Genomic DNA, 55,765 nt, shown 5'->3' with positions numbered 1-55,765 from the left:
GGTGCGTCCAACGTGACCTACACCGCTGACGGAAACGTCGAACTGAACAATCAGGATACGCTCCAGCACGTCGACGTTCACTTGGGTCCGGCTGACGCGAGCGATGTCGGTGAATCGGACGTACAACTGTACGTCGACGGAAACGAGTACACTGACGGATTCTCGCAGTTCAGTTCCTCCGGGGGGACCGTGGAGTTCAAACTCGGCAACTCCCGGAGCCTGAGCGACGGTGACCCGGTCCGCGTCGTCGTCGGCAACGTCACGAATCCGTCCGATGACTTCGACGCCAACCTGACCCTTCACGACACGAGCGATGTCCAGTTCGAGGAGTACAACGACACCGTCGACATCGGCACCGCTCCGATCATCACCGACTACGCGGTGACCAACCCCGCCGATCGGAACGTCTCCGTGAGCTTCAACGCCAGTCAGGAGCTGGCCAACATCACCGTCGACCTCTCCGACAGCAACGGGACGGTCACGACGCTCACCGAGGGCGACTTCTCGGCGACGAACCAGAGCGGCACGTGGGCCTACGAAGCGACCTACGCGGCCGCGAGCGACGGGACCTACACGGCGACGCTGACCGAGGCGGAGGACGCCGACGACAACGACGGCGCCGACGGCGAGTCCGACAGCGTGACCCTCGACGGCACGCCGGCCGCCATCGTCGGCGGCTGTTCGAGCCCGAGTTCGGTGACGCCCGGCGAGACCGTGAACAACCAGAAGGTGTGCGCCAAGCTGTCGAACGTGAGCGCCGACGGCGACACCGACTGGCACTACGTGGAGTTCCCCGACTCGTTGGCGGGAAACGTCTCGGTGAACTCCGCGAACACCAGCGGACCGAGCGTCACCTCGAGCGCCGAGCTCGTCGAGGGGTACGACGACGACGGCACGGACGAGACCGTCAAGTTCGCGACGAGCTCCGACGCCGGCGGTGATATCGACTTCCACGCCGCCGTCGACGTCAGCGTCGCGTACCCCTCCTCGGAGGAGGTGTACAGCGTCGACGCGCAGCTCGTCGACAGCGAAGACGGCAGCGTGACGCGAAGCGGCGTCGCGACGATCGACGCCACGACCGACGACTCCGAGGGCGGCTCGGGCGATGACGACACCAGCGATTCCGACGGCGGCGACTCGGACGATGACGACACCAGTGATTCCGACGGCGGCGACTCGGACGATGACGACAGTGGCGGCTCAGACGATGACGACAGTGGCGGCTCAGACGATGACGACACCGACGATTCGGGTGGTAGCGACTCGGACGATGACGACAGCGGCGGCTCCGGCAGCACCGACCCGTCCGCGTCCGAACCGCCGGAACCGACCGTCACCGGCTTCGATCTGGTGGCTGACGACCGGGACGTCGACCTCGTCGTCCGGACCGACAGCCCGGCCGACCGGATCAACGCGACCGTCGACGGTCCCGTCGACCGCGCCCTTACCCGGTCCGACTTCGGCGCGAACCAGACCGACAACGGCTCGGTGTACGTCGCTGATGTCGAGACCAACGTGTCCGGCACGTTCGAGTCGGAGCTCCACGCGATCGCCAACGGCGACGCCGAGGCGACCGCCGGACAGACCGACACCCTGACGGTTCCGCTATCCGACCACGACGAGGCCAGCGCGGACGCAACGCCGCCGTGGCGGGAGGACCAGAGCGCCCACACGCTTCGGATCCCCGTCGGGGCGGACGCCGGCGTCGCGGGCGAGACGCTCAGCAGCCTGGAGATCGAGTACAGCGACCGGTTCCTGAACCGAAGCGGCTCGATCAGTTCGGTTAGCGACGACCAGAACGTCGCCGCGCTGCGGGTCGTCAACGCCTCCGGAACCGTCAAGTCCGAGTTGGGAGACACCGACGCGGTGACGGTCAACGTCGCCGACGACGCGGTTCACCTCGACCTCTCGGACGTGGATGCGTCCCGCAAGCCAACGCTCGAAGCGGGCGACCGGATCGTCGTCCGGCTCCGACCGGTGACGAACCCGGCCGAGACCGGCCACTACGAAACGACCGTCGACGCCGAGACCGCGGCCGGCGACGGCATGACCCAGAGCGCGCAGGTCAACATCCGATCGCAGTCGAGTCAGTCGGCGCCCGCCGACCGACAGGCGTTGAACGACGGTCCCGACACGGGGTCGTCCAGCTCGTCCCCCCAGAGCATGCTCTTCGTCGTCCTTGCGACCCTCGCGCTCATCGGTGTCGGGCTGGTGTTCCGGCGACAGCGCGACTGACCCGCGCGCGGTTTTCGTCGATGACCGACGCTGGCCGGCGCGTTTCGCCGCCGCGCCAGCCGACGCCGTTCGACCGATCGAGTGGCCGAAAGCGACTCCGAACGGCGTGCCGCTACACGATCTCGTCTCGCTGCCAGGCGTCGAGATACCGCTGCTGGAGGTCGGTTAGCGAGTCGATTTCCACGCCGAGCGCGTCCAGTTTCAGCCGCGCGACATCCTCGTCGAGTCGCTCGGGGAGCGGGTGGACACCGGCGTCCAGGCCGTCGGTTTCGACGAGTTCGCGAAGGGCCAGAACCATCGCGGCGAACGTCGTGTCCATCACGGCGGCGGGGTGGCCTTGGCTGTACGGCCCGGTCAGATTCACCATCTTCCCCTCGGCCAAGAGGTCGATCGTCCGACCGTCGGCGAGCGAGTAGCGGGTGATCCCCTCCTCCACGTCTCTGACGTCAGTCGCGGCGTCCGCCAGCTCCCCGATGGCGACCTCGATGTCGCGGTGGCCGACGTTGCAAAGCATCGCGCCGTCGTTCATCTTCCGGACGTGCCGTTCGCGGATCACGTGACAGTTCCCGGTCGCGGTGACGAACAGCTCGCCGATCTCGGCGGCCTCGTCCATCGGCATCACCCGGTGACCGTCCATATGCGCCCTGATCGCCTTCCGCGAGTCGACCTCCGTGACGACGGTGTCGGCGCCGAGCGCGCGCGCCTTGGTGGCGACGCCCCGACCCACGTAGCCGTAGCCCGCGACGACGACCGTCCGGCCCGCGAGGACCGTGTTCGTCGAGAGCATCACGTTCGTCAGCGCGCTCTCCCCGGTCCCGTGGACGTTGTCGAACCAGTGTTTCATCGGCGTGTGGTTCACCGCGAACACGGGGACGGCGAGGACGCCGTCGTCGGCCATCGCCCGCGCCCGCGACACGCCCGAGGTCGTCTGCTCGGCGCAGCCGACGACGCTCTCGGTCGACAGCTCCGGGTCGGCGTGACATTTCGCGAGCAGTTCCGCGCCGTCCGTCGCGAGGAGGTCCGGCTCCCGATCCAATAAATCGCGGTGGGCCCGATCGAGGTCGGCCTCGCTCATCTCCGGGGCGGCGAACGCCGTGATCCCCGACTGCGCGTCGAGGTGGGAGACCACGTCGCCGTGAACGCTCCCGGGGTCGTTCGGCGTACAGAGGACCTCGGCGCCGGCGTCCCGCAGCGTCTCGATGAAGATGCCCGTCTTCGGTTCGAGGTGCGACGAGACCCCGATCGTCGCTCCCTCGAACGGCCGGTCCTCCGCGCCCGCTTCGCGGAGCATCCCGAGCACGGGCGTCCGCTCCCGGAGGCGGGCCAGCGGATCCTCGGCGTGATGTCGCTCGACCATACGGGTGATGTTCGGAACTCCCCGTAAAAACCTCCGTCCTACGTGATTCATCGGCGGCGCGCGGCGGTCGGGGGTCCCCCGTCAGCCGGCCTTCGTGCAGGGTCCGCCGCCGCCGATCCGTCTGTCGCTTTGCCCCTCTGATCCCGGCGTCGGCGCTCGGCGTCCCCGGCGCGATTAGGGCGTTCGATTATCCGAATCGCCTCGATGACGGTTGGTATGGCAAACTCAGATGCCTCGATCGGACTGGTCGCCTGCGAAGAGTGCGGCGCGCTGCGCTCGGTCCGTCGGCCCGGCGACGCCCAGGTGCAAGCCGCCGACGACTGTCAGGAGTGCGGGAACGACTCGTTCACCGACATCCGGAACCCCTCGGAGATGTGAGCCGGCGAGCGCCCCTCAGTCGACCGCTCGCCGATCGATCTCGTCGGTCAGGTCCCGCATGAAGGTCGCGACCGTGTTCCCCATCAGATAGACCGGTCGCCCCTCGTCGAGCGCCGAGTCGAGGACCGCCGACGCGGGTTCGTCGCCGTCGTGCCTGACGACGTCGGCGTCGACGCGCCGCGCCAGAAGGTCCTCTTGGCCGCCGGCCGCGTGGACCCTCGTGAGGCGGTCGTTGGCGTCGAGCCAGTCGAGGTAGTGGGTGAACGCCGCCGTCCGGCCCGCCCGGTCGCGGCGGGTGTAGACGAACGGCGTGACGGTCTCCCCGTCGAGGCGCTCGACGAGGAACTGTCGGAGCAGCTCCGTGGACTCGATGTCGTTCATCATCGCGCCGTTGGCGACGAGCCCGCCGCCGTCGAGCCGTCGCCACCCCCACTCGGCGTGGAGGTCGTCGATGTACGCCCGGATCTGCGACGCCGAGAGCGGCTCCATCCCGAGGGCGCGAAGCGTCTCGTCGACGACGAAGGCCGACCGCGCGCCCAACACGTCCGCGAAGGGGCTCTCCGCGTCGGTGTCGGGCGCGGCGACGCGGAAGTCGTTGCCCGTCTTCGCGAACTCCCGCCGGAGGTAGGCGTTGATCGCGTCGTTTCTGTCGCCGCTGATGACGGTCGCGTCCTCGGGCATGGCGCGGGTGAACACACGGGCGATGGCGCCCAGGTCCTCGCCGAGCGTCGACTGGTGGTCCCGGCGGACGTTCAGGAGGATCACCACCTGCGGATCGAACAGCTCGTTCGCCAGGCGCGTCGTGTACTCGCGGATGCCCTGATTCTCCACGACCGCCGCGTCGACGGGGTGATACTCCCGGAACTCGCGGGCGTTCTCGTAGAGCCGCGTGACCCCGTCGCGCTCGATCGGCGTGTCGTCGAGGTTGTGATACGACACCGGATGGTCGCCGGTCACCTTCGCGTACGTCTCGTAGCCGCGGTCGACGAGCGCCTCGTTGAGCCAGCGGACGACCGTCGACTTCCCGCGGACACCGGTCACGGCGACGCGGTAGGGGGTCTGTCCGACGCGATTGAAGTGGCTCCACCCCTCGAAGACGGTCCGGCGGGCGACCGATCCGACGGTGTCGAGCGCGTCCGCGACCCCCGGGTCGAGGTCGGACGCCGACGGGAGTCCCCCCATCTCAGTCCTCACCTCCCGGCGACTCCGCGCGGTGAGCGTCGCTGCCGGCGTCCCCGCCGTCGGCGTACCCTCCGTCGACTTCCGCCGTCTCGACCGCGGGCACGTCGAAGGTCAACCCGTCCCCGGTCGTCGAAGTGCTCTCCGCGTCGACGAGGGGCGAGTCGGAGCTCCCGCCGTCGACGTCGGCCTTCGCGAACACCGACTCGCGGGCGAACGCGTTACGGGAGGGTCGCGACCGTTCGAGCCGGTAAACCTCCCTCCCGGCGAGGCCGACGGTGACCACCCCGACGAGCGCGTAGCCGATCCCGGTCTCGTAGAACAGGCCGCTGGGCGGAACCTCGACGAAGGCGATCAGGACGGCGTAGAACACGACGAACAGCCCCGCCGAGATCCGGAGGCTCGCGGCGCGGGTCCGCGGAGCGACGCGGGAGAGGTTGTACGCGGCGATACCGACGAAGAGGCCGAGGAAGAACAGCGTGAGCCCCGGAATGGAGCTTTCGACCCACAGGCTGACTGCGAGCGCGTAGAGGGTGCCGAGCGAGAGCGAGAGCGCCAACAGCACGCGACCGTACAGCAGCGAGATCCAGTGTACGACCAAGAGGAGCGCGAAGACGGCGGTCGCGCCGACCGCGAAGACGACGGCGACGGACGCCAGCCGAACGCTGAACACCGCGAGCAGCGGGATGATAATGATCCCCGCAAGGCGGAGGTCGTACCGCTTCCGGACCCCCTCGTAGATCACGACATCCGTGACGAGCACCACGATCGACAGCCACTCGGGGACGATCTGCGTGATCGGCTCGCCCCGCGGCTCGATCCCGAGCCACGTGATGAGGTCGCTCGTCGGCAGGGCCAAGATGGGCGGCGTGGGGAACGACCGCCCCTCGAAGACGAACAGCGCCCCCGCGCCGAGGAGCACGAGGCCGACGAAGAGGGCGACCATCGCGAGGACGTCAGCGAGGCGGTTGTCCGCGTCGAGTCGCATCAGGTTGTACGCGGCGACGCCGGGGAAGATGCTCGCGACGATCTCCACGTCGGTGAACGGGAGGTGCGCGGGCGTGTACGTCGCGAGGAGGTGGACTGCGAGGACGGTCGCGGCGCCGCCGGTGACGATGCCGACGAGGAACACGCGGCGGCCGTGGTTCAGCGTGAACTCACGAACGGCCCAGATCGCGCCCCACGCGGCGCCGACCCCGGCGGCGAAGACGACCGGCGAGAGCGGCTCCCGAAACGTGTACACCGCGAGGAGCGGCACCACCATCACGCCGCCGAGGCGGTAGCCGCTGCGGTGAGAGAGCACGGCGACCGCGGCGAGCCCGCCGAGCATGATACACGTGGCGATAATCATATCTGCCGAGCCGAACGGCGGGCTCGTACGCCCCTCTCGACCGCGGTCGAGTAATGAATGGCGCCTAATCGGCGTCCGCCCTCGCCCGGCGGGGACGCCCGCCGCGCGGCTCGCGAATTTGGCCGGGCATCCTTCTGGCTGGCCGAGAATCGTTCGCCACGATGAGTGATCTCCGTGCAAACTCGACCGATCGAGCGTCGCCGGCGTCGGCGTCCGAGACGGAGTTCGACGTCGAAAGAGATTCGCACGACTCCGACTCGAAGCTCTCCCGCCGGACGTTTCTGATCGGCGGTGGGCTACTGGCGGGCGGACTCGCCGGCGCCTACTTCGGCGTGTCGTCGGGTTCGGACGACTCGACGTTCATCCTCCGGCAGGGGTATCTGCGGTACGAGGTCGACCCCCTCCGAGACGACGACGGCGAGATGACCGTCAGAGAGTTTTACGACTATCAGCGACAGCGGACGTCCGCGGATCCGGAAGGGGACATCATCCGGGACGACGCGGCGTCTCGGCTGTTCGTCTACGACGGCCCGGTCGACGCCTCGCTCGTGTTCCTCCACGGGTCACCCGAGGTCGACCACGGCGGGACGGCGAAGTTCTCCTTCTCGGGACTGAGCCGCGACGCCGGGGAGTGGGCGCTCCGGGACGACCCGACCGCCGTCGACGACGACTTCGAGCCGTGGGCCGGCGGCAATCAACAGGTCGAATGGGGGTGGGGGCCGCACAAGACCGACGGCGGCGCCTACTGGGGCGTCCTCGACCGAGACGACTTCTCGATCACCGTCACGCCGAAGACGCTGCGAGGGGTCGACACGTGGACGTTCCTCTCCGGTGACCTGGGCGAGCTCGAATCGCACACGCTGTCCCAAGAACGGCCGGTCCAGCTCAAACCGGCGAAGGGGCGGACGGTGAAATCGGCGAACGTCGACATCATGCCCGACGCCGCCGACAACGAGTTCGACCCCTACGCGAGCGACACGATCACGGTCGCGGTCGAGCCGCCGCCGGACGGCGTCGACGAGAGCGAGTGGGTCGCGCCCGAGGATCTCGATCCGGGGAACTACTCGGTCAACTTCGGTTCGAAACGGTATCTCGCGGGCGAGAACGCCGCTCAGCCCCAGTCGTACGCCAGAGAGGACGGGACGCTGTACCTGCGCTACACGGCGACGGCCGCGAACTTCTCGCTCGATTCCGCGTACGGCTACCTCGTCTCGAAGACCGGTGAGAAGACCTTCGTCCGCGGTCGCGACACCGTCAGACCGGGTGGCTTCGACAACGTCGACACGGAGGAGAGCGAGCTCGTCGTCACCGACGTACAGCCGGATCCGGAGGGTCACGACGCGGACCGGCTGAACGAGGAGTACGTCGCCTTCGAAAACGACGGCGACGAACGGCTGGATCTGACCGGATACACGGTCGAGGACGCGCAGGGAGCCGCGTTCGACGTCCCCGACGGCTTCGTTCTGGAGGCGAACGCGGGGTTCCGGCTACACACCGGGACCGGCGACCGATCCCAGTCGGACCTGTACTGGGGACGCGGCCGACCCGTGTGGAACAACGACGGCGACGTGATCCGCGTGATCGACGCGAACGCGAATACGGTCCTCGAGTACGCCTACCCGCGCAAATAGTCGACGCCCCAGAGGACGCAGCCACCAAATCGCCGATTAAGAGATTAGGCCGGTGATTCACGACCCTGAGTGTTGTTGTCGTTAGTGCCGGTCGCAGTGGTGTGATCCGCGGCTCGGCAACGCTGTGTCAAGGCACCCAACCCGCCGTCTGGTTCCCGGACGGTCCTCACGGTCGTGACACCGCCGGGGGATCGCGACGGGGCCGAACCCCACCCACCCCCTCTCCCTCTCTCTTCCCTTTCGCGGGATCCCTTCCCACTTCGGCGCCAGCCGCCGCCGTACCGGGTGATGCCCCGAACCGCCCAGAAGTTCGGGAGTCACTCCCCGTCGGCGATCGGGAACTCCAGTTCGAACACGGCGCCGCGTGGATCGTTGTCGCGGACGCGTACCGTTCCGCCGTACCCCTCGATGATGTCTTTGACGAGGTAGAGTCCGAACCCGGTTCCGTCGCTGTTGGCTCCGCGTTCCTCCTGGGCGAAGACGGACTCTCGACGGGACGCCGAGATGCCGGGGCCGTTGTCGGCGACGCGAAGCCGCAGGACGTCGCCCGCGCGCTCTCCGTCGATGACCACGCGGGGCGGCGAGGCGTCGTTGTGCTCGACGGCGTTCTCGAACAGGTTCGCGAGCGCCCGGTCGAGCAGGTCGTCAGCGCGGACGGATCCCTCCGGAATCTCTCGTTTCTCGACCTCGACCGTCGGATACGCCTCCTCTATCGCCTCGATCTGTTCGTCGATGACCGGTTCGAGGGCGACGGTGGTCAGGTCGTGCTCCTCGTTCAACACCGACTGCATGTACGTCCGCATCGTCCGGACGAACTCCTCCATCTCCTCCGTCCGGTCCATCGCGACCGCGAGGTGCTCCTCGTGAACGTCGGCTTCGAACTCGACGTTCCGGTCGAGCATCCTGAGCCGCGCCTGGACGAGCGAGATGTCGCCGATCAGGTCGTGCCGGAGGGTCCGGTTGACGAACTCCAGCACGTTCCGCTCCTCCCGGACGCGCTCCTCGCGCTCGATGCGCTGGATCGTGTCACCGACGTAGGAGCCGAACAGCTCTGCGGTCGAGAGCTCGTGGCTCTCGAGGCGCTCCGAGCAGAGGTCGATCCGCCCGCGGTCGCCGATCGCGACCGTCTGGGCGGGCTCGGAACGCTCGCTCGGGTCTGGTGACGTGTCGTGCTCGATGACCACGTCGCCGTCGACGACGACGCGAAACGGAGTTCCGGGGACGGCACTCGCGATCGCCTCTTCGAGGACCTCGTACGCCTCCTCGTGTGACGTCGCCGACGCGAGCCTGCTGGCGTCCTCGTAGAGCAGTTCCAGCCGCTCGTTCAGCTCCTGCTCGCGGCTGATCTGCTCCCGGAAGATGTTGTTCCGGACGGTCGAGACGCTGAGGGCGAACGACGCCGTCGCCCCGACGAGAACGCCGTCGAGCGCCAACACGATGGGTTTGAGACGCCCGAGGATATACCACTGGAGCGCCATCGCCCACGCGAGCACGAACGTCACGGCGAACGCCGTCAGCAGGGTGCGACGCGCGACCGTCGTGACCTGCTCCGTCTCCCAATCGGTCCGGATCAGCCAGATCCCGCCGGTCACGAGCCCGCCCGCGAGCAGGAAAAACAGGGCGTTCTCGACCAGCGTCAAGGCGATGCTCCACGACAGGGCGGTGAAGTCGTCCCAGACGTCGTACAGCGGAATGACGAGCAGAATCGCTCCGAGAAGGCTGATGCTCCCGCCGGCGAGCCACCGGCGAAGTCTCCCCCCCGAAGGTGGGCCCATTATGCGGGAACCTTTCCTGATGGCACAGATAATAACCCGACCTAATCCCTCGCGCTCCCCGGTGTCCCGCCGCTTCCGCCCCAGCGGCCCGCAGACATCGGTGAAACCGCATGACTGCACGCGGGGTCAGCGAGGTAAAAACGCGGAAACGGCGTTCCTGGGCGTAAACAATAAATCACCGGTTCGAGATAGACGAGATATCTAATGTCTTTCGTCTCCGCCGACCCGAAAGAGGTGTTAGAGCGGATCGAGGACGCGTTCTTCGCGATCGACGAAGAGTGGCGGTTCACCTATCTCAACGCCCGCGCGGCCGAGATGCTCGAAGTCGATCGCGACGCCGTCGTCGGCGCGGTCCTCTGGGACGAGTTCAGCGAGGCCACCGGAACGAGCTTCCAGCGCGAGTACGAACACGCGATGAACGAACAGGAGTCGGTCTCCTTCGAGGAGTACTACCCGCCGCTGGACACGTGGTTCGAGGTCAGCGCCTACCCGTCGGAAACCGGGCTCTCCGTGTACTTCCGGGACGTGACGGACCGGGTCGAGCGCGAGCGGGAACTCGAGCGCTACGAGGGGATCGTCGAGACGGCCCAGGAGGGCATCTACGTCGTCGACGAGGATGGCGTCTTCCAGATGGTCAACCGCTCCTACACCGAGATGGTCGGCTACTCGGAGGCGGAGCTGCTCGGAAACGACGTCACGATGGTCGCCGACGAAGAGGCCGCCGAGACCGCGGCCGCGTTCGAAGCGGAGCTACGGGAGGGGGCGCGCTCCTCGGCGAGTCTGGAGGCGACGCTCGAACGGGCCGACGGCGAGACGTTCTCCGCCGTCGCGACGTTCTCGCTGCTGCCGAGCGGTGACCGGGTCGGCGTGGTCCGCGACGTCACGGAACAGCGAGAGCGCGAGCGGGAACTCGCCCGGACGCGGGAACTGCTCGAACAGGCCGAGCGGATCGCCGACGTCGCCGGCTGGGAGATCGATGCCGAGACGCTGGAGATGTTCTGGTCGAACCACCTCTTCGACCTCCTCGGCGTGGACGTCGAGGAGGAGCCGTCGCTGGACGACTCCTTCGATCTCTGCCACGAGGACGACCGACCGCTCGCCGAAGACGCCGTTACGGAGGCGATCGAATCGGCCGAGCCCTTCGGTATCGAAGCGCGATTCGTCGTCGGCGACGGCGAGACCCGGTGGCTCCACGTGCAGGGCGTGCCGGTGACGGCGGACGGCGAGGTCACGAAACTCCGAGGCGCCGCCCAGGACATCACCGAGCGCAAGGAGCGCGTGCGCGATCTCGAACTGTACGAGCGCGTCGTCGAAACGACCAACGACGGCGTCTACGCGGTCGACCAAAACAACCGCTTCATCATGGTCAACGACGCGTTCTGTGAGTTGACCGGCTACGATCGCACGGACCTCCTCGGTCAACCCGTGACCGTCCTCAAGGACGAAACCGTCTCCTCGAAGGCCGAGCGGCTCGCCGAGGAGATCATCAACGAGGGCCGCGACGAGGCGAAAGTCGAACTGACGCTGCACACGAAGGCGGGCGCCGACCTCCCGGTCGAGGCCCGGTTGGAGCCCCTCGAGTTCCAAGAGGGTATCGGCCGCTGCGGCGTCGTCAGGGATATCACGCAGCGCAAGCTGTTCGAAGAGCGGCTGGTGTCGCTCCACGGGGTCACAAGCGAACTGTTCCGGGCCGACTCCGAGGAGACGGTGGCCGAGACCGCGATGCGGGCCGTCCGCAACGTCCTGGACGCGCCCGCGGCGTGGTACTTCGACTACGACGCCGCGGAGGGCGTCCTCGCGCCCCGAACCGCCTCCGACAGCGCCGACATCCTGGACTTCGAGCTCCCCGAACTCACGCTCCAGTCGGAGACCGTCGTCGGGTCGGCGTTCGTCGAGGACGAGAGCCGCCGGATCGACGACATCCGTAACACGCCCGAGTACGACGACTTCGATCGGGATGCCGACCTCCGGTCGGCCGTCCTCTCGCCGGTCGGCAACCGCGGCGTCCTCGTCGCCGGCTCACCGGCAGTCGGCGCGTTCGACGAGCGGACGCGGCAGCTGCTCGAAATCGTCTCGACCGCCGTCGCTGCCGCGTTCAACCGGGTCGAGCGCGAGCAGATGCTCCGCGACCAGCACGAGCGGCTGTCGGCGTTCAACGACCTGAACCTGCTCGTGCACAGCCTCGCGGAGTCGATGTTCGGGTTATCTTCCCACTCAGACATCGAAGAGCTCGTCTGCGAACGGCTCGCTTCCTCGGGATCCTACGAGTTCGCCTGGATCGGGACCGCGGAGGACGACGAGGTGCGAGTGAGTGCCGAGGCCGGCGTCGAGGGGTACCTCGACGACACCACGATCCGGCTCGATGAGGGACCGACGACCGAGGGGCCGACCGCGCAGGCGTTCCTGACCGGAGAGGTACAGACGGTCCAAGACGTCTCGTCCGAGGACCGATACGAGCCTTGGCAGACCCACGCACGGGAGTTCGGCTACCGTTCGTCGGCGGCGGTGCCGATCGTCAACGACAGCCTCTACGGGACGCTCAACCTCTACTCTCACCGGGCGAACGCATTCGACGACGAGGAGCAAGAGGCGTTACAGCGTCTCGGCTCGATCATCGCCTACGCGCTGGAGTCGGTCGAGCGCGACCGCGAACTCCAGCAGGAGCGAAACCGCCTGGAGTTTATCAACCGCCTGCTGCGTCACAACCTCCTCAACAGCCTCAACGTGGTGAAGGCGCGCCTCGATCTGCTCGACGGCCGGGTCGACTACGAGGTCTCGTCTGACTTGGAGACCGCGACCCAGCGCACCCAGGAGATGATCGAGTTCGTCGAGACGGTGCGGCGAGTAACCGACGTGATCGGGCGCGGCGAGGACCAGCAGCTCAGACCCTGCGACCTCGGATCGGTGCTCGAACGCCGCGTCGCTCGCGCCCAGCAGACGTATCCCGGGGCCACCTACCACCTCGAATCGGCCCCGTCGGTCGACGTCGTGGCCGACGACCTGCTCGGCGAGGTCCTCGACAACGTCCTGATCAACGCGGTGCAGCACAACGCCGACACCGACCCGGCGGTGTGGGTCGACGCGACGGTCGACGACGAGTCGGTCGTGGTGTCCGTCGCCGACGACGGGCCGGGGATCCCCGACGAGCGCAAGTCGACCGTGTTCGACCGGACGACCAAGGAGTTCGAGGACCCGGGCTCCGGCTTCGGCCTCCACCTCGTCAAGGAGATCATCTCCTCTTACGGCGGCGACATCGAAGTCGACGACAACGACCCCGAGGGCGCCGTCTTCCGCCTGCGGTTCGACCGAGCCGAGTCGCGCTAACGCGGTCGGCTGAAGGAGGATAGGTGAGCCCTTTTTGAGCGCGCCCGGCGAGCGTGCCGACTGAGGAGATGTACGATACGATCGTCGTTCCGGTCGACGGCAGCGCTCCGGCGCAGGCCGCCGCTGAGACGGCTGTACAGTTGGCAGACACCTTCGACGCCGACGTCTCACTGCTCGCGGTGGTGGAGCCCTCGGACAGCTCGCCCACCGAGTCGCTGCCGGACGCTCCCGGTCGCGACGACCTCAGCAGTCAGTGGCTGCAGGCGCTCGACCGCGCGGCGGCCACTGCGTCGAAGGCGGACGTCCCCTGTGAGACCGCGATCGAGTCGGGGGTGGCCCACACGGAGATCGCGGCCCACGCCGACCGGGTCGGCGCCGACCTCGTCGCGATGGGGACCCACGGTCGGACGGGGATCGACAGACTGCTGCTCGGGAGCGTCACCGAGCGCACCCTCCGGACCCTCGAGATCCCGGTGCTGACCATCCCCGGTGTCGAGGCGGCCGGCGCCGATATCGACGACATCGTGGTTCCGACCGACGGCTCGCCCGGCTCGGAGCGCGCGGCGGAGCACGCCTGCGCGGTCGCGGACGCGTACGACGCGACCGTCCACGCCCTCGCCGTCGTCGACGTGCAGTCGCTGGCCGCGGTCAGCGAGGGCGGCGTCGCCATTTCCGATCTCGTCAGTTCGCTGGAAGCGCAGCGCGAACACCACGTCGAGGCGGTCTGCGAGCGGGCCGAAGCGCGCGGGGTCCCGTGCGAGTCGGCGGTGGTCGAGGGGACTCCGCAGACGGCCATCCGCGACTACGCCGACGACCGCGACGCCGACCTCATCGCGATGGGGACCCACGGGAGGGAGGGCGTCAAGCGGCTCTTCCTCGGCAGCGTGACGGAGCGGACGGTTCGGGAGAGCGAGGTCCCGGTCTTGGCCGCGCCGCTGGCCGAGTGAGAGCCCGATCGATGCGATTCCCGTAGCGAGTGGCCCGGTCGCGACGGCGGCTCACGCTTCCTCTCGGAGCCGACCCCGACCGCGGATCACTCCCGCGAGGGGGTCGTGAGGTTCCACAGATCGCCGCCGCAGTCGGGGCACTCGACCAGCTCGTCCGTCGGCTCCAACCCCGAGATGTCGTCGGCCTCGAAGCGGCTCTCGCAGTCGGCGCACTCGTACACGAACGGCGGTTCGGGATGGTATGGATCGTCGGTCATCGGCGGGGGAATGTCTCGGCGGCGACGTTATCGAATGGGGGCCTACTCTGTTAACGGCGCGCGGCCGCTTCTCGCCGCCGACTTCGGCGCCAATTAGGCTAAAGGTTTTATATGATAATATTCCACTCTCTCTAAAAGAATGATCGAACTCACGAATAGACACCCGAGTCAGCGACGACGTACTTCTCAGAGCTCTACTGTATTACGTGCGGCGACGCGCGGGCGGGGGTCGGTATGAGTGAATCCATCGCCGCGGCGTCGGCGAATGATTCCGCCGAGGCGCCGACGATACTGATCGTCGACGACGACAAGGACCTCGCGGACACCTACGCGATGTGGCTGCCCGACGAGTACGACGTCGAGATCAGATACAGCGGGGTCCAGGCGCGAAAGCGCATCGACGACGACCTCGACCTCGTCCTGCTCGACCGCCGGATGCCAGGCATCCCGGGCGACAAGATCCTGGAGGATATCAGGGAGCAGGGTATCGACTGCCCGGTGGCGATGCTCACCGCCGTCGAGCCCGACACCGACATTATCGACCTGGAGTTCGACGAGTATCTCGTCAAACCGATCACGCAGAAGAAGCTTCAAGACACCGTCGACGAACTCCTGCTCCGGCGGGGGTTCGAGCCGGACGCTCGGGACCTCTTCGCGATGGAGTCCAAGGCGGAGGCGCTGGCGTCGCGGGACGAAGAGAACCTCCGCGACTCCGAGGCCGCGGCCGAACTCCAGACGGAGGCCGAACGCGCCACGGAGTCGGAGCGGGTCAGCGAGCTGAAGTCCCGGCTCGAGCGGCTCCAACGGCTCACCTCCATCATCCGCGAAATCGACAAGGAGCTCGTCGTCGCCTCCGAGCGCGAGGAGATCGAACGGACCGTCTGCGAGCGGCTCGTCGAGTCCGACCCCTACGAACTGGCGTGGATCGGCGACTACACCGTCAGTTTCCAGCAGACGACACCCGGGTATCTCGCCGGCGTCGACGACCCCGATATCGACGGCGAAACCGTGTCCGACGGCGGCGACGGGCCGATCTCCGCCGCCGTCGACACCGGCGAGGTGCAGGTGGTCGACGACCTCACCGCCGACGACAGGGCGCAGCTGCTCGAACCGCTCGGGCTCTCGGCCGACGACCAGCAGATCTCCGCCGGCGCGATCGTTCCGATCTGCTACCAAGACACCGTCTACGGCGTTCTGAACGTGTACACCGACCGAGAGGACCTCTTCGACGACCGAGAGGTCTCGGTGTTGTCGGAGCTCGGAGACAGCATCGCACACGCGATCCACTCGGTCGAGACGAAGAAGCTGATCCTCTCGGACACCGTCGTCGAACTGGAGTTTGACATCCAAGACCCCGACGACGTCTTCGTCGCGCTCTCCCGAGAGACCGACTCCCGCATCGACCTGAAGGGGTTCGTCCCGGCCGCTGACGGCGAGCTCATCTCCTACCTCGAAGTCACCGGCGCGTCGACGGAATCCTTCCTCGACGCCGCCACGGAGTTCCCCGCGGTCCAGATCGTCCGCGGCATCGGGGACTCGGGCGACGAGAACCTCTGTGAGCTCCGGATCGCGGACTCGACGATCGTCCTCTCGCTGATCGAGGCCGGCGCCTCCGTCGAGTCGATGTACGCCGAAGCGGGCCACGGCCACCTCACGGCGACGGTCGCGCCCGAGGTCGACGTGCGGACGGTCGTCGAAGCGATCGAGACGCGGTTCGACGACGTCGACCTCGTCGCGAAGCGCGAGACCGAACGCGACGTCCAGTCGGTCGAGGACTTCCGTCAGTCGCTGGAGAACCGTCTCACTGACCGCCAGTACTCCGTTCTCGAGGCCGTCTACTCGGCGGGGTACTTCGACTGGCCGCGGGAGTCGACGGCCAAGGAGATCGCGAACTCTCTCGACGTGGCGCCGCCGACACTCCACGAGCACCTCCGAGGCGCACAGAAAGAGCTGATCGAGACGTTCTTCGCCGAGACCGGGAAGTTCTCCGAGGACGAGCGGCCGCAGCGCGAGGAGTGATCGCGGCCGTCCCGCTCACAGCAGGAACGTCGGGACGTACATCGCGATACAGCCCACTGCCGCCCGCCTGTCGATCCCGCCGTTCAGGTAGAAGAGCCCGACGACGACGACCGACACGGCGATCGTGTAGCCGGCGGACGCGACCGTCGGGCCGACGCGGTCGACCGCGATCCCGCCGACGAGGGCGCCCGCGCCCAGCGAGAACAGCGGATCGGTCACGTTGCTGCCGAACAGCGTCCCGACGGCGATGTCGGCCTCGCCGCGGTCGATGGCGAGTGCGGCGATGGCGATCTCGGGCGCGGTCGTTCCGAGGCCCGTGACGAGCCCCAAGAGGTACTCCGGAACCCCGAGCGCGACGGCGAGCGCCTTGCTGTGGACGACGAGGAGGTGCCCGCCGACGGCGACGAGGGCGAAGCCGACGACGATCCAGCCCGCCGCCTGCGGAAGCGAGCGGTCGCCGTCCGCGTGACGCTCGACCAGCGCGGCGTGGCTCTCCCCCCGAAGCCGGACCCCCAGAAAGCAGAGGTAGGCCGCGACGAGCCCCCCGCCCTGGACGCGGGAGACCGCCCCCGAGCTGATGGCCGCGAGCATCAGCGCCATCGCGAGGATCATTCCGGTCCCGTAGAACCGAACCTCACCCCGCTCCAGTCGGAGCGGCGAGAGCAGCGCGACGATGCCGACGCCGAGGGTTATCTGTGACGTGATCGAGCCGATGATGTGGCTGACGACGAAGTCGCCGGCGCCGTACAGCCCGGCGTACACGGCCGTCGTTATCTCCGGGATCGAACTCCCGACGGCGACGAGCGTCCCGCCGACGAGGAGCGTCGGCAGGCCGAACGCCATCGCCACGGTGACCGCGGCCTCCACCGCCCGTTCGCCGCCGTAGATCAGGCACGCGAGCCCGACGACGGCCCCGACCACGTGCCAGAACGTCACCCGACGAACACCCGGTCGATCAACGTGGGAGTTCTTGACACAGAACTGGAGTCCGTCTCGACGCTGTCGACGAGGAGTGGGGGGTCGGCGAGCGATCGCCGGGGGGCGTCGCGCCGGCGGTGGGAACCGCCGCCTACTCCGACCACTGGGGGACGACCGCCGGGTCGAAGCTCTCGTAGAACTGTTCGAGGAGCTTGAACGACGGCGGGTCCTCTTCCACCAAGACGTCATCGGCGATGGCGTGGAGCTCGGCCACGGAGTCGGGGGCGCCCACCGGGGCGGCCGCGATGGTGTAGGTGTCGGCGACCTCGGCCATCGCCGTCGTACAGGCCTTCATCGTCGTGCCGGTGACGATCCCGTCGTCGACGATGGCGACGACCCCCTCGGGCGTCGGGTCGCTGCCGATCTTGTCGAACGTCTCGTGTTTGTTCCGCGCCTCACGGAACGCCCGCTGCTTTTCGACCTCCAGCTTCTCCTTGTCGATGTCGAACGCCTCGACCAGCCGGCCGTCGATCCAGGTCGACCCGGTGTCGGTCACGGCGCCGAGCGGGATGTCCTCCGACGGCGGTCGGACCGGCTCGGCCACGAGGAGCCCTAGATCGGCGTTGAACCGGTCGGCGATCGGTTCGGCCACGGCCACGCCCCCCGTCGGGACGGCGAACACGGTATCGGGCCGGAGATCGTGATCGACGAACCGTTCGGCGAGGCGCTTTCCCGCGGACGTCTTGTCCTCGAACATGTGTCGATCGGTGGTCCCCCCGGATGTCTCGTCTTTGAACATGCCTCGATCGTCTCCGAGTTCCCGTCCGACCCACATAATTAGCGAGCCTAACACGACCCTGACCGTCGCGCGTCTCAGCGCGCCCGACGGCGGCTATTAGGGCGACGAGTGAAGCCTCCGTCGGTCACACACCGGCCCGTGTCCGAAACCGTCCTCGTGCCGATCGACGGCTCCGATCCCGCCGACGCAGCGGTGTCGTTCGCCTTCGAGACGTTCCCGGACGCCCACCACGTGCTCTTCCACGTGATCAACCCCTTGGAGACGGCCCTCGACAGCAGCCCGGAGGCCGTCACCGAGGAGTTCTGGTCGCAGCGCATCGCGGCCGCTCAGACGCAGAGCGAAGCGATCCTCGGAGCCGCCGAACGGCGCGTCAGGGACGCCGACGTCAGCGCGGAGGTCGGATCGAAGATCGGACCGCCGGCTCGGGCCGTCGTCGACGCCGCCGCGGAGCGAGACGCCGATCAGATCGTCATGGGGAGCCACGGTCGGACGGGCCTCTCGCGGATCGCCCTCGGAAGGGTCGCCGAGACGGTGCTCCGCCGGGCGCCGGTTCCGGTGACCGTCGTCCACGGCGACGAAGCGTGATCCGCGCGGGCGAGTCGGCTCACCGGTCGCCCCGACGGTCGAGCAGCTCGCGGACGTCATCGCGCGTCGCCGTCTCCCCCTGCTCGACGAAGTAGGTCGCGCACGCGTTGCCGAGCGCGAGGCACTCCCCCCACGGGAGGCCCGCCGCGATCCCCGTTGCGAGCGCGCCGTCGAATCGGTCGCCAGCGCCCGTCCGCCGACGGACGCGCTCGGCCTCGAAGTTCCGGACCACGGTCAGCTCGTCGGTCGCGGCCGCGGCGCGGCGCTCGTCGTGGAGGACGACGGCGTCGATACCCAAACGGTCGCGGAGGGCCGGCTCTCTCTCCGTCCCGGTCGCCTCGACGCCGAGAACCGCTGCGAGGCGACCGATCTCCCGGTCGTTCGCCGTCAGGACGACCTCGGTCTCGGCGGCGAGAGCACTCAGCGCCCGGCAGAGCGCCCTGAGCGGCTCGGCGCTGGAGGCGGTCACGTCACCCGGGTCGAAGACGACCGTCGCCGCACCGAGGTCGAGGTCGGCGAGCGTTCCGATGGCGTCCGTCATCCCGTCGACGCCGACCCAGTTCTGGAGGACGACCACCTCGTCGGAGAGCCACGCGTCCGGCTCCGTGGGCACCGCCGCGAAGAGGTCCTCGATGCGCCACTCTCGGATATCCTCGGACTCGACGGCGAGCATCATCTCCTCCTCGTCGAAGGAGAGCACCTGGACCGTCGCGGGCGCGCCCATCGAGATCGTCCGAAAGGGGAACGGCCCGAGATGGGGGTCGTCGAGGTGGCCGTACAGCGTCACGTCGGGGCCGAGAACCGACGCCTGCCGGGCCGCGTTCACCGCCTGCCCTCCCGGCCGAACCGCCTCGGAGACCAGTTTCAGCGACCGCACCCCGCCGGAGAGGCGGTCGACAAACGCGGGGAGCGTTCGGATTCGCTCGCCGGTCGCGTCGGCGACGCCGTAGTATCGGTCGACGCTCCCGTCCGGGAGGGCGATCACGTCGCGGTAGTCGAGCCCTCCCGTCAGGCGGGAGCGGAGCGCGTCGTACTCCATCGGTCGCCCCGACCTACGAGCCCCCACCCCGTAAATCCGGTCGGCCCGCCGGACCGCGTCCGAGCGCTCCGCCGCGATCGGGCCGGGAATTGGTCGACGGTTTATATCGCTTCGCTGGCGACATGCCGTGGTAGAGGGGCACGAACGCGTGTCCGCAGACGGCTCCGATCGAAGGCGGCGATCCGAGGCGACGCACCGAGACCGCTCCGGGACGTTCAGAGCCCATATCACGGGGGTTTCACGACTATGCCAAACGAATCCGACTCCGCAGATCCGACGGTGCTGGTGGTAGAGGACGACAGGGACCTCGCCGCGACGTACTCGCGGTGGCTCGAGCCGGAGTACGACGTCCGGACGTCCAACTCGGGGTCCGGCGCGCTCACGTGGTACGACTCGGAGGTCAGCGTCGTGATCCTCGACCGCCGGATGCCGGACATTCCGGGGTCGACGGTCATTCAGAAGATGAACGAGCGGGACATCGAAGACCAAAAGGCGATGCTCACCAGCACCGAACCCGGCTGCGATCTGGTCGACATCCCCTGCGACGAGTACCTCACGAAGCCGCTGACGAAGGCCGAGCTTCGGGAGACCGTCAACGAGCTCCGGCTGCGGTCGCAGTTGGACGACGAACTCCAGCGCTACTTCAGGTTGACCTCGAAGATCGTCGCGATCGAGACCAGCAGCACGGCCGGGACGGAGGCCGCGCTGGAGGATTTACGCAGGGAGGTCAACCGGATCCGCGGACAGATCCAAGAGCGGATCGACGAGCTCAACGGCTTCGATCCGGCCTTCCGCACGATCGAGTAGGCACCTCTCCCCTACGGCGCCCGACTCGGGGCCGTCGGACCGGCGTCGTGCGTCGTCTGCGATCGGTCGGGTTCGGCGGGGTGCTCGGAGCTACTCGTGCTCCGGAATCAGGTGGATCGACTCCCGCGGGATCAGCACGCTGAGCTCCGTGCCGTTCGCGAGCGCGAGCCGTTCGAACGTCGGCGGCCGGACGTTCGTCGTGAGCGTGATCGAACCGGCGTCGCACTCGACGTCGATTCGGTATTCGCTCCCCTCGTTCAGCCACCGGGCGACCGTCCCCGTGACCGCGTTCGCGGGTCGATTCTCGTCGACTTCGTCGGGGGCTTCGACGGTGATCCGTGACGGGTGGATACAGACCGTCACGGCTGAGGCGGGCACATCCGAAACGGTCGTCTGGAGCCGAACGTCGCCGACCGACACGGTCGCTCCGGTCGACGGTCGGTCGGTCACCGTCCCGTCGAAGACGTTCTCGGTCCCCGTAAAGCGGGCGACGAAGCGGCTCGTCGGTCGAGTGATCACCGTCGAGGGCGGGCCAACCTGTTCGATCCCCCCGTCTCGAACGATGGCGAGTCGGTCGCCGAGCGCCGTCGCCGTGCGCTGGTCGTGCGTGACGTAGAGAACGGGGATGTCGAGCGACTCGAACAGGCGATACAGCTCGTCGCGGAGCCGTTTCCGGATCGGTGCGTCGAGGCTCGACAGCGGCTCGTCGAGGAGCAGCGCGTCCGGGTCGGTCGCGAGCGTTCGCGCGAGGGCCACGCGTTGTCGCTCCCCGCCGGAGAGCGTCGCGGGCTTCCGCTCCAGCACGCCGTCGAGTTCGAGCAGCGTCGCGAGCGAGCCGACGCGATCGCCGTCCCTAGCCGCGTACTCGATGTTCTCTCGGGCGGTCATATGGGGGAAGAGCGCCCCCTCCTGGAAGACCATCCCCACGCGCCGGTCTTCGAGCGGCAGGCCGACCAGTTCGCGACCGTCGAGCCGCATCGATCCGGCGTCCGGGACCGCGATACCGGCCACCAGCGAGAGCAGCGTCGTCTTCCCGCTGCCGGACGGTCCCAAGACGGCGAGCACTTCGTCGTCGACCGTCAGGTCCGCCGGACCGAAGTCGAACTGGCCGTAGCTCTTGCGCAGTCGCGAAAGTTCGAGCGTCATTCCCATGGGTTCGACGCGACCGTGTTGAGCACCGCGAGCGCCGCGACGGCGATCCCGACCAGGAGTATCGCCACCGGATACGCGTTATCCAAGCCGAGCTCGATGAACGCCACCCAGATCTGTACCGGCATCGTTCGGGGGTAGTACGCCATCATCATCGTCGCGCCGAACTCGCCGATCGCCCGCGCGAACGCGAGGGTCACGCCGGCGAGAATGCCGGGGCCGGCCAGGGGTAGCGTTACGCGTCGAGCGGTCGTCAACCGACCTTTTCCCAGCGATCGAGAGGCGTACTCGAGCGTCTGGTCGACGCTCTCGAACGCCGCTTTGGCGGTCACGACCACGAACGGCGACGCGACGAATGTCTGGGCGAGCACCACGCCGGCGAGCGACCGCGTGAGCGGGAACCCGGCGGCAACCGCGGCCTCCCCGAGCGGCGATCCGGGGCCGAAAACGGTGAGCAGCACGATGCCGCCGACCGTCGGGGGGAGCACTAACGGGAGGATCACGACCGCGAGGACGCCCTTCATCACGGCCCCGTCGGTGCGAGCGAGCCAGTACGCGAGCGGTAGGCCGAACAGGGTGGCGATGACGGTGCTGACCGACGCCGACAGCAGCGACGTGGTCGCCGCGTCGACGACGGTCGGATTGGTTATCTGTGCGAGAATATCCCCGGCCGGGACCGAGAGAAACAGCGACACCAACGGCACCACGTAGTACAGGAGGAGCACCCCGCCGAGGACGAGCGCGACGCTGAGCCAGTCGAATCCCACCGTCACCGTCCCCGATCGATCCGTGTTCGAGCCCACCGCCATTCAGATCAGGACGGTGACATCCGAGACGGTTGAGGACAGCGGTTCGGTTGGGCCGCCGAGTCGGGACTGCGTCTCGTTCGACCGGCCTGCTGTTTGTCGCACGCGCTGGGGGACGGCGCCCGTGTAGGCGGGGAACTGGTCGCGGAGGAGAAACCCGTGTTCCGCGAGATAGCTCCCGGTCGTGTGGGCGTCGAACACGGCGACCGCAGCGTCGCTCATGTGTCGAATGGTCGAGCCGTAGCTGATGAGTCCGCCGCGTATTTCCCGGCCGCTGGGCAGCGTGTACGAGGTCGTCGCATACCACTCCGCCGCGTACCGAGGATTGCTCAGGTTGATCTGGTCCGGGAGTGCGATGTACTCGTAGTCGCGTTCGACGGCCATGTTTCGGTACGCGATCGCGGCGTCGACGGAGCCGGTTTCGAACTGACTGATCAACGATGTCTCGGGATAGATCTGGTCCTGTCGCGGGATCTGCTCCCTGAGGTTCGGCGCGTCGTCGTAGTACCGCGAGGCGAGTTCGAACATGAAGAGGGTGCGATACCCGAGCGGATCCTGGTCGGGATCGGTGCGACCGATCGTTACGCGTCCGTCGAGCAGCGGTTCATACCAGCGCTCGGAGCCGGCCTCGGCCAGGCGCGCCCCGCCCTCCGTCTCCGGGTTGTACGCGATGACGACGGAGTTGCTGGTGAACACCGAGTGCCACGGCGGCGACAGCGGCTCCTCGAAGAGGGCCACGTCGGCGACCGAGACGATGTCGGGGTCGCGCTGCCCCTCGGCGATCATTCGGGCGACGGTCGCGGAGCCGTGCGCTTCGATCTCGACCGGAACGTCGACGGCCGGCGCGAGCCCGTTCGCCATCGCGTTCTGCAGACTGCCAGCCGCGAGGATAGCGATCGTCGGCGACTGACCGCCCGCTTCGCTTCTCCCGCCCGTACAGCCCGCGACACCGGCGACGGCCGCGGTCCCGGCAGTCAGGAGGAACCGTCGTCGCATCGTCGGGGAGCGATTCGCCATACGGTGTGCAGAAGTGTTTGAGCCAAAAGCTTAACTCAAACACATCTGTTTAACTACGGCATGGTCTCTGCCGACTCGACCGCGCTGACCGAACGACAGGTGACGGTGCTCGAACTCCGAGAGCAGGGGCGGACACAACAGGAGGTCGCGGATCGGCTGGGAACGACCGACGCGAACGTCAGCGCGATCGAACGAGCCGCGGAACAGAACATCGAGAAGGCGCGCCGCACGCTGGAACTCGCTCGGACGATCCGATCGCCGATCCAGTTCTCCGTCTCCCCGGGGACGAGCTTCGACGATCTGGTCGCCAGCGTCTACGATCACGGGAACGAAGCCGGCGTCAAAATCGCGTACTGCCGTCCGGAGCTGTACACCCACCTCTACGGGGCCCTCGAAGGCTGTACGAACCAGAGTGAGCTGAAGACGACCATCGACGTCGGAATCACCAACGAGGGCGAGGTGAGAGTGTACACCGAGGCGCTCTGACCGCCGCCCCGGCGGGGAGTTCGATCAGCGCTCGGCGTCGGCCGACCGAACGCTTACGACCTCGATCCCGCGACGAAGAAGCGGATCCGCGGCGTCTGCGGAGAGGTACGCCGTCCCCCGTCGAACGCCCGGATCGAACTCGGGGGTGGCCCGAACCGACACGTCGCCGCTGGAAACGACGACGAGCGCTTCGGCGGCCTCGTCGACATCGTCGTCGAGGCCGCGTTCCTCGGCGTCGCTCGGGTTGATCCGGAGCACCGGGGCGGCCGGCCCCTGGGCGGAGCGGTCGGTGGTCCGCCCGCCAGTCACCAGCCGCAGCTCGTCGGTCGCGTCGGGCTCGACGAACGGCTGTGCCGTTCCGAACCGCGCGTACCCGTCCGGCGTTTCGAACCGCTCGCGATAGAGCGGGTCGGCGTCTTCCCCGCCCTCGCCGGCGGGCCACTGGCGGCCTCCCTCTCCGACCGCCGCATCGGAGATCCCAGCGTGCGTGGGCGCGACACGGCACAGTTCGTCGAACACCGCTCCGGCGTCCGCGTACTCGAACGCGGACGGGCGGTCGGTCAACCGCGTCCCGAGGTCGGCGAGTATGTCCCGGTCGGGGCGCGCCTCGCCCGGTGGCGTCTGGACCGGTCGGCTCCGCTGGATCCGGCGCTCCAGGTTCGTGAAGGTCCCCGCCTTTTCGGTTCCGGCCGCGGCCGGCAACACGACGTCCGCGTGTCGCGTGGTCTCGTTCGCGACGAGGTCGACGGCGACCAGCGAATCGATCGCGTCCAGTCGGCGCTGCACCCACTCCCGGTCGCGTTTCGATATCGCGGGGTTCTCGCCGACCACGAGCGCGCCCCGGATCTCCCCGCCGAAAGATTCGAGCAGCGCCGTCGCCGTCTTGCCGGGCGTCGGCGGCGGCGCGACGCCCCACTCGGACTCGACCCGCTCGCGCGCGGTCGCCGCCGTCACCGGCTGGTGCCCCGGCAACCTGTCGGGGACGCAGCCGGCGTCGGCGGCGCCCTGCTCGTTGGCGAGCCCGCGGAGCACGTACAGGCCGGATCCACGTCGCCCGACGTTCCCCGTCAGCAGCAGCATGTTGAGCAGCGCCTCCGGCGCGTTCAGCGCGCCCGTGCCACCCTCGATCCCGGTCCCGACGAGCCCGGCGATCCGGTCGGCGTCCGCCAGCCGGGACGCCACCGCTTCGATCGTCTCTCCCGTGACTCCCGCGGCCGTGAGGGCGGCGGCGGGTTCCGCGTCGGCCATCGACGCCGCGAACCGCTCGAACCCCCGTGTCCGGGCGTCGACGAAGGACCGATCGACGCCGGTTTCGGCCGCGAGGAGCCGCCGGCTCAGACAGTCGAACACCAGCGCGTCCGTCCCCGGTCGCGGCGTGACGTGGATGTCGGCCAGCCGTGTCGTCCGGTTTCCGGCCGGCTCGATGTGGACGAGCGTGGCCCCGTCGTTGACCGCCGGCCTGACGAAGCTGTTGAACGCGACCGGCTGTCGTTCGGCGGGGTTGGCCCCGGCGACGAGGATGACATCCGCCTCCCGGAGGCCGGCGAGGCTGTTCGTCGTCGCCGGCCACCCCACCCGGTCTTCGAGGATCCGCGCCGTCGAGGCGTGGCAGAGCCGGGAGCGGTTGTCGACGTTGTTCGTCCCGAGCATCCGGGCGAGCTTCTGGAGGAGGTAGTTCTCCTCGTTCGTGCAGTGGGGCGCGCCGAGAAACGCCAGCGCGTCCGGGCCGTCTGCGCGCAAGATGGATCCGAACGACGCTTCGACGCGCTCGTAGGCGGTCTCCCACGACGCCGGTCGCAGCTCCCCGCCTCGCCGAACGAGCGGCGTCGTGAGGCGATCGTCCGGCGTGTCGAACGCGGTGACGCCGTTCCGGCAGAGCCGCCCGTCGGGGTTCGCCGGGCCGGCGACGCCCTGCGCACGCGATTCGTCGGCCGTCGGTTTCAACCGGCAGCCGACGCCGCAGAGCGGGCACACCGTCTCATCGGGCGTTCGATCGGACACGGTGTCTCTCAGCGCCTGAGGCCGCGTCCCTGGGCCTTCAGGAACTCGACGAGGTAGCCGAGGCCGTCGCGGGCGTCGCGGCTCCGGAGCTCGCGGAGGAGGCCGAGGACCCCGACGCGTTCGGAACTGCGCTGTGCCTCGCCGACGGCGCCGAGGAGGTTGTTCAGCCCCTCCGCGGTGTCCTCGTCGATCTCGAGGGCCGAGAGCGTGTTCGCGAGATCGACGAGCTCCTCGAGTTGGCCGCCGCGCTGCAGTTCGAGCACCAGGTCCAACGCCTCGACGATCTCGGTCCCGTTGTCTTCGAGCGTCGTCGACAGCTCCTCGACCTCCGCCGCGGAGAGCGACTCGGTGAACGCCGTCGCGATGGCCACGAGGTCGTCGAGGTGTCCCTCCCGCTGGAGGACGAGAACGGTGTCCAGCGACGCGGACAGCTCCTCGGCGTTGTCGCCGAGGTCGGTCGCGAGCGTCGCCGCCCCGTCCGTCGAGAGGCCGTCGGCGGCCGCCACGAGGTTGGCGGCCGAAGCGGTGACGTGCTCGAGCTCGTCCTCGTCGGCGCTCGCCGCGATCAGGACGGCCGTCGAGAGGACGTCTTGGAGTTCGTCGGTGCTGTCGACGGCCTCCGCGAGCGCCTCGCCGTGCGTGGAGAGCGCCTCCTGTAACGCGGCGTCGCCCTCGCCGTTCGTCTCCCGCTTCGTCGACCCGTGAGTCGCCGTCTCGGGGTAGCTCTCGGTCGGTTTCGCCATCTCAGTCGTCACCCCCGGCGGCGGCGTCGGCGGCCGTAACGGCTTCCGGATCGCCCTCGTCCGGAGCGATCCGAACCGCGGACACCTTGAACTCCGGCGTCGCGGCGGCGGGATCGAGGTGTTCCTCGTCCGTGAGGCGGTTGACGGCGCTCTCGGCGAAGTGGATCGGGATGAAGACGCTCTCGGGGCCGACCCGATCCGTCACCTGCGCGGGGACGACGATCTCACCGCGGCGCGAGGTGACGCGAACCATGTCGCCGCTTTCGATCCCGTAGTTTGCGGCGGTGTCGGGGTTGATCTCGATGAAGTCGCTCGGCGTGTACTGCATGATCCCCTCCTCGCGGTGCGTCATCGTGCCGGTGTGGTACTGGTAGAGGACGCGCCCGGTCGTGAGCGTGAACGGGTACTCCTCGTCCGGGGTCTCCGCCGGTTCGCTGTAGCCGACGGCCTGGAGGTGGGCCTTGCCGTCGTCGGTGTTGAACGCGTCCGCGTAGAGCCGTTCGGTTCCGGGATGGTCCTCGTCCCAGCAGGGCCACTGGAGCCCGCCCTCCGACTCGACGCGGTCGTGGGTCACCCCGCCGTACAGCGGCGTCAGCGAGTTCACCTCCTCCATGATCTCGGCGGTCGAGTCGTACGACCACTCCCGTCCCATGCGGTTCGCGAGGGCTTGGAGGATCTCCCAGTCGGGCCGGGAGTCTCCCTTCGGCTCCATCACCTCGTTGACCATCTGTACCGTGCGGTCCGTGTTCGTGAACGTCCCCGTCTTCTCGACGAACGAACACGCGGGAAGCACCACGTCGGCGTACTGCGCGGTCTCGTTGACGAACAGGTCCTGGACGACGAGGAACTCCAACTCTTCGAGGATGTCCTCGGCGTGGTTGACGCCGGGTTCGGAGAGCGCGGCGTTCTCGCCGATGATGTACATCCCCCTGAGGTCGTCGTCGTCGGCCGCGAGGAACATCTGGGTCGTGTAGTAGCCGTACTCCGGCGAGATCTCGCACTCCCACGCCTCCTCGAACTTCGCGCGTATCTCGTCGTCGGCGATGTCCTGGTAGCCCGGGAAGTTGTCCGGGAGCGGCCCCATATCACCGCCGCCGCCCTGCACGTTGTTCTGGCCGCGGAACGGCGAGACGCCCGTCCCCGGCTTCCCGAGGTTGCCGGTGACCGCGGCGAGGTTGGCCATCGCCATCACGTTCTCCGTCCCGTGGGAGTGTTCGGTGAGCCCGAGCGTCCAGCCGAACACGCACCTGTCGGCGTCGGCGATCGTTTCGGCGGCGGAGACGATCTCCTCGTGCGGAACGCCGGTGACCTCCTCGACGCGTTCGGGGGTGAACTCCTGGACCGCCTCTCTCACCGCCTCGAACCCGGTCGTCCGCTCCTCGACGAACGCCTCGTCGTACAGGTCGTTGTTGACGATGTGGCGCGTGATCGCGTTGATCCAGACCGCGTCGTATCCCGGGTTCACCCGGGTGTACTGGGTCGCGTACTCCGCGATCTGGACCTCGCGGGGATCGAAGACGAGGAGGTCGGCCCCGTCTCGAACGTTCTGTTTGATCCGCGTCGCGAGCACCGGGTGCGCCTCCGTCGTGTTCGACCCCGTGAGGAGGACGCAGTCGGCGATCTCGAGGTCGTCGGTGCTTATCGAGGCGGCGCCGTAGCCGTACGTCTTCGCGAGCCCGGCGACCGTCGAGGAGTGGCACAGCCGGTTGCAGTTGTCGACGCTGTTGGTGCCGAGCACCTGTCTGGCGAACTTCCCCATCAGGTAGTTCTCCTCGTTGGTCGCCTTCGAGGAGGCGATCACGGACAGGGCCTCGCCGCCGTGCTCCTCCTGTATCGACCCGAGCCCCTCGACGACGCGAGAGAGCGCCTCGTCCCACGTCGCCTCGCGGAACTCGCCGCGCTCGTCCCGCACGAGCGGCGTCGTCAGGCGGTCGTCGGAGTTGACGAAGTCGTACCCGAACTTCCCCTTGACGCAGGTGGAGATGCCGTTGACCGGCGCGTCCTCGGCTTCGGTGGGTCGCGCGGCCAGGATCTCCTCGCCGTCCGAGTAGAGATCGAACCGACACCCCACCGCGCAGTAGCCGCAGGTCGTGTCGGCGACGTTCAGCTCCTCCAACCGCTTGTCGCCGATCGACTGGGCGATCTCGAACAGCTTGCCCTCCGACAGCGTCTCCGCGGCGACGCCCTCGGCGACGTGCTCGACGTTCTGGAGGGCCTGCCGTTTCGCCGCTTGCATGTACCCCGCGACGCCGTCCATCTCGTCGTCGCTCACGGCCACTCACCCCCTCGTTCAGCGGCGTCTCCCCACTCGTCGCCGGATGCTCGGTCGGACTCCGCCGTCTCCCCGCCGCCCGTCGCCGCTCCGCCCCCACCGTCGGTCCGCGAGCGGTCCCCCCCCGACGCGTCTCCCCGCTTTTTGGCCGTCATCGGGCCCTTCGTCTTCCCGGTGTTCTCGTACGACTTGCCGACGCTGTTCTTCTGTGTGAACCCCGGCAGCGGGATCGTCGTCGCGTCCTCGATCCCCTTCTCGACGAGCGACCCGGTCGGACAGACGGTCGCGCAGTGCCCGCAGGAGACGCAGGTGGAGTCCTCCATCGTCTCGGCGTCGCTCTGGAAGCCGATCCGGGTGTCGCTCCCGGACCCCTCCAGCCGAAGCACCCCCTCGACCTGGACGTCGTTGCACGCCTCGACGCACCGGTTACAGAGGATACACTTGTTGCGGTCGATCTGGATGAACGACGACGAGTCGTCGATCGGCTCGTACTCGTCGCGATCGTCGAGCACGCCGTAGCGCGGCTCCTCGACCTCCGCGTCGATGGCGGCGTCTTGGAGCTCACAGCGACCGTTCTTGCCGCAGGTCGTACACCGGAGGTTGTGGTTCGAGAGGACCAGGTCGAGGTTCACGTCCCGCGCCTGCGAGGCGTCGGCGGCGCCCGTCCGTACCGTCATCCCGTCCTCTACCGGGAAGCTACAGGCGGGGACGACGCCGTGGTCGTCGGTCTCGACCATGCAGGTCCGACACTCGCTGCGGGGACCGATTCCCTCTCGACCGTAGTGACACAGCGCCGGGACGTTCTCGTCGGTCTCGATCCGCTCGATGGCGTCGATCAGCGTTTCGCCGACGCCGACCGTCGCCGTCGTCCCGTCGATGGTCACCGTCGCCGGCGCGTCGCGTTCGACCGGCGGATCGGACGCGGTTCCCGGGGCGATCTCCTCCGTCAGGGGCGGTGCGTCAGCCGTTTCCTGTCGTTGTGAACTCATGGTATCAGGCCTCCAGTGGCTCGAGACAGCTCCCGGCCGGGCACCGGCCGTCGGCGTGCGCCTCGAACTCGTCTCCGAACGCCGAGAGGGCGGTCCGGGCCGGCCGCCCGGCCTGCACGCCGAACGCACAGATGCTCGATGACGTCATCACCTCGATCAGCTCGTCGATCGCGTCCGGGTCGTACCCCCCGTCGTACACCTCCCGGAGGAGTCCGGCGAGCTGCGTCGTCCCCTCCCGACAGGGAACGCAACGACCGCAGTTCTCCTCCGCGGCGAGCTGCGTCCGCTGCCCGACGAATTCGACGACGCACCGGTCGGCGGACAGCACGCGAACGACCCCGTCCGAACCCAACTGCGCGGCGCCCAGTTCGGCCGGGGCGACGCCCACCGACAGGTCGTCCGTGACACCGCCGAACTGCCCGCCGACCGAGACCGCCTTGAGCTCGCCGGCGACGGCGGCCGCGTCGACGACGGTCTCCAGCGTTTCGGTTTCCGGGACCTCGACGGTCGCCGGGTGGTCCACGTCTCCCGTGACCGACAGCGCTCGAGTCTCCGGGGGCGCTCCCTCTCGAAGCGCGACGGAGAGCTGCGCGAGCGTTCGCGGGGTGTGAACCACGGTCGGTCGGCCGTGGAGGCCGACCGCGTCGAGATCGGGCGGGCGGATCCGGGCTTCCAGCCGGTGGTTCCCCTCGATGGCTTCGATCGCCATCGACGGCTCGGCCGCCCGGTACGTCGCCGGCCCGGTCACGACGTCGACCGGGACCGAGGGGGCCGGGTAGTTCGCCGCCGCCTCCCGCGCCGTCTGGACGGCGCGCTCGTCGTCGCTCGACGCGTACACGATGACCTCTTCGGCACCGAGCGCCCCCGCCAGTCCGGCGGCGCCGTCCAACACCTCGAGCGGCGCGCTTTCGAGCAACAGCGCGTCCGCCGGGTTCCCGTGGGCGTTCACCACGACGGCCGGATCACCGTCACCCTCGCGCACGTCTCGCCACGGCTCCGCGAGCGGGGCATCCTGCCGGATATCTCCCCACCCTCGGCCGTCGAGTTCCGCCCCGACCTCCATCACGGTCTCCGGGTCCGGATCGGTGAACCCCCCCGCCGCCTCGTGATCGTCGGGATCGGTCGGTCGCCGCCAGCCGCAGGCGCCGAGCGCGTCGCGAACGCCGGTTTGCAGTCCCGGGAGGTCCGGCGTCGGCAACCGGGACCGCCCCGGCTCGTGGTCGCGGACGTCGTCCGGATCGCCGGCGGTGACATCGCCGGCGTCGCCGACGCGCGTGGCGATCTCGTCGATCCGATCGGTCGGACACCGGGCGTGAAACGCGGTTCGGCCACCGAGCGTCACCATGACGAGTGGTTCGACTGCCGGTACCCCGGTGGGTCCGACTAACGCGACCGCGCTGTCGGCCCCCGAAACCGACTCAGGAAGGCGACTCGGACCAGCGACCCGGAGCACTGGACCGTCGTCTGCGGTGAGTAGTGTCATTTGATACCGTCTGTCAGGACACTTAACCCGCAATATCATAAATGACCGGGGTGAATACGCGGAGTTAACCGGAAGCAGTTACACTATTACGGTGGCTGTCTGCGTATTCGCGAGCGCGAGCGAGACGGAGATGCCGTCTCTTTCGCAGCGTGCCCCGTGTTGTACGGAGCATGGGTCCGACCGCTTCCACCCAGTCTATCGCTCGAGGGAGATACCCTACACCCATACGTTGATGGTCTGAGACGCGTCACTACTCACGCACTCGCGGCACCGCGTTGCGCATCCGATCATGAACGCTACAAACCCAGCGACCGGCGAAGTCGTGGCAACGTACGACGAACACACGGACGAGGAGGTGGCGGACGCGCTCGACGCTGCTGCCAGCGAATTCGCGTCGTGGGCCGAGCGCCCGATTCGGGAGCGAGCGGAGCTGATGGCTGACGCCGCCGACGTCCTCCGCGATAACAACCGACGGTACGCCGAGATCATGACCGAGGAGATGGGGAAACCCATCTCGCAGGCGCTGGGCGAAGTCGAGAAGTGCGCGTGGGTCTGCGACCACTACGCGACGCACGCGAGCAGCTATCTCACCTCGGACGGCCACCCCAGTCCCCCGGGAACGACCGTTCGGACCGAGTACGAGCCGATCGGCCCGGTGCTCGCGGTCATGCCGTGGAACTTCCCCCTCTGGCAGGTGTTCAGGTTCGCGGCACCGAACCTCACCGCGGGCAACGTCGGGCTGCTGAAACACGCCTCGAACGTGCCCGGCTGCGCGCTGGCCATCGAGGAGGTGTTCGAGGAGGCCGGCTTCCCCGACGGCGCGTTCCAGACGCTCCTGGTCGGGTCCGAGAGGGTCGACGACGTGCTCGACGACGACCGAGTGCGCGCGGCGACGCTCACTGGCAGCGGGCCCGCCGGTCGGTCGGTCGCCGCGAAGGCCGGTGAGAACCTCCAGAAAACCGTCCTCGAGCTGGGCGGCAGCGACCCGTTCATCGTCTTGGACGATGCCGACGTCGAGGACGCCGCGGAGACGGGGGCATGGGCCCGGAGCATGAACGGCGGCCAGTCCTGCATCGCCGCGAAGCGGTTCGTCGTCCACGACGCCGTGTACGACGAGTTCCTCGAGGCGTTGCTGGCGGAACTGCGCGATCTCACTGTCGGTGACCCGCTGCGCGAAGAGACGGACATCGGCCCGCAGGCGCAGCGCCACTTGATGGAGGAGCTCCACGGGCAGGTCGAGGCGAGCGTCGACGCCGGCGCGACGATCGAGCTGGGCGGCGAGCCGCTCGAGCGCGACGGCTCGTTCTATCCGCCGACCGTTCTGACGGACGTGCCCGACGGCTGTCCGGCGGACGACGAAGAGCTGTTCGGCCCGGTCGCCGCCGTGTTCCGCGCCGAAGACGAGGCGGAAGCGGTCCGGATCGCCAACGATACTCGGTTCGGGCTCGGGGCGAGCATCTGGACCGAGGACCGCGACCGGGGTGCCGCGGTCGCCTCTCAGATCGACGCCGGCTGCGTCTACATCAACCAGTTCGTCAAATCCGACCCCCGGGTGCCGTTCGGCGGCGTCAAAGACTCCGGCTACGGCCGAGAGCTCTCGGAGGCGGGGATCAAGGAGTTCGTCAACGAGAAGACCGTCTGGGTGGAGTAACCCGTCACCCCGGAGCAGTTGGTCGGTCGCGGCGGAATCGGTCTCATTGGCGTGTCCGCGTGATGAGGACCGCTGACCCGACTGCGACCGTGTTCAGCCCGACCAGCACCAGAAAGGCGCCCTCGTAGCCGCCCGTGGCGTCGCGGATGGAGCCGGTGACGACCGGTAACACCAGCGCGACGAGGTTGCCGATCGCGATGACCATCGCGAGCGCGCTGCCTTCGCTGGCGGTCGCGTCCGCGGCGACGTTGTAGATCGCGCCGAACGGAAGCGACACCGCCAGCATGACGAGGAGCGGCAGTACGACGCGGAGCGGCCCCGCGGGCGCCGCGGCGAGCGTGCCGAACCCGAGCACGGCGACCGCCGACGCGCCGGCGATGATCTTCGGATCGGTCACCGGAAACCTGACGACGACGCTCCCGCCGGAGGCTCGGCCGAGGGTCGCGACGCCGAGCACGAGTGCGTTTAACGGGCCGAAGACGCCAAGGTCCTCGAAGTACGAGGTGATGAACGCCGAGAGCGTCAGGTACGACCCGATGGCGGCCACGTAGCAGAGCGACGCGAGGATGACGACCGGATTCGTCAGCACCGACCCGCCGGCGGTTTCGGACGCCGACTCTGACGGCCCCGTCAGTCGGTCGTGCCGGTTGCGATAGAGTGCGCCCACCGCGGGCACCGCGATGAGGGTACCGAGTGCGTGGATACCGATCCCCCCGGTCGCCGTGACGAGCCGCGGCGTGATCAGGAAGCCGAACGCCCCACCGAGGGTCAACATCCCACCGTACACGCCCTGCTGGCGGCTCGCGGCGTCGCCGCTGTAGAGGCGCGCGATGTGCGTGGCACCGACGCTGAGCACCAGCCCGGCGGCGATCCCCCACAGGAACCGGAGCGCGAGCACCGTCGGAAACGTCGGGGCGAAGTCCACGGTCGACGCGAGCCCCGCCTGGGCGACCGTCGCGACGATCAACAGCCGGGTCGTCGTGGTCCGCTCGACGAGTCTGCTCGCCGGCCACTGCGCGAGGACGAGCGGAAGCAGGATCGCCGAGAGCATGAGGCCGAACGACGTGTAGCCGATGTCGTACTGGCTCAAGTAGAAGTCCGGGACGCCGGCGTATCCGAACATCACGTACCCCATGCTTACGATCGCGAGGTGGGGCGCGACCCGCAGGCCGAGCGGGGGGCTGGTGTGACTCATTCATCGGATCGTCCACCGTTGTTCACTGAGTCAGTGTCCCTCCCGGTAATCTTGTCACCCACTGCGTCGCCGTACGCGGCTCGGGCGTGCTCGCTCGAGCACTCGTATGAACACGCATGAATCCCGTATAGTGCCGGACGAGGTCGGAACACCTCACTCTGTCCGCGTCCCGACCGTTCAGTGAGATCATCGATCGCCTCGTTCGCATCCTCATCAAGCGAGACAATCACACGATCAATCGCCATCTGCTACCGCCATCACCTAGGGCGTCAATAGTCAACGGCCCCCACAGGCGCGTGGGACGGGTGAATAAAACGAGACGACCTCGTCGCAACCCTCGGTCGCCGACGGTTCGTCGAGAGCCGCGCCGGTCGCGGCGCGAACCGCTCGGAGACGCGGGGCCGAATTGCGGGTCGATCGCGACAGCGGCGGCACGCAGTCGACTCGTCGCAGCGTCAGCCAAGAAGAGAGCGTCAGCTTTCGGCGGCGGGGGCCGCAGTCTCGGACTGGTCGTACGTGGCCTCGAACTCGTGGATGAGCTGTCCCATCTTCGCGTACCAGTCGTTGAGCAGCCGCTGCATGTCATCGGCGATCTTGGAGGGGTCCGTCGGGGAGTAGACGTGGTAGTAGCCGCCCTGGTCGTAGTTGATCTGGTTTTTCTCGATGAACCCGGTCTGCAGCAGCCGCTGCACGGCACGGTAGGCGGTCGAGCGTTCGCGATCGACGGCCTCGGCGATTTCGTCGACGGTCAGCGGTTCTTCGGCCTCGACGAGGGCTCGGAAACACACCTTGTCGAGCTCCGTGAGACCGTGGAAGCACCCCAACAGTCCGTCACACGTCATATCCCGATGGAGTTGTTCAGACATCGAATCAGGCATTGGTATCGCTGTCTCGTAGGCGTTGGGCGGTTAAAAGACTTTGTACAGTTCGCACAATTCTGCACAGAGCCTCGCTGAACAGACGGACGACGCACGCGCAGTCATCCATCTATTAACACGACAAAATTAGCCAGACGACGAACACGCGATCCGAACAGAGTACCGCGGTTCAGTCCGCCATCGCAGTCCCCTGACGTTGCGTCTTACGGAGCGACGTGACCGTCGTGTAGAGGATTGCGAAGGCGACGACGACTGCCGCACCGATGACGAGCACCAGTCCGAGCAGTTCGAGAGCCGGGCTGCCGATGTAGGAGCCGATCTCGCCGATGCCCACTGCAACGGCGCCGATCAACAGCATCCCGCCGAAGTAGATCTTAATTCCGTCGGAGTCGACGACGGCGGTCGCGGCGGACCCGATACGCGCACCGAGTGCGCTCCCGAACAGCAGCGGGGCGACGATCCCGAGATCGACGCCGCCGCCCTGGCCGTAGAGGTAACTCCCGAGGCCACCGGAGAAGACGATCTCGAAGAGGTCAGTCCCGACGGCGACGGGCACCGGGACGCCGATGGCGTAGATCATCGCCGGCATCCGGATGAAGCCGCCACCGACGCCGAGGAAGCCGGACAGGAGGCCGGTCGCGAAGGCGACGGCCGTAATGACCCACGCGGAGACGCGGACGTCGCCGCGGAGCGTCACCATCGGCGGAATCCGAACGGTCTGCTGAATCTTCTTCGCGATCTCGGGGATTTCGTACTCGTCGAGGTCTTTGTCGGCCGCCTCGTGGTCGACCCCGCCCCCGCCGTCACCCTTCATGGCGTCACGGGTCACCATCGCACCGACGCCGCCGAGCAGAACCACGTAGGCGACGCTGATGATGCCGCCGGCGAGTCCCAGCGACTCGAGGTAGTAGACGCTCGCGCGCCCGGCCTCGATGCCGATGGTCGTCCCCGTGATCATGATTACGCCGAGCTTGTAGTCGACCTGCCCGAGATCGTGGTGTTTCAGGGTCGCGATGACGGCCGTCCCGAAGACGAACGCCATCCCGCTACCGACCGCGACGGGCGCCGGGTAGTCCAGCATCAGCAGGGCGGGAGTGACGAGGAACGATCCCCCCATGCCGAAGAACCCGAACAGGACCCCGACCACGAGGCCGAACCCGACGAACAGCCCCAACATCTCGGGGCTCGTTCCCAGGATCCCGGCCCAGTCGAGAACGCTATTGAGCATTCGATTCACCTCCGATGAGGAGCTTCATGATGTAGGGCTGAAAGAGCCGTTCGAAGCCACCGTACCCCACGTACAGCACGACCGCTTCGAGGAGGATCGCCCCGATGAGCAAGGCCGTCTCGGGGTCCCAAGTCGGTATCTCTAATCCTGCCATCGATTCTCACTCCGATTACCGAACGCGGAAATTCGCTGTTGGCACATTTCTACTCAGTACCCTCTACCTGCTTCGTGCCTATAACGGTTTTGGGCTTTCTGTACAATACTATATCCGGGTAACTTCCGCCGGAGTACCGATAACTTACAGAGAACATACGGCACTCTCGCGCACGATCGACTCATAAACCGGTGATGACCGAGAGATCGGCTCCAGTTCTGTACACTGCTTGCCGGAGTAACCACGGAGTTGCGCACAATGCGGTTGTGGTTAGAGAAGGGACAGCCGTGACAGAGTGGTCAGAAGAGGAGCGAGCCGGCAGCGTACGCGAGCGAAAACGAGAGGAGGAACGATCCCGCCCACGCCCCGACCGTCAGGAGGAGCTTTCGCGCGTCCACCGCCTCGCGGCCGCCGACCGCGGCGCCGCTCCCGATGATGGCGCTGACGACGATCTCGTTGAACGAGACCGGGACGCCCAACAGGACGGCCAGCTGCGCGATCAGGAACGACGGGACGAGCGCCGAGATCGAGCGTCGCGGCCCGAGCGACGAGTAATCTTGGGCGAGCGATTTGATCATCCGCGGCGCACCCGTCCACGACCCGACGAGCATCCCCAGGCCGCCGCCAACGAGGACGGCGAACGCCGAGACCATCTCCACGTCGTCGAGCAGCGGCAGCAGCGGCCCGATGGCGAGACCGACCTGGCTTCCGCCCGCGGAGAACGCGACGAGCGACCCGAGCGCGAGCAGCACGCGCCGCAGGCCGCCGGCTTCGTCGCGCCGGATGTCCCGCCAGACGACCACCGCGATGGCCAGCGCCGCGAGGGCCGTCACGCCGACCGCCGACGCGACACCGTCGACCCCCAGCGTCCGCTGTCCGAGTCCGCGGATGGTCCCCGACGTGCCGCCCGCCCCGAGGAAGCTGAACTGGACGTTCACGAGGACGGCTCCGACGAGGCCGGCGAGAAACGGAATGCTGTACCGTTCGGGGACGTCGGGACGCGGAAGCAGGCTCGCGATGGTGAACGCGATGCCACCCCCGACGAAGGGGGTGAGCACCCAGACGGCGGCGATCTGCCGGTATTTCGGCCAGACCGGCGTCCCACCGAGCGCGAGGCCGACGCCGATGACGGCCCCGGTAACGGTGAACGCCGTCGCGATCGGGTAGCCGGTCGTGATCCCGACCGCCATCAACCCCGCACCCAACACGAGCACGAGGATGACGCCGGTAACGGGCAGGCTGATACCGCCGACGAGGCCGCTGCCGATGGCTTCCGAGACGTTCCCACCCTGCGTGACGGCGCCGGCGAAGCCGAAAATGCCGACGAAAAATGCGGCCCGCATGGTCGCGATGGCGTTGGCGCCGACGGCGGGCGCAAACGGGGTGGCCCCGCTCGACCCAGCGCCGATGACCCACGCCATAAACAGGCTGGCGAGCGCTGCACCGATGAAGAGGGCGACGAGAGCGGGGTCCATGGCGGGTCGTTAGTCCGCGCCCGTCGCGCTACTGTTGCGCACCTGGCTCCGGCTTCGCCAGTACCCCTGCGCGTAGGCGCCGAGGAACATCCCGGCGAGCGCCCAGAGGATGGTGACGTTACCGACGCCGAGGCTCGCGTACGCCGCGCCCGGGCAGATGCCCGAGAGCCCCCAACCGACGCCGAAGACGGCGCCGCCGATGAGGACGTTCCGATCGAACGGCTTCAGGCGGCGCTCGTAGCGGTCGCCCGTGAGCGGCGCGGCGTCCCGGATGCGAGGCAGCACCGCGAACGCGATCCCGGAGACGATGGCGGCGCCGAACATCACGAACGGGAGGCCGAGGTCCTCGAACGTGAGGAAGTTCAACACGACCTCCGGGCGCGCCATGTGGCTGAACCCGAGCCCGAACCCGAACACCAGGCCGCCGACGAACACCAGCGGCTTGAACAGCGGATGACGGTCCGTCACGGGCTCACCCCCAGCGCGGCGACGACCTGTGCGGTTCCGATAGCGACCGCCAGGAACGTTACCACCCCGACGAGCGATGTCTTCGACGCCGAGCCGACGCCGCAGACGCCGTGGCCGGAGGTGCAGCCCTTCCCGACCCGGGTCCCGATACCGACCAGGATCCCGCCGAAGAACAGCCGCCACGGCTGCACGTCGGTCATCCACAGGGTCACGCCGGCGACCTCGTAGAGCTGGCCGGTCGTTCCGGGCTCGTACAGCGAGCTCGTGACCAGGCCGGACTGGAACGTCGCGGCGAACGCCAGGCCGCCGAGGATGATGCCGACCGTGAAGACGACCCGCCAGTCCCGGGAGGCGACGTACCGCCGGAACCGCGGTTGGTCGGAGACGTACGACAGCGTCGACTCCAGGAACGTGCTCGCCCCGGCCGGGATGCCCGTGCCGGCGTATATCAGGACGGTCCCGAGGCCGACGAGCAGGCCGCCGACGGCGTAGCGACTGATCCCGTTCGGGAAGAAGTCGGCGACCGCCTGGAGCAGTACTGGGTCAGCAACCATCGGCGTCGTTAGTCACCCGCGAGGGAGTTCTGGCTGGCGGCGCAGTTGTTCGGCCCGAGCTCCAGCGTGAACGCCTCTTGGTCATCGACGGCGTTCTGACCGAGGTTGGTCGCGATGATCTTCTCGTAGTTGGCCGGCCGGGGCGGCATGTCGGACAGGATGAGGTCGACGAAGTCGTCCTCGTCCATCGTGAGTGCGTCCATCTCCTCGACGATCTCGCCGATCGGCGCCGTGTAGGTGCCGTCGTCGGCGGGCTCGGCTGCGTCGCTGAAGTGCGCGCCGCCGATCAGGGTGTCGTCGGGGAGCGTCAGGACGCGCTCCTGCAGCGATTCGTACAGCATGCGGGCAGCGTCGGGGGCGCCGTCGTCACCCTCTTCGAGGTCGGGACGCGCGACGCTCTCGATGAACAGCCCGTCGCCGGTGGCCAGCAGGCCGTCGTCGACGAGGTACGAGGTCATCCCGGTCGTGTGACCGGGCGTGTAGACGGTCTCGATGGTGGCGTCGCCGACTTCGAAGGTGTCGCCGTCAGCGGCGGTCGTCAGCTGGTCGGCGTAGGTGACGCCGCGGTCGACGGCGGCGTCGGGAATGACGCCCTCGACGCCTTCGTCGGCGAGGTCGCGCACCCCCGAGATGTGGTCGGCGTGGATGTGCGTGTCGAGCGCGTACTCGAGCTCGACGCCGAGCTCCGCGGCGTCGTCGAGGTAGCGGTCGGTGAACGCGCGCAGGGGATCGATGACGGCGGCCGCCTCGTCGTCGTAGACGAGGTAGCCGAGGCAGCCCGAGGACGGGCGCTGGTACTGCAGCAGCGTGCCGGCGCCGTCGTAGCGTTCGACTTCGACGGCCTCGTAGATGCTCGCCCAGCCGTTCATCCCATCTTCGAGGTGGTTCACGTCGTAGCCGCGTTCGGCGAGCGTGCCCGCGACGTACTCGCTCGCGCCGCCCTTCGCGCACAGGACGGTCACCTCGCGGTCGTCCGGGATCTGTTCGAGGACGCTCTCGTCGATGTCGTCTTCGAGGAACTCGAAGTACGGGACGTTGATCGACGTCACGTTTGCGGCGTCGATGCGCCACTCCTCGTAATCGGATTGCATGCGCGCGTCGAGAATCGAGATCTCCTCGCCGGCGTCGATACGGTCCTTCAGCGTTTCCGGGTCGACAGAGTCCACGTCGACATCCGGAGTCGGGAAGTCGTCGGCGTTCATGTTGTGCAATCATCCCTACTGGGTGGACGTACAAAAGCATTCGCATAGTAATTCCTATTCTAAGCAATACTATTGCCAATGTCGCCTGCGCTATTACCGCCCAAACCCGTAAAATGAAGTCATTAGGGCCAGATGACGGGATACGCGCGTGAGTAGTTGTTTGTAGTTTCTACAAGAATCGACAATCTTTTACTTAGCCAGGGGGTATTGTGTGATAGCTCCAATACAGACTACCGGAGCAGATTACCAATGAGTGCTGAATTCGACATCACGGAGACGCTCGACGTCACAGGTGCATCGTGTCCCATGCCAGTTGTCAAGACGAAGTCCGCCATCGACGACCTCGCCGAGGGCGCGGTCCTCGAAGTGGTGGCGACCGATCCGGGAAGCATGAGCGACATCGACGGCTGGGCGTCTGGAACCGACGGCGTCGAACTCCTCGATCAGGAGGAAGGCGACGACGTGTACAAACACTACGTCCGGAAGACGGAGTAACGATGAGTACGGACACCCCCGACGGGTCGGCTGACGACGCGCCCTCGCGTGCGGAGCTGGCCGCGCGCGTCGACGAGCTCGAGGACGCGCTCGCCGAGGCGACCGACGGGGACGATACCAAGAAGATGAGCATCATCGCGACGAAGGGGACGCTTGACATGGCGTACCCCCCGCTCATCCTCGCCAGCACCGCCGCCGCGTTCGGCTACGAGGTGACCGTCTTCCACACGTTCTGGGGGCTGGACATCCTGCACGAGGAGCGTTCGAAGAACCTCAAACTGAGCTCCGTCGGCAACCCCAACATGCCGGTGCCGAACGCCGTCGCCGCGCTGCCCGGTATGGACCGCGTGACGACGATGATGATGGAGCGAAAGATCGACGACAACGACACGGCCACCATCGAGGAGCTCATCGAAACCAGCCTCGACATGGGCGTGGAGTTCCAGGCCTGTCAGATGACCATCGATCTAATGGGCTACGACGAGGACAACTTCTATGACGGCGTCACCACCGGCGTCGGCGCCGCCACCGCCCTCCAGGACATGGCGGAAGCCGACATCCAACTGCTCGTGTGACGCACACTCGGAGTTGGAGTTGTTAACTCGACGCGCCGGGGGTCGAGAGTACCAGCGTCACCGCACGGACCCGAGGCGGGTTCGTGAGCGCAACACCCGGCACGAAAACACCGCCGACGGGGCGCGAAACGGCAGTCGTTCGCTATTCTGCGCGGCCATCGGTACGTTCCCGCCCGATCGCGCCCGCGATCGCCAGCAGGAAGCCGAGCCCGTACTGGACATCCGAATCGCGGAGCTCCCGCACCAATCCGACGGGACCGACCCGTTCGGTGGGCTCTCGCTCCGCTTCGCCGACGCTCGCCAGCAGCGTCTCGATGCCGTCACGCGTGTCGTCGTCGGACGCCGTCTGCGCGACCTCGCCGAGCGCAGCGCCGGTGCCGGCCAGCGACGCGACCATCTCGTCGTCGAGCGCCGCGGTCCCCAGCGACGCGACCCCCGCGAGATCGGCCAGCTCGTCGAGCGCCCCGCTCTGCTGGAGGCGGATCAGCGTCTCTATCGCCTCCCGCAGATCGTCGCCGTTCTCCCCGATCGTCTCGGCTAATTCCGCGGTTTCGTCGGTCGCCAGCCCGTCCGCGGACTCCGCGAGTGTCGATCCGGTGGCCGAGAGCTCGCGGACCATCTCGTCGGTGAGCGCGCTCTCACCCAGCGAGAGCACCCCCAGCAGTTCGTTGACGGCGTCGAGGTGCTCCACGAACTCGGCGACCGCCTCGGGGTTCTGCTCGATCGCCTCCTCGAGGTCGGTCGCTTCGGACTGCTGCGTATCGGACATGGTCAGAGTAACCCCCGCGCGGTGAGCCAGTAGGACTCGTTGTACGCCAGTTTGGACCAGTGGAGCTTCTCCGAGGGCGGCGCCGGCGACGGCGGGTTCTCGTAATCGAACTCGACGAACGAGGCGGCGTCCATTCCGGTCTCGATGAAGCACAGCGTCTTGCCGTCGTAGGTCGCGGTCGGCGGACGACCGCGGATCTCGCTGGCGAGGCGCTGGCCGACGACGCCGGCCTGGTAGTGCGCGACGCTGCCCGCGTTCGGGACGCCGGTGTCGGCGGTGTCACCGAGCGCGTACACGTGCTCGGCGGCCTCGGCCTCGAGCGTGTGCTTGTCGACGTCGACCCAGCCGTCGTCGCCGAGTCCGACCGACTCGATCAGGTCGACGCCGCCGTGCGGCGGAATCCCGACCAGGAGGTCGAAGTCGAGTTCGGTCCCCTCCATCGACGTGATGGTCTCCGCCTCGGGGTCGACCGCGTCCGCGTTGAAGAACGTCTCCACCTGGATGTCGCGCTCCTCCATGATGGGGCGCGCCCACTCCGCGATGTGGGGGTTGCCGTGGACCCGCTGGATCGGGTACGTGTAGGTGATGTCGACATCCTCGCGGAGCCCGCGCTCGCGGAACCAGTCGTCGGCCATGAAGACGAACTCGAGTGGCGCCGCCGGACACATGTGGGGAGAGCCGATGACGCTCAACACCAGTTCGCCCTCCGTGAACGTCAGCAGTTCGTCGCGGAGGGCGGTGGCGCCCGACTCGCTGTAGTAGTCGTGCCCGCCCTCCGCGAGGCCCGGAATTTGGTCGGACTCCAGCGTCGATCCGGTCGCCAACACGAGGTAGTCGTAGTCGACCGACGGGGTGCGACCCTCGAACTGGAGCCGCTGGGACTCGGTGTCGATGTCGGACACGCGGTCGATCGTCAGGTCGATCGCGTCGTCGACCAGCTCGTCGAGCGCGCGACGACCGTCTGCCGGTTCGCGCTGCCCGAACGGCACGTACAGCCAGACCGGCTTGTAGACGTGATCGGGGTCGTCGTTGACCAGCGTCACGCGAACGTCGCCGGCGTCGAGTTCCGGTTCGAGCCGGTTCGCGAGGTTATTCGCGAGGACGGTTCCCCCGGTCCCACCGCCGACAATGACGACGTGGTCGGTCATGCTTTCTCCACGTAGAACGCGGTGTAGTCGTCAAGCTCTTCGACGGCCACCAGCTCGTTGCCCGCTTCCTCGACCCATTCGGGCACGTCGGTGTGCGACTGGTCGGTGTCGCTCAGGAGCCTGACCACGTCACCGGAGTCAACACTCCGAACCTTTCCGATGAGGTCCATCAGCGGTCCGGGGCAGGCCGCGCCTCTGGCATCGACGGTCTCGTCGGGTTCAATGGTAGTCATAGATGTCTCACAGTGGTAGTTGACGGCGGACCCTATTAGTATTGTGTGGTAATTCCACTATTCCAAAATCCGATCCGACAAGAGAGGGTTATCGCCCGGACACGCTCGGAGAGTAGCGGTCGGACGCGCTCGGAGGAGCCGTGGCTCGTATCACCCGAGAACGCCCCCGCGAGGGTACGTTTTCATCGAACGAAGCAGGAGGGAGTCACTCGGACTGGATCCACCCGAGCGTCTCCCCGATCGCGAACGCGTCGTCCTCTCCCACGACGATCTCGTCGAGCGTCCCCGCCGCGGGCGCTTGGACGTCGACGCTCACCTTCTCGACCTGGATCTCACAGAGGGTGTCGCCCGCCTCGACCGAGCGCCCCTCGCGGGCGAACCAGTCGACGAGGATCCCCTCGTCCTCGTCGACGTCCGCCTCCCAGTCGCCGGTCGCACGGACCGCGACCCGCACTCCGGAGCCGCCGTCGGCCGCGCGCTGTCGGTCCGGCATCACTCTGACGCGACCGCCCGCACGCGCGCTTCGATGTCGTCGGCGTCCGGGATCACCTCGTTCTCCATCGGTCGGGCGTACGGGATCGGAACGTCCGGGACGGCGACCCGGTCGACGGCATCGAGCGCCCCGAGGTCGCGGTCGGCGACCCTCGCGATCACTTCGCCGGTGACGCCGAACGAGCGGTAATCCTCGTCGACGACGACGAGCCGGCCCGTCTTCCGAACCGATTCGAGTATCGTGTCGGTGTCGAGCGGCACCAGCGTCCGGAGATCGACGACCTCCACGTCGATCCCCTCTGCCGCGAGCGATTCGGCCGCGGCGAGCGCCCGGTGGACGTGGAGTCCGAGCGTGACCACGGTGACGTCGGCGCCCTCTCGTTTGATGTCCGCCGACCCGAAGGGGATCGTGTAGTCCGTCTCCGGGACCGGCGTCTTCGGACCCGAGGGCGCCGGCATCCACCCGATCCCCATCAGCCGCTTGTGGAACAGGTACATCACCGGATCGTCGTCCCGTATCGCGTTGTGCATCAACCCCTTCGCGTCGTACGCGGTCGACGGCACGACGAGCTTCAGCCCGGGGATATGTGCGAACGTCCCGTACAGGGTCTGTGAGTGTTGGGCGGCGTCGTTGTACGTCCCGCCGACCGCGGCGGTGAGCACGAGCGGCACGTTCACGTTGCCGCCGCTCATGTACGTGTTCTTCGCGAGCTGGTTGTAGATCTGGTCCATCGCGACGCCGAAGAAGTCCGCGAACATCAGCTCCGCGATGGGACGCATCCCCTCCTGTGCGGCACCGACCGCCGCCCCGAGATACGCGGTCTCGCTGATCGGTACGTCCATGATCCGATCGCGACCGAACTCGTCGAGTAACCCCTGCGTGCTGTCGAAGATGCCGCCGTAGTCGGCGACGTCCTCGCCCATGTAGAAGACCTCCTCGTCCTCGCGCATCTCGTGGGCGATCGATTCGACCATCGCCCGACTCATCGTCAGCTCGCGGTCGATGACCTCGTCCGTCTCACTCATCGGCGTTCACCTCCGCGAGCTCGAACTCCGGTTCCTCCGTCGTCACGCCCGATGGCGGGTTCACGAAGACGTCGTCGTACGCGTCGTCGGGGTCGGGGTGCGGCTGCTCTTTCGCCCACGCGATCGCCTCGTCGACCCGCGATTCCGCCTCGTCGCGGATCGCGTCGAGCTCGTCGTCGTCGACGCCGTGATCTCGCAGCTCCGCTTCGAGCCTGTCGATCGAGTCGCGGGCGAGCGCCGCCTCCTCATCGGCGTCGGACCGATACGTCTGCGGGTCGCCCATGAAGTGGCCCATCCGGCGGTGGACCTGCACCTCCAACAGCGTGGGGCCGTTCCGGTCCCGCGCACGGCCGATCGCCTCTCCGGCGGCCTCGTAGACGGCGATGGCGTCGTCTTGGTCGACGCGAACCCCCGGCATGTCGAATCCGGCGGCCCTGTCAGATCCGTCTTCCACGTCGGTGACGCGCTCCTTGGGCATGCTGATCGCCCAGTCGTTGTCCTCGACGACGAAGACGACGGGGAGGTCGTGAACGCTCGCGAAGTTCAGCGACTCGAGGAACGCCCCCTGGTCGATCGCTCCCTCGCCGAGGAACGCGACGGCGACGGCGTCCTCGTTCCGCTTTGTCGCCGCCAGCGCCGCCCCCGCCGCCGGCGGACACCCCTCGGCGATGATCCCGCTACACGCGAAGCTCACGTCGGGATCGAACAGATGCATGTGACCGCCCTTCCCCTTCCCGAGGCCCGTCTTCCGGCCGAAGATCTCGGCGGACATCCGCTTCAGATCGACGCCCTTCGCGATGGCGACGTGGTGGGGGCGATGCGGTGCCGTCACGGTGTCGTCCGCCCGGAGGTGATGACAGACGCCCACGGCGGCCGCTTCTTGACCCGCTGCGAGGTGGAGTTCACCGGGGATCGGCCCCGCGGAGATGTCGAACGCCGGCTGTTTGCCCTCGAGGTACTCCTCTTGGAGCCGCTCCTCGTAGTACCGCGCCGTGAGCATATCTGCGTACAGTTCACATAATTTGTTTTGTGATACCATGCCACAGCAATGTACATGGTTAATAATATTAGTCTGTTTGGGGTAAACTCGATACACCCACTCAGCGGTGCGTGTCGGACGCCGCCGCGGGTCAGTCGGCAGCGTCCGGCGCCCCGGACGATTCGCTCGGCCCGCCCCCGAGCGTCGCCGGCAGCGCACCGTCGTACCCCTCCGGAACGTACGGACACAGGGGGTCGCTCTCCAGCGGGTCCCCCGTCGCCGCGAACGCCCGCGACCGGCTCCCGCCGCAGACCTGCCGGAACTCGCAGGCGCCGCACTTCCCCTTCAGCCGGTCCGGATCGCGGAGCGACTCGAAGAGGTCGGTGTTCCGGTAGAGGTCGACGATCGACCGATCGCGGACGTTCCCGGCGGATTCCGGGAGGAACCCCGACGGGTACGCCTCGCCGGTGTGGCTCACGAACGCGAACCCGCGTCCGGCGGTGATCCCGCCGCGCCGCCGGATCGCGCTCTGGTCGCCGTCGGCCTGCAGCCCGACGCGACGGTAGAAGGGCGCTTCCGTCGTCTTGACGCCGAACGGTTCCGCCTCGGCGACGCCGTGGAGCCACTCCATCACGTCCTCGGCCCGCTCGGGCGGGATGGGGTCGAGGATCCGCCCCCGACCGACGGGGACGAGGAAGAACACGCTCCAGAGGACGGCGCCGAGGTCCCGCACGCGGTCGCGGATCGCCGGGAGCTCGGCGACCGTCTCCGCGCAGACGGTCGTGTTGATCTGCAGCGGCAGTCCCGCCTCGGACGCCGCCTCCGCGGCTTCCAGCGTGCTCTCGAAGCTCTCCTCGCCACGGAACCGGTCGTGGCGCTCCCGCGTCGCCCCGTCGAGGCTGAGCGCCATCCGCCGGACGCCGGCGTCGGCGAGGGCCTCGACCCGGTCGGGCGTCAGCGACCGCGTCCCGCTGGGGGTGATCGTCATGCGGAGTCCCCGGTCGTCCCCGTACGAGACCAGCTCCAACAGGTCGTCTCTGGCGAGCGGGTCGCCGCCGGAGAGCACGACGAGCTGCCCCTCCCCGAACGCCGCCGCGTCGTCGAGGAGCCGCTTCCCCTCCGCCGTCGACAGCTCGTCGGGGTGTCGCGCCGGCTTCGCGTCGGCGCGGCAGTGACGGCAGGCGAGCCCGCACGCCTGCGTCACCTCCCAGATGAGCACCAGCGGCCGCCGGTCAGTGTCGAGGTCGTCGAACATCGGCTCGGTCGACGCTTTCCGCCCGACCCCTATGGACGCTGTCCCGAACGTGTTCACGGTCGGGCGGGACAGAGCCCGTTCGCGACCGAGAGCGTCAAAACGGACGAAGAGTCGGCCGGCGAGGGGGGCGACGACGAGGGACCCGCTGGCGACGACCCACCGGGAGCGATGCCGCCGCACCCCGCGAGAAGGAGGAGGAGTGGGACCGCTCGTCGCGCCTCAGCGATGAAGCTGTTGACGCCCCGCGTCGACGACCCGAGCAGCGCCGACCGTCCGTGTCGGGTGGTCGGGCCTCGGCGGGAGGCGGTGCGGCTATCGGTCGGCGGTCTCGTCAACCGAACCCCCGTCCGCGTCCGGCTCGCCGGCCGAAAGCGCCGCGCGCGCCTCCGCGACCGTCTCGTCGACGCGCTCCCACGCGACGGGGGGCTCGATGGCCGACAGCTCCGCCTCGAGCGCGTCGAGCCGGGCGTCGAATCGGTCGTCCCGACCCGGACGGTCAGCGAGCGCCTCGGCGGTCGCCGCCGCCTCGTCGTCGAGGGCGTCGATCCGCTCCGCGACGCCGTCCGGGAACGAGTGCCCCTGGCGGTCCGCCCACGTGCGGAGGTCGGCCGCCTCCACCCGGAGGTCGGCGACGACGAGGTCGAGGACGCGCGCCTGGACGGCCGCTTCAAACCACCGCTCCGGGTCGGGGTCGTCCGCGTCGCGAAGCGCATCGACGGTCCCGGTGACCTCCGCGACGGACTCCTCGGCGGCCTCCACGTCGTCGAGGAGTCCGTCGTGGCGCCGGTTCGCGGAGCCGAGCCACGCCTCGAACGCCTCGAGGTCGGTTTCGAGGTCGTGGGCCACCCGGACGATCTGCTGTGCGTCCGTCGTGATCTCGTGGAGGGCGACCGCGGCCCGGTACACCGCCAGCGGGGAGTCGAAGTCGCCTCTCGCGTCCCCCAGCTCTTCGGCGAGCCCGTCGACGCCCGCTCTGAGGTCGCTGAGTCGCCCGTCGAACCCACGGCGGCGGGCGTCGACGACGGCGAGGTCCGGGGCGGCGGCGGCGGCCCCCGTCGCCTTCTCGTGTGCGCGCGTCGCGAGGTCGACCCGCGTCTCGGCGGTGGCGAGGATCTGGGACACGTCGGTGACGGTCGATTCGATCGCCGCGGAAGTGACGGTGCCGTCGTCGGTGAACGGGTCGAGCCGCCGACGGATCGACTCCGGCTCCTCGTCCGTCCGGTCGGCCACATCGTCGACCAGCTCGTCGAGCGGGGTCTCCGCGAGCGCGGTCTCACTCATGGCTCGACGTATTTCACACGACGGTGTATACCTTCCGTCAGATCTGATCGTTTGTAAACAGTTGGCTACGGAGAGGTATACCTCGATATATAGTGTCCGTTCCCGCACATTGTACAATAGATCGATATAGTGTAGACATAATCGATACGTGTTCAGATATATTAGAAATATAAACGGCTTTTCAACTACTCTTTCTGTCTTAGCGTGATGTCCGACCGTAACTGGGTTGACGGCGGCGTGTCTCGGCGGAAAGTACTGATCACCTCCGGAGCGCTCGGCACGACCGGCTTGGCCGGCTGCGGAGGAAGCGGCGGCGGCGACGGTTCCGACGGCAGTTCCGGGGAGTCCGACGACTCCGACGGTTCCGACGGCGGCTCCGGGACCTCCAGCGGCGACGGCGACGACAGCAGTGCAGGCCCGAGCACGGCGCTGCTCAACGCCGAGGGCTCCTCGACGGTCTACCCGATCTCGAACACGGGGAGCTCCTACTGGAACTCCAACGCCCCGCCGAGCGACGGCGAGTACTGGGGCGCCAACGAGGAGAGCTCGGTCCCCGGGTGGGACGTGCTCGCGTCCGACGGCGCCGAGGACATGCTCATCGCCGACTACTTCGCCTCGAAGTTCGGCTTCGAGGCGACCGAGCAGCGCTCCTCGCCGCCGTTCCCGACGACGGTCGGCCTGAGCCACTCGGGGACCGGCTGTGAGGCCGTCACCGAAGGGCTCGTCGACATCGGCAACTCCTCCGGGCCGATCACGGCGGAGCTCGGCTGGAGCGACGAGAAGGCCCAGAACACGGTCGTCGACAACGTCGTCGGTCGCGACGGCCAGCCGGTCGTCATCAGCTCGGACGTCGCCGACGCCGGCGTCACCCAGTTGACCGGCGAGGACATTCGCGGGATCTACCAGGACGAGATCACCAACTGGAGCGAGATCGACGGGATCGACTACGACCAGGAGATCTACGTCATCGGCCGCGCCGAGGGATCCGGCACCGACACCTCGTTCCGCCTGAACATGCTCGGCGGCGCCGACGCCGCGATGCCCGGCGTCGACACCCGATTCGGCCAGAACCAGCAGGTCGCCCAGGCGGTCGCCCAGAACGACGGCGCCATCGCGTACATGGCGCTGGCGTTCACCGGACCGGAGGTCACGCCGATCGCCATCGACTTCGACGGCACGCTGTACGAGACCAGCCGCGACGCGGAGAACACGATCTTCGACAGCGAGTACCCGCTCAACCGCGACCTCCACATGTACACGCTCATCGAGGAGAACAACCCCGACGGCGGCGGGTACGACCGGCGCGAGGCGGCGTTCGTCAACATGTTCCTCAACGAGTTCGGGCAGAGCGTCTTCGTCGAGGGGAACAACTACATTCCGCTCCCGACGAGCGACCTCCAGTCGATGAAAGAGCAGGTCTCCTCCGTCGCGACGGAAGACCTCCTCATGCCGTAGATCGGCCGGTCCCGATCTTCTGTCGCCCGCTGTGGCGCTGCCGCCCGTCGCGGTCGGCGTCCACCGACCCCGCGGTCGTCCGCGCCCCCGAGACACCCGGGATCCGCTCTCGACGACATTCCACTTCTATGACACACGAAACACGAAAATGCCACTCATAACAGATCCATGGCGCCGGTAACGGACTCCGAAAGCGGACGAATAAACAGTGCGGTCAGCACGCAGCTCCGGCGGACCCGAGAGTTCGTCGACGAGACGGAGCCGCCCGCGCTGGCGATCATCGCGGTGATGACGCTGTCGCTGTTCGCCGCGCTCGTTGGGTTCCTCGCCGTCTCTGACCTGACCATCGTTCCCTTCGTCGTCTTCCTCGGCACCGCGGCGATCGGCTGGGTCCGCTATCAGGAGGAGACGGCGTACGTCATCGCGCTGGCGATGACGGTCTCGACGATCCTGATCCTCGGACTGATCATCGTGTTCATCTTCCGGGAGTCGGTCCCGGTGATCCGGTACGAGAGCGCGACGGTGTACGGGGTCACGGTCCCCGGGCTCCGGATGTTCATCCAGCCCGACTGGGACGCCGTCTCGCCGCCCATCCGGTACTCGATGGTTCCGATGATCCACGGGACGGTGATGGTGACGCTGATCGCGTCGACCGTGGCCGCCCCGCTTGGCGTCTCGGCGGCCCTGTTCCTCTCCGAGATCGCCCCCGCGACCGTTCGCGAGGTCGTCAAGCCCGGCGTCGAGATCCTCGCCGGCATCCCCTCGATCGTCTACGGGTTCATCGGCTTCACCGTCTTGGGTCCGTGGGCCTCCGACCAGTTCCAGACGACCGGACAGGGGTCGTACCTGTTCGTCGGCATCGTCGTCGGGCTGATGGCGCTCCCGACGGTCGTCTCGGTCGCGGAGGACGCGCTGAGCAGCGTGCCCGAGTCGATGAAGAGCGGGTCGCTGGCGATGGGGACGACCGACTGGCAGACGATGACCTCGATCACCCTGCCCGCGGCGTTCTCCGGCGTGTCGGCGGCGGTGCTGCTCGGCGTCGGCCGGGCCATCGGCGAGACGATGGCCGCGACGGTGATGCTCCGCGGCGTCCCCCGACTCACGGAGCCGCTGGTCAACGTCTTCTACGGACAGGAGACGCTGACCTCGATCATCGCGCGGAACTACGGCGAGGCGGACGGCCTCCAGATGGACGCGCTGTTCGTCGCGGGCGCGATCCTGTTCGTCACCGTCCTCGTCATCTCCGTGGGCGCGCAGTACATCGAGTGGCGGATGCACAAGCGGCTGGGAGGTGAGATCTGATGGCGGGCGCGAGCCGAACCGGCGGTAATCTGGTCGAGAAGGAGACCACCGAGACGGACGCCGTCGCCGCGGTGGCCATCGGGCTCTCGGCGGTGCTGTTCGCGCTCGCCATCGCGGCGATGTTCGAGCGGATCAGCCTCACCGGAACGCTCGCGGGGGTAGAGACCGTGACGCTGCTCGGCGGGCTGTTGACCGCGCTGGGCGTCGCGGTGATCGCCTTCGGCGTCGGGTCGCGGTTCGGCTCCGTCGAAACCGACCCCGACCCGAGCGCCGGCATCATCGCCGGGGGCGGGGCCGCGATCCCGTGGGTTGTCATCGGCGGCGCCGTGGCGAGCGAGACGCTCGGGTTCGGCACGGCGGTCGGCGCAGTCGCCGCCGTCGCCGCGGGTGCGGTCGCCTTCGCGGCCACCGTCCTCCCGCGCGAGGACGTCGGATCGACGCTGCCCCTCGGAAGCCTCCTCGCCGTGACGGGGCTCGTCTTCCTCACCGGCGTCATCGGCCCGACGTGGGTGTGGGAGCTGGGCTGGGCGCAGCAGGCCGCGATCACGGCGGAGTTCCTCATCCCGGTCGCGACGCTGTTCACCACCCTCTACGGCGGCTGGGCGTCGGCGAAGGCGTACGGCGGCTTCGGCGCCCGAGGGCGACACATGGGCGCGTACGTGCTCGTCTATCTGAACGCGATCTCGATCGTCGCCTTCCTCTTCACCCTGGTCGCGTACGTGGTTGTACAGGGCGTTCCGGGACTGTTGAACGGCGCCGATATCGGCCTCGGAACCGGGCCTGAAACGACGATCCTCGGCGTGTCGGTCACGCTGCCGGTGTCCGTTCCGTTCGTGATGAACGGTGTCGCCCTCTTCAACGACTTCCAGGGCGTCCTCCCCGCGATCGTCGGCACGGTCTGGCTCGTGATCGGAGCCGTCCTGTTGGCGGTTCCGCTCGGGGTCGGTGCGGCCGTCTTCCTCACCGAGTACGCCGACCGCGGGCGGTTCACGCAGGTCGTCGAGGTCGCTACCAACGGGCTCTGGAGCACCCCGAGCATCGTCTTCGGGCTGTTCGGGTTCGCCTTCCTGATCCCGCGCTTCGGCAACGGGAAGTCGCTGCTCTCCGGGATGATCACGCTCGGGTTCATGCTCCTCCCGCTCGTGGTGATCACGTCTCGGGAGGCGATGCTCTCGGTCCCCGACGAGTACCGCGACGCGAGCGCCGCGCTCGGCGTGTCGAAGTGGCAGACGATCCGGAGCGTCGTCCTGCCGGCGGCCCTTCCGGGCGTCGTCACCGGCGTCATCCTCGGCGTCGGCCGGATCGCCGGCGAGACGGCGCCGATCCTGCTGACGATGGCCGGCGGGACGTTCATTCCGGGGTCGCAGACGGTCGACGTCATCGGCAGCTTCCAGTTCACGTCGGCGCCGCCGTTCGTCGCCAACCCGGCGCTGCTGGAGGCGACCTCCGCACTCCCGTACCAGCTGTACGCGCTGATCACGGCCGGCGTCGGACTCGGGAGCAGCGTCTCCGACCCGAACGCCTTCCGCTGGGCGACGGCGCTCATCCTCCTGATCGTCGTCCTCTCGTTCTACGCGATCGGCATCGCGACGCGCTACTACTTCCGACGGCGGCTCCGGCACAACTGATCACCAATGAGCGAAAACCAAAACCCACAGCCGCAGACCGGCACCGCGACGACAGACAGCGACCAGTCTCTCACGACGACCACCGGCGAGACCGTCGAGCAGACCCGAGACGAGTGGACGAACTACGAGTTCCAGGGAGAGGCCAAGATGACCGTCGAGGACCTTGACGTGTACTACGGCGACGACCACGCCCTGAAGGGGGTCTCGATGGAGATTCCCGAAAAGAGCGTCACCGCCCTGATCGGTCCCTCCGGCTGCGGGAAGTCGACGTACCTCCGGTGTCTCAATCGGATGAACGACCGGATCAGCTCCGCCAGGATCGACGGCTCCGTCCGCCTCGGCGGCGAAGAGGTGTACCAAGACGGCGTCAATCTGGTGGAGCTTCGGAAACGGGTCGGGATGGTGTTTCAGTCGCCGAACCCGTTCCCCAAGTCGATCCGGGAGAACATCGCCTACGGCCCGAAGAAACACGGCGACCTCGACACCGGGCTGCTCGCTCGGCTGCTGAACCGGAGCGACGCCGACGAGCGCGACCGGCTCGTGGAGCGGTGTCTCCGCGACGCGGCGCTGTGGGACGAGGTGAGCGATCGCCTCGACGACAACGCCCTCGGCCTCTCGGGCGGGCAACAGCAGCGACTCTGTATCGCGCGCTGTCTCTCGGTCGATCCGGAGGTCATCCTGATGGACGAGCCGGCCTCCGCGCTCGACCCCATCGCCACCGCGAAGATCGAGGACCTGATCGACGACCTCTCAGAGGAGTACACCGTCGTCATCGTCACGCACAACATGCAGCAGGCCGCCCGCATCTCCGATCAGACCGCGGTGTTCCTCACGGGCGGCGAGCTCGTCGAGTACGGCGACACGGACCAGGTGTTCGAGAACCCACACAGCGAGCGCGTCGAGGATTACATCACGGGCAAGTTCGGGTGATCACATGCCTCGAGAACGGTATCAGGACTCGCTCGACGAGCTCCGTGCCAACGTGATCGGGATGGGCGAACAGGTGATCGATCAGCTCGACAAGAGTCTCCAGAGCGCCGCGACCCGCGACGAGTCGCTGGCCCGGGCGGTCATCGCCGGAGACGACGAGATAAACGAGCGGTACCTGCGGCTTGAGAACCGCTGTGTCGACCTGTTCGCGCTCCAACAGCCGGTCGCGAGCGACCTCAGGTTCGTCACCGCGTCGTTCAAGATCATCACCGACTTAGAGCGGATCGGCGACCTCGCGACGAACCTCTCCCGGTACGCGCTCTCCGGCAGTTCGACGGTCATCTCCGAGAGCCGGATTCAAACGATCGGCGAGACCGCCTCCGGTCAGGTCCGGAGGGCCATCGAGGCCTACGCCGACGCCGACCCCGAGGCGTGTCGAACGATCGCCGACCGCGACGGCGAACTCGACACGCTGTGTCAGAACGCCAGCGAAGCCGTCGTTCGCGAGCTGATCGCCGGCGAGTCCGACCGCTGGGAGATCGAGCAGCTGCTCGACGACGTGTCGCGACTGCTGCTCACGATCCGCGACTTGGAGCGGGTCGGCGACCACGCCGTCAACATCGCCGCCCGTACCCTGTACATGGACGAGAGCGACCCCGAGCTGATCTACTGACAATGGAGACCAGAAAGCTGCAGGAGGTCGGCGGCGGCACCTACACCGTCTCGATTCCGAAGGAATGGGCGACGACCCACGGGTTCGAGGCCGGGATGGAACTGCAGCTGTACACCCACCGCGACGGGTCGCTCCTCGTCCGATCCTCGGACGCCGACGTCAACTGTCTGAACGAGGCGACGGTCGACGTCGACGGCGGCGGTGCCGACGCCGTCGAGCGCGCCGTCCGGACGGCTCACGCGGTCGGGTTCGAGACCATCACGCTCCATCGGACGGGGGCCTTCTCCGACGCGGAGCGCAGGGCGGCCAGGTCGACGGTGCGGGGCCTCGTCGGGACGAACATCCTCAGCGAGTCGGACGCGGAGATCACGATCAGACACCTCTTGGACACGTCGTCCGTCTCCGTCCGCCAGTCGATCGTCCAGCTGCAGTACGTGGTCGTCGCGCTGCTCCGCGACGCGACCGACGCGTTCGTCGACGCCGCGGACACGCAGACGAGCATCCGCGACCGCGCCGACGAGGCCCGCCGTTCCGCGGAGATGGTCACGCGACACTTCTCGCGATCGCTGATCTCGCACGCCGAACTCGACGCGCTGGGCGTCTCCCGGCCCGACCTGTTCGCGTACTCCGTGCTCGCCTCGCGCCTCAAAGCGGTCGCCGACCTCGCCGTTCGGATCGCGAGCACGGGCGAAAAGCTCCCCGAGCCGCTCTCAGACGGGACGGCCGCGGACGTGTGCGCCGTAGCCGACGACGTCGCGGGCGCCGTCGACGACGCGGTAACCGCCGTTCTCAACGGCGACGAGGAAACGGTGCACGCCGCGAGACGCCGGTGCGACGAGGCCACAGAGGGCGTCGAGGCGATCGAACAGGCTCTGTACGACGGCGCCGTTTCGGACACCGTTCCCGAAGCGGTCGCGCTGGCTGACGCGCTCTCGACCCTCCGGCAGACCGTCAACTGCGGTCGACGGATGGCCGACACCGCAGCGAGGACCGCGATACGCGCGGAAAACGCTGACACCTGCATCCGAGCGTAAGCCGACCGCGAGCGCGTCTATCGCCGAGCGATGAACGCGGTCGGTTCGAGATCTGGGCACTCTGGAGTTGCGAACGACAGAATCTATGCACGGGATTGGATCGAGCCCGTTCCCAGAGAACCACTCGCGAAGGCCACG

50 protein-coding genes (1 of these 50 cut by a window edge) are annotated in these 55,765 nt (G+C 67.9%); 18 read left to right on the top strand and 32 right to left on the bottom strand.

Annotated features, from left to right (window positions below):
* Nucleotides 1-2,235, top strand: partial view of a surface glycoprotein gene (locus ACT4MF_RS14335; protein WP_444683108.1) — the 3' portion only. The gene continues 141 nt to the left of window position 1, outside the view; only the last 2,235 of its 2,376 coding nucleotides appear in the window; its start codon lies off the left edge, out of view; its stop codon occupies nucleotides 2,233-2,235.
* A gap of 112 nt (nucleotides 2,236-2,347) precedes the next feature.
* Here the strand turns inward: ACT4MF_RS14335 and ACT4MF_RS14330 are convergent, their stop codons facing one another.
* Nucleotides 2,348-3,592 (bottom strand): adenosylhomocysteinase, encoded by a 1,245-nt coding sequence (locus ACT4MF_RS14330; RefSeq protein ID WP_099255631.1) that lies wholly within the window; start codon nucleotides 3,590-3,592, stop codon nucleotides 2,348-2,350.
* Between the two features lie 216 nt (nucleotides 3,593-3,808).
* On the opposite strand from ACT4MF_RS14330, the gene ACT4MF_RS14325 reads away from it, so the two are divergent.
* A complete protein-coding gene (locus ACT4MF_RS14325) occupies nucleotides 3,809-3,970 on the top strand; it encodes a hypothetical protein (RefSeq protein WP_180271793.1) in 162 nt (53 codons plus the stop codon).
* Between the two features lie 15 nt (nucleotides 3,971-3,985).
* Here ACT4MF_RS14325 and ACT4MF_RS14320 read toward each other — a convergent pair whose 3' ends face one another.
* Together ACT4MF_RS14320 and ACT4MF_RS14315 are read right to left on the bottom strand one after the other, a co-directional pair.
* Nucleotides 3,986-5,152, bottom strand: coding sequence for a folylpolyglutamate synthase/dihydrofolate synthase family protein (locus ACT4MF_RS14320; RefSeq protein WP_444683107.1), 1,167 nt, complete (start codon nucleotides 5,150-5,152; stop codon nucleotides 3,986-3,988).
* Between the two features lies 1 nt (nucleotide 5,153).
* Complete coding sequence (locus ACT4MF_RS14315; protein WP_444683106.1) at nucleotides 5,154-6,500, bottom strand: poly-gamma-glutamate biosynthesis protein PgsC/CapC; 1,347 nt, start codon at nucleotides 6,498-6,500, stop codon at nucleotides 5,154-5,156.
* Nucleotides 6,501-6,661: 161 nt separating this feature from the next.
* Here ACT4MF_RS14315 and ACT4MF_RS14310 point away from each other — a divergent pair, with 161 nt between their 5' ends.
* Nucleotides 6,662-8,131, top strand: a complete 1,470-nt coding sequence (locus tag ACT4MF_RS14310) for a lamin tail domain-containing protein (protein WP_444683105.1) — start codon at nucleotides 6,662-6,664, stop codon at nucleotides 8,129-8,131.
* Between the two features lie 317 nt (nucleotides 8,132-8,448).
* Here ACT4MF_RS14310 and ACT4MF_RS14305 read toward each other — a convergent pair whose 3' ends face one another.
* Entirely contained in the window at nucleotides 8,449-9,906 is a 1,458-nt protein-coding gene (locus ACT4MF_RS14305) for a sensor histidine kinase (RefSeq protein ID WP_444683104.1), read from the bottom strand.
* 204 nt (nucleotides 9,907-10,110) lie between these two features.
* On the opposite strand from ACT4MF_RS14305, the gene ACT4MF_RS14300 reads away from it, so the two are divergent.
* Together ACT4MF_RS14300 and ACT4MF_RS14295 are read left to right on the top strand one after the other, a co-directional pair.
* A complete protein-coding gene (locus tag ACT4MF_RS14300; protein WP_444683103.1) occupies nucleotides 10,111-13,230 on the top strand; it encodes a PAS domain S-box protein in 3,120 nt (1,039 codons plus the stop codon).
* 68 nt (nucleotides 13,231-13,298) lie between these two features.
* The gene (locus ACT4MF_RS14295) at nucleotides 13,299-14,177 is read left to right on the top strand and encodes a universal stress protein (RefSeq protein ID WP_444683102.1); all 879 of its coding nucleotides are present in this window, start codon (nucleotides 13,299-13,301) and stop codon (nucleotides 14,175-14,177) included.
* Nucleotides 14,178-14,263: 86 nt separating this feature from the next.
* On the opposite strand, the gene ACT4MF_RS14290 is transcribed toward ACT4MF_RS14295, so the two are convergent.
* Nucleotides 14,264-14,434, bottom strand: coding sequence for a DUF7129 domain-containing putative zinc-binding protein (locus ACT4MF_RS14290; RefSeq protein WP_180271864.1), 171 nt, complete (start codon nucleotides 14,432-14,434; stop codon nucleotides 14,264-14,266).
* Nucleotides 14,435-14,668: 234 nt separating this feature from the next.
* Between ACT4MF_RS14290 and qarA the strand changes: the two genes are divergently transcribed.
* Nucleotides 14,669-16,453: a QarA family quorum-sensing-associated regulator gene (gene qarA, locus ACT4MF_RS14285; RefSeq protein ID WP_444683101.1), complete on the top strand. Its 1,785-nt coding sequence runs from the start codon at nucleotides 14,669-14,671 to the stop codon at nucleotides 16,451-16,453.
* A 15-nt stretch (nucleotides 16,454-16,468) separates the two neighbouring features.
* Here qarA and ACT4MF_RS14280 read toward each other — a convergent pair whose 3' ends face one another.
* Nucleotides 16,469-17,389 (bottom strand): sodium:calcium antiporter, encoded by a 921-nt coding sequence (locus tag ACT4MF_RS14280; protein ID WP_444683100.1) that lies wholly within the window; start codon nucleotides 17,387-17,389, stop codon nucleotides 16,469-16,471.
* 133 nt (nucleotides 17,390-17,522) lie between these two features.
* The gene (locus ACT4MF_RS14275) at nucleotides 17,523-18,170 is read right to left on the bottom strand and encodes a phosphoribosyltransferase (RefSeq protein ID WP_444683099.1); all 648 of its coding nucleotides are present in this window, start codon (nucleotides 18,168-18,170) and stop codon (nucleotides 17,523-17,525) included.
* Nucleotides 18,171-18,308: 138 nt separating this feature from the next.
* Here ACT4MF_RS14275 and ACT4MF_RS14270 point away from each other — a divergent pair, with 138 nt between their 5' ends.
* Complete coding sequence (locus ACT4MF_RS14270) at nucleotides 18,309-18,755, top strand: universal stress protein (protein WP_444683098.1); 447 nt, start codon at nucleotides 18,309-18,311, stop codon at nucleotides 18,753-18,755.
* Nucleotides 18,756-18,774: 19 nt separating this feature from the next.
* Here ACT4MF_RS14270 and ACT4MF_RS14265 read toward each other — a convergent pair whose 3' ends face one another.
* The gene (locus ACT4MF_RS14265; protein WP_444683097.1) at nucleotides 18,775-19,794 is read right to left on the bottom strand and encodes a PfkB family carbohydrate kinase; all 1,020 of its coding nucleotides are present in this window, start codon (nucleotides 19,792-19,794) and stop codon (nucleotides 18,775-18,777) included.
* A 246-nt stretch (nucleotides 19,795-20,040) separates the two neighbouring features.
* On the opposite strand from ACT4MF_RS14265, the gene ACT4MF_RS14260 reads away from it, so the two are divergent.
* The gene (locus tag ACT4MF_RS14260; RefSeq protein ID WP_444683096.1) at nucleotides 20,041-20,601 is read left to right on the top strand and encodes a response regulator transcription factor; all 561 of its coding nucleotides are present in this window, start codon (nucleotides 20,041-20,043) and stop codon (nucleotides 20,599-20,601) included.
* A gap of 90 nt (nucleotides 20,602-20,691) precedes the next feature.
* Here ACT4MF_RS14260 and ACT4MF_RS14255 read toward each other — a convergent pair whose 3' ends face one another.
* Genes ACT4MF_RS14255 through ACT4MF_RS14245 form a run of 3 tightly spaced genes read right to left on the bottom strand, consistent with a single transcriptional unit; the run spans nucleotide 20,692 to nucleotide 23,573 of the window.
* Nucleotides 20,692-21,747, bottom strand: a complete 1,056-nt coding sequence (locus ACT4MF_RS14255) for an ABC transporter ATP-binding protein (RefSeq protein WP_444683095.1) — start codon at nucleotides 21,745-21,747, stop codon at nucleotides 20,692-20,694.
* Nucleotides 21,744-22,559 (bottom strand): molybdate ABC transporter permease subunit, encoded by an 816-nt coding sequence (locus tag ACT4MF_RS14250; protein ID WP_444683094.1) that lies wholly within the window; start codon nucleotides 22,557-22,559, stop codon nucleotides 21,744-21,746. The genes ACT4MF_RS14255 and ACT4MF_RS14250 overlap by 4 nt, the downstream gene beginning before the upstream one ends.
* The gene (locus tag ACT4MF_RS14245) at nucleotides 22,560-23,573 is read right to left on the bottom strand and encodes an extracellular solute-binding protein (protein WP_444683093.1); all 1,014 of its coding nucleotides are present in this window, start codon (nucleotides 23,571-23,573) and stop codon (nucleotides 22,560-22,562) included. It lies immediately after the preceding gene.
* A gap of 60 nt (nucleotides 23,574-23,633) precedes the next feature.
* Here ACT4MF_RS14245 and ACT4MF_RS14240 point away from each other — a divergent pair, with 60 nt between their 5' ends.
* Nucleotides 23,634-24,059, top strand: a complete 426-nt coding sequence (locus ACT4MF_RS14240; RefSeq protein ID WP_099256787.1) for a Tfx family DNA-binding protein — start codon at nucleotides 23,634-23,636, stop codon at nucleotides 24,057-24,059.
* A 24-nt stretch (nucleotides 24,060-24,083) separates the two neighbouring features.
* On the opposite strand, the gene ACT4MF_RS14235 is transcribed toward ACT4MF_RS14240, so the two are convergent.
* The 5 genes from ACT4MF_RS14235 to ACT4MF_RS14215 are packed head-to-tail and all read right to left on the bottom strand — an operon-like array spanning nucleotide 24,084 to nucleotide 31,409.
* Complete coding sequence (locus ACT4MF_RS14235; protein ID WP_444683092.1) at nucleotides 24,084-26,060, bottom strand: molybdopterin oxidoreductase family protein; 1,977 nt, start codon at nucleotides 26,058-26,060, stop codon at nucleotides 24,084-24,086.
* 8 nt (nucleotides 26,061-26,068) lie between these two features.
* Nucleotides 26,069-26,803 (bottom strand): helical membrane plugin domain-containing protein, encoded by a 735-nt coding sequence (locus ACT4MF_RS14230; protein WP_099256845.1) that lies wholly within the window; start codon nucleotides 26,801-26,803, stop codon nucleotides 26,069-26,071.
* 1 nt (nucleotide 26,804) lies between these two features.
* On the bottom strand, nucleotides 26,805-29,039 hold the full coding sequence (gene fdhF, locus ACT4MF_RS14225) for a formate dehydrogenase subunit alpha (protein WP_444683139.1): 2,235 nt from the start codon (nucleotides 29,037-29,039) through the stop codon (nucleotides 26,805-26,807).
* A 32-nt stretch (nucleotides 29,040-29,071) separates the two neighbouring features.
* A complete protein-coding gene (locus tag ACT4MF_RS14220) occupies nucleotides 29,072-30,064 on the bottom strand; it encodes a 2Fe-2S iron-sulfur cluster-binding protein (RefSeq protein ID WP_444683091.1) in 993 nt (330 codons plus the stop codon).
* A 4-nt stretch (nucleotides 30,065-30,068) separates the two neighbouring features.
* Nucleotides 30,069-31,409, bottom strand: a complete 1,341-nt coding sequence (locus tag ACT4MF_RS14215; RefSeq protein WP_512053300.1) for an NADH-ubiquinone oxidoreductase-F iron-sulfur binding region domain-containing protein — start codon at nucleotides 31,407-31,409, stop codon at nucleotides 30,069-30,071.
* A gap of 427 nt (nucleotides 31,410-31,836) precedes the next feature.
* Between ACT4MF_RS14215 and ACT4MF_RS14210 the strand changes: the two genes are divergently transcribed.
* Entirely contained in the window at nucleotides 31,837-33,198 is a 1,362-nt protein-coding gene (locus ACT4MF_RS14210; protein ID WP_099256790.1) for an NAD-dependent succinate-semialdehyde dehydrogenase, read from the top strand.
* Between the two features lie 43 nt (nucleotides 33,199-33,241).
* Here ACT4MF_RS14210 and ACT4MF_RS14205 read toward each other — a convergent pair whose 3' ends face one another.
* From ACT4MF_RS14205 to ACT4MF_RS14170, 8 genes are all read right to left on the bottom strand, one after another.
* Entirely contained in the window at nucleotides 33,242-34,393 is a 1,152-nt protein-coding gene (locus ACT4MF_RS14205) for an MFS transporter (RefSeq protein ID WP_444683089.1), read from the bottom strand.
* Between the two features lie 473 nt (nucleotides 34,394-34,866).
* On the bottom strand, nucleotides 34,867-35,271 hold the full coding sequence (locus tag ACT4MF_RS14200; protein WP_444683087.1) for a helix-turn-helix domain-containing protein: 405 nt from the start codon (nucleotides 35,269-35,271) through the stop codon (nucleotides 34,867-34,869).
* 169 nt (nucleotides 35,272-35,440) lie between these two features.
* Nucleotides 35,441-36,499 carry a sulfite exporter TauE/SafE family protein gene (locus tag ACT4MF_RS14195; protein WP_099256793.1) on the bottom strand — a complete coding sequence of 353 codons (1,059 nt, stop codon included), beginning with the start codon at nucleotides 36,497-36,499 and terminating at the stop codon, nucleotides 35,441-35,443.
* Nucleotides 36,489-36,653: a DUF7512 family protein gene (locus ACT4MF_RS14190; protein WP_180271869.1), complete on the bottom strand. Its 165-nt coding sequence runs from the start codon at nucleotides 36,651-36,653 to the stop codon at nucleotides 36,489-36,491. Before ACT4MF_RS14190 ends, ACT4MF_RS14195 begins: the two co-directional genes overlap by 11 nt.
* A gap of 299 nt (nucleotides 36,654-36,952) precedes the next feature.
* The gene (locus ACT4MF_RS14185) at nucleotides 36,953-38,128 is read right to left on the bottom strand and encodes an inorganic phosphate transporter (protein ID WP_444683086.1); all 1,176 of its coding nucleotides are present in this window, start codon (nucleotides 38,126-38,128) and stop codon (nucleotides 36,953-36,955) included.
* 9 nt (nucleotides 38,129-38,137) lie between these two features.
* The gene (locus ACT4MF_RS14180; RefSeq protein WP_444683085.1) at nucleotides 38,138-38,596 is read right to left on the bottom strand and encodes a YeeE/YedE family protein; all 459 of its coding nucleotides are present in this window, start codon (nucleotides 38,594-38,596) and stop codon (nucleotides 38,138-38,140) included.
* Nucleotides 38,593-39,150, bottom strand: coding sequence for a YeeE/YedE family protein (locus ACT4MF_RS14175; RefSeq protein WP_099256796.1), 558 nt, complete (start codon nucleotides 39,148-39,150; stop codon nucleotides 38,593-38,595). The genes ACT4MF_RS14180 and ACT4MF_RS14175 overlap by 4 nt, the downstream gene beginning before the upstream one ends.
* 8 nt (nucleotides 39,151-39,158) lie before the next feature.
* A complete protein-coding gene (locus tag ACT4MF_RS14170) occupies nucleotides 39,159-40,352 on the bottom strand; it encodes an MBL fold metallo-hydrolase (protein WP_444683084.1) in 1,194 nt (397 codons plus the stop codon).
* A 249-nt stretch (nucleotides 40,353-40,601) separates the two neighbouring features.
* Here ACT4MF_RS14170 and ACT4MF_RS14165 point away from each other — a divergent pair, with 249 nt between their 5' ends.
* Together ACT4MF_RS14165 and ACT4MF_RS14160 are read left to right on the top strand one after the other, a co-directional pair.
* Nucleotides 40,602-40,847 carry a sulfurtransferase TusA family protein gene (locus ACT4MF_RS14165; protein ID WP_099256798.1) on the top strand — a complete coding sequence of 82 codons (246 nt, stop codon included), beginning with the start codon at nucleotides 40,602-40,604 and terminating at the stop codon, nucleotides 40,845-40,847.
* 2 nt (nucleotides 40,848-40,849) lie between these two features.
* Nucleotides 40,850-41,422 (top strand): DsrE/DsrF/DrsH-like family protein, encoded by a 573-nt coding sequence (locus ACT4MF_RS14160; protein WP_444683083.1) that lies wholly within the window; start codon nucleotides 40,850-40,852, stop codon nucleotides 41,420-41,422.
* A gap of 142 nt (nucleotides 41,423-41,564) precedes the next feature.
* Here ACT4MF_RS14160 and ACT4MF_RS14155 read toward each other — a convergent pair whose 3' ends face one another.
* From ACT4MF_RS14155 to ACT4MF_RS14120, 8 genes are all read right to left on the bottom strand, one after another.
* Nucleotides 41,565-42,191 (bottom strand): helical membrane plugin domain-containing protein, encoded by a 627-nt coding sequence (locus tag ACT4MF_RS14155; RefSeq protein WP_099256800.1) that lies wholly within the window; start codon nucleotides 42,189-42,191, stop codon nucleotides 41,565-41,567.
* A gap of 2 nt (nucleotides 42,192-42,193) precedes the next feature.
* Nucleotides 42,194-43,339 (bottom strand): NAD(P)/FAD-dependent oxidoreductase, encoded by a 1,146-nt coding sequence (locus ACT4MF_RS14150; protein ID WP_444683082.1) that lies wholly within the window; start codon nucleotides 43,337-43,339, stop codon nucleotides 42,194-42,196.
* Nucleotides 43,336-43,572, bottom strand: coding sequence for a sulfurtransferase TusA family protein (locus ACT4MF_RS14145; RefSeq protein ID WP_099256802.1), 237 nt, complete (start codon nucleotides 43,570-43,572; stop codon nucleotides 43,336-43,338). Before ACT4MF_RS14145 ends, ACT4MF_RS14150 begins: the two co-directional genes overlap by 4 nt.
* A gap of 205 nt (nucleotides 43,573-43,777) precedes the next feature.
* Complete coding sequence (locus tag ACT4MF_RS14140) at nucleotides 43,778-44,065, bottom strand: lipoyl domain-containing protein (RefSeq protein ID WP_444683081.1); 288 nt, start codon at nucleotides 44,063-44,065, stop codon at nucleotides 43,778-43,780.
* Nucleotides 44,065-45,090 carry an alpha-ketoacid dehydrogenase subunit beta gene (locus tag ACT4MF_RS14135; RefSeq protein WP_444683080.1) on the bottom strand — a complete coding sequence of 342 codons (1,026 nt, stop codon included), beginning with the start codon at nucleotides 45,088-45,090 and terminating at the stop codon, nucleotides 44,065-44,067. Before ACT4MF_RS14135 ends, ACT4MF_RS14140 begins: the two co-directional genes overlap by 1 nt.
* On the bottom strand, nucleotides 45,083-46,129 hold the full coding sequence (locus ACT4MF_RS14130; RefSeq protein ID WP_444683079.1) for a thiamine pyrophosphate-dependent dehydrogenase E1 component subunit alpha: 1,047 nt from the start codon (nucleotides 46,127-46,129) through the stop codon (nucleotides 45,083-45,085). The genes ACT4MF_RS14135 and ACT4MF_RS14130 overlap by 8 nt, the downstream gene beginning before the upstream one ends.
* A 91-nt stretch (nucleotides 46,130-46,220) precedes the next feature.
* Nucleotides 46,221-47,324, bottom strand: coding sequence for a radical SAM protein (locus tag ACT4MF_RS14125; protein WP_444683078.1), 1,104 nt, complete (start codon nucleotides 47,322-47,324; stop codon nucleotides 46,221-46,223).
* Nucleotides 47,325-47,636: 312 nt separating this feature from the next.
* Nucleotides 47,637-48,605, bottom strand: a complete 969-nt coding sequence (locus ACT4MF_RS14120) for a halo transducer protein (RefSeq protein ID WP_444683077.1) — start codon at nucleotides 48,603-48,605, stop codon at nucleotides 47,637-47,639.
* A 207-nt stretch (nucleotides 48,606-48,812) separates the two neighbouring features.
* On the opposite strand from ACT4MF_RS14120, the gene ACT4MF_RS14115 reads away from it, so the two are divergent.
* The 6 genes from ACT4MF_RS14115 to ACT4MF_RS14090 all read left to right on the top strand — a co-directional run bounded on the left by ACT4MF_RS14115 (nucleotide 48,813) and on the right by ACT4MF_RS14090 (nucleotide 55,627).
* Complete coding sequence (locus tag ACT4MF_RS14115; RefSeq protein WP_444683076.1) at nucleotides 48,813-50,060, top strand: PstS family phosphate ABC transporter substrate-binding protein; 1,248 nt, start codon at nucleotides 48,813-48,815, stop codon at nucleotides 50,058-50,060.
* A gap of 168 nt (nucleotides 50,061-50,228) precedes the next feature.
* Nucleotides 50,229-51,362: a phosphate ABC transporter permease subunit PstC gene (gene pstC, locus ACT4MF_RS14110; protein WP_444683075.1), complete on the top strand. Its 1,134-nt coding sequence runs from the start codon at nucleotides 50,229-50,231 to the stop codon at nucleotides 51,360-51,362.
* Nucleotides 51,362-52,990 carry a phosphate ABC transporter permease PstA gene (pstA, locus tag ACT4MF_RS14105; RefSeq protein ID WP_444683074.1) on the top strand — a complete coding sequence of 543 codons (1,629 nt, stop codon included), beginning with the start codon at nucleotides 51,362-51,364 and terminating at the stop codon, nucleotides 52,988-52,990. Before pstC ends, pstA begins: the two co-directional genes overlap by 1 nt.
* Before the next feature lie 6 nt (nucleotides 52,991-52,996).
* A complete protein-coding gene (pstB, locus tag ACT4MF_RS14100; RefSeq protein ID WP_099256810.1) occupies nucleotides 52,997-53,920 on the top strand; it encodes a phosphate ABC transporter ATP-binding protein PstB in 924 nt (307 codons plus the stop codon).
* A 4-nt stretch (nucleotides 53,921-53,924) separates the two neighbouring features.
* Nucleotides 53,925-54,593 (top strand): phosphate signaling complex protein PhoU, encoded by a 669-nt coding sequence (phoU, locus tag ACT4MF_RS14095; RefSeq protein WP_444683073.1) that lies wholly within the window; start codon nucleotides 53,925-53,927, stop codon nucleotides 54,591-54,593.
* A 2-nt stretch (nucleotides 54,594-54,595) separates the two neighbouring features.
* Entirely contained in the window at nucleotides 54,596-55,627 is a 1,032-nt protein-coding gene (locus ACT4MF_RS14090) for an AbrB/MazE/SpoVT family DNA-binding domain-containing protein (RefSeq protein ID WP_444683072.1), read from the top strand.
* Nucleotides 55,628-55,765: the final 138 nt, after the last annotated feature.

The organism is Halorubrum sp. FL23 (assembly GCF_052439115.2).
Classification (GTDB): domain Archaea; phylum Halobacteriota; class Halobacteria; order Halobacteriales; family Haloferacaceae; genus Halorubrum; species Halorubrum persicum.
This window is presented reverse-complemented; position numbering and strand designations above follow the sequence as displayed.

What these genes read in the sequence shown, in the direction of transcription:
- ACT4MF_RS14330 (WP_099255631.1), bottom strand. Translation starts at nt 3,592, where the DNA reads ATGGTCGAGCGACATCACGCCGAGGATCCGCTGGCCCGCCTCCGGGAG.
- ACT4MF_RS14325 (WP_180271793.1), top strand. Translation starts at nt 3,809, where the DNA reads ATGGCAAACTCAGATGCCTCGATCGGACTGGTCGCCTGCGAAGAGTGC.
- ACT4MF_RS14320 (WP_444683107.1), bottom strand. Translation starts at nt 5,152, where the DNA reads ATGGGGGGACTCCCGTCGGCGTCCGACCTCGACCCGGGGGTCGCGGAC.
- ACT4MF_RS14315 (WP_444683106.1), bottom strand. Translation starts at nt 6,500, where the DNA reads ATGATTATCGCCACGTGTATCATGCTCGGCGGGCTCGCCGCGGTCGCC.
- ACT4MF_RS14310 (WP_444683105.1), top strand. Translation starts at nt 6,662, where the DNA reads ATGAGTGATCTCCGTGCAAACTCGACCGATCGAGCGTCGCCGGCGTCG.
- ACT4MF_RS14305 (WP_444683104.1), bottom strand. Translation starts at nt 9,906, where the DNA reads ATGGGCCCACCTTCGGGGGGGAGACTTCGCCGGTGGCTCGCCGGCGGG.
- ACT4MF_RS14300 (WP_444683103.1), top strand. Translation starts at nt 10,111, where the DNA reads ATGTCTTTCGTCTCCGCCGACCCGAAAGAGGTGTTAGAGCGGATCGAG.
- ACT4MF_RS14295 (WP_444683102.1), top strand. Translation starts at nt 13,299, where the DNA reads ATGTACGATACGATCGTCGTTCCGGTCGACGGCAGCGCTCCGGCGCAG.
- ACT4MF_RS14290 (WP_180271864.1), bottom strand. Translation starts at nt 14,434, where the DNA reads ATGACCGACGATCCATACCATCCCGAACCGCCGTTCGTGTACGAGTGC.
- qarA (WP_444683101.1), top strand. Translation starts at nt 14,669, where the DNA reads ATGAGTGAATCCATCGCCGCGGCGTCGGCGAATGATTCCGCCGAGGCG.
- ACT4MF_RS14275 (WP_444683099.1), bottom strand. Translation starts at nt 18,170, where the DNA reads ATGTTCAAAGACGAGACATCCGGGGGGACCACCGATCGACACATGTTC.
- ACT4MF_RS14265 (WP_444683097.1), bottom strand. Translation starts at nt 19,794, where the DNA reads ATGGAGTACGACGCGCTCCGCTCCCGCCTGACGGGAGGGCTCGACTAC.
- ACT4MF_RS14260 (WP_444683096.1), top strand. Translation starts at nt 20,041, where the DNA reads ATGCCAAACGAATCCGACTCCGCAGATCCGACGGTGCTGGTGGTAGAG.
- ACT4MF_RS14255 (WP_444683095.1), bottom strand. Translation starts at nt 21,747, where the DNA reads ATGACGCTCGAACTTTCGCGACTGCGCAAGAGCTACGGCCAGTTCGAC.
- ACT4MF_RS14250 (WP_444683094.1), bottom strand. Translation starts at nt 22,559, where the DNA reads ATGGCGGTGGGCTCGAACACGGATCGATCGGGGACGGTGACGGTGGGA.
- ACT4MF_RS14245 (WP_444683093.1), bottom strand. Translation starts at nt 23,573, where the DNA reads ATGGCGAATCGCTCCCCGACGATGCGACGACGGTTCCTCCTGACTGCC.
- ACT4MF_RS14240 (WP_099256787.1), top strand. Translation starts at nt 23,634, where the DNA reads ATGGTCTCTGCCGACTCGACCGCGCTGACCGAACGACAGGTGACGGTG.
- ACT4MF_RS14230 (WP_099256845.1), bottom strand. Translation starts at nt 26,803, where the DNA reads ATGGCGAAACCGACCGAGAGCTACCCCGAGACGGCGACTCACGGGTCG.
- fdhF (WP_444683139.1), bottom strand. Translation starts at nt 29,039, where the DNA reads ATGCAAGCGGCGAAACGGCAGGCCCTCCAGAACGTCGAGCACGTCGCC.
- ACT4MF_RS14220 (WP_444683091.1), bottom strand. Translation starts at nt 30,064, where the DNA reads ATGAGTTCACAACGACAGGAAACGGCTGACGCACCGCCCCTGACGGAG.
- ACT4MF_RS14215 (WP_512053300.1), bottom strand. Translation starts at nt 31,409, where the DNA reads ATGGTGACGCTCGGTGGCCGAACCGCGTTTCACGCCCGGTGTCCGACC.
- ACT4MF_RS14210 (WP_099256790.1), top strand. Translation starts at nt 31,837, where the DNA reads ATGAACGCTACAAACCCAGCGACCGGCGAAGTCGTGGCAACGTACGAC.
- ACT4MF_RS14205 (WP_444683089.1), bottom strand. Translation starts at nt 34,393, where the DNA reads ATGAGTCACACCAGCCCCCCGCTCGGCCTGCGGGTCGCGCCCCACCTC.
- ACT4MF_RS14200 (WP_444683087.1), bottom strand. Translation starts at nt 35,271, where the DNA reads ATGCCTGATTCGATGTCTGAACAACTCCATCGGGATATGACGTGTGAC.
- ACT4MF_RS14195 (WP_099256793.1), bottom strand. Translation starts at nt 36,499, where the DNA reads ATGCTCAATAGCGTTCTCGACTGGGCCGGGATCCTGGGAACGAGCCCC.
- ACT4MF_RS14190 (WP_180271869.1), bottom strand. Translation starts at nt 36,653, where the DNA reads ATGGCAGGATTAGAGATACCGACTTGGGACCCCGAGACGGCCTTGCTC.
- ACT4MF_RS14185 (WP_444683086.1), bottom strand. Translation starts at nt 38,128, where the DNA reads ATGGACCCCGCTCTCGTCGCCCTCTTCATCGGTGCAGCGCTCGCCAGC.
- ACT4MF_RS14175 (WP_099256796.1), bottom strand. Translation starts at nt 39,150, where the DNA reads ATGGTTGCTGACCCAGTACTGCTCCAGGCGGTCGCCGACTTCTTCCCG.
- ACT4MF_RS14170 (WP_444683084.1), bottom strand. Translation starts at nt 40,352, where the DNA reads ATGAACGCCGACGACTTCCCGACTCCGGATGTCGACGTGGACTCTGTC.
- ACT4MF_RS14165 (WP_099256798.1), top strand. Translation starts at nt 40,602, where the DNA reads ATGAGTGCTGAATTCGACATCACGGAGACGCTCGACGTCACAGGTGCA.
- ACT4MF_RS14160 (WP_444683083.1), top strand. Translation starts at nt 40,850, where the DNA reads ATGAGTACGGACACCCCCGACGGGTCGGCTGACGACGCGCCCTCGCGT.
- ACT4MF_RS14155 (WP_099256800.1), bottom strand. Translation starts at nt 42,191, where the DNA reads ATGTCCGATACGCAGCAGTCCGAAGCGACCGACCTCGAGGAGGCGATC.
- ACT4MF_RS14150 (WP_444683082.1), bottom strand. Translation starts at nt 43,339, where the DNA reads ATGACCGACCACGTCGTCATTGTCGGCGGTGGGACCGGGGGAACCGTC.
- ACT4MF_RS14145 (WP_099256802.1), bottom strand. Translation starts at nt 43,572, where the DNA reads ATGACTACCATTGAACCCGACGAGACCGTCGATGCCAGAGGCGCGGCC.
- ACT4MF_RS14140 (WP_444683081.1), bottom strand. Translation starts at nt 44,065, where the DNA reads ATGCCGGACCGACAGCGCGCGGCCGACGGCGGCTCCGGAGTGCGGGTC.
- ACT4MF_RS14135 (WP_444683080.1), bottom strand. Translation starts at nt 45,090, where the DNA reads ATGAGTGAGACGGACGAGGTCATCGACCGCGAGCTGACGATGAGTCGG.
- ACT4MF_RS14130 (WP_444683079.1), bottom strand. Translation starts at nt 46,129, where the DNA reads ATGGTATCACAAAACAAATTATGTGAACTGTACGCAGATATGCTCACG.
- ACT4MF_RS14125 (WP_444683078.1), bottom strand. Translation starts at nt 47,324, where the DNA reads ATGTTCGACGACCTCGACACTGACCGGCGGCCGCTGGTGCTCATCTGG.
- ACT4MF_RS14120 (WP_444683077.1), bottom strand. Translation starts at nt 48,605, where the DNA reads ATGAGTGAGACCGCGCTCGCGGAGACCCCGCTCGACGAGCTGGTCGAC.
- ACT4MF_RS14115 (WP_444683076.1), top strand. Translation starts at nt 48,813, where the DNA reads ATGTCCGACCGTAACTGGGTTGACGGCGGCGTGTCTCGGCGGAAAGTA.
- pstC (WP_444683075.1), top strand. Translation starts at nt 50,229, where the DNA reads ATGGCGCCGGTAACGGACTCCGAAAGCGGACGAATAAACAGTGCGGTC.
- pstA (WP_444683074.1), top strand. Translation starts at nt 51,362, where the DNA reads ATGGCGGGCGCGAGCCGAACCGGCGGTAATCTGGTCGAGAAGGAGACC.
- pstB (WP_099256810.1), top strand. Translation starts at nt 52,997, where the DNA reads ATGAGCGAAAACCAAAACCCACAGCCGCAGACCGGCACCGCGACGACA.
- phoU (WP_444683073.1), top strand. Translation starts at nt 53,925, where the DNA reads ATGCCTCGAGAACGGTATCAGGACTCGCTCGACGAGCTCCGTGCCAAC.
- ACT4MF_RS14090 (WP_444683072.1), top strand. Translation starts at nt 54,596, where the DNA reads ATGGAGACCAGAAAGCTGCAGGAGGTCGGCGGCGGCACCTACACCGTC.